The 55950-nt window shown below is 63.9% G+C and carries 53 protein-coding genes (1 of these 53 only partly in view); 31 read left to right on the top strand and 22 right to left on the bottom strand.

Features of this window, described 5'->3' with window-relative positions; genetic code table 11:
* The 3 genes from metZ to GBJ34_RS15535 all read left to right on the top strand — a co-directional run.
* Positions 1–811: the 3' portion of an O-succinylhomoserine sulfhydrylase gene (metZ, locus tag GBJ34_RS15545; protein WP_151720117.1), read on the top strand. The gene continues 374 nt to the left of window position 1, outside the view; only the last 811 of its 1185 coding nucleotides appear in the window; its start codon lies beyond the left edge, outside the window; the stop codon is at positions 809–811.
* A 261-nt stretch (positions 812–1072) separates the two neighbouring features.
* Entirely contained in the window at positions 1073–2134 is a 1062-nt protein-coding gene (folE2, locus tag GBJ34_RS15540; RefSeq protein ID WP_151720116.1) for a GTP cyclohydrolase FolE2, read from the top strand.
* 11 nt (positions 2135–2145) lie between these two features.
* Positions 2146–2811: a DUF1287 domain-containing protein gene (locus tag GBJ34_RS15535; protein ID WP_151720115.1), complete on the top strand. Its 666-nt coding sequence runs from the start codon at positions 2146–2148 to the stop codon at positions 2809–2811.
* 11 nt (positions 2812–2822) lie between these two features.
* Here GBJ34_RS15535 and GBJ34_RS15530 read toward each other — a convergent pair whose 3' ends face one another.
* Positions 2823–4397 carry a DUF4034 domain-containing protein gene (locus tag GBJ34_RS15530; protein ID WP_192931245.1) on the bottom strand — a complete coding sequence of 525 codons (1575 nt, stop codon included), beginning with the start codon at positions 4395–4397 and terminating at the stop codon, positions 2823–2825.
* 277 nt (positions 4398–4674) lie between these two features.
* Here GBJ34_RS15530 and GBJ34_RS15525 point away from each other — a divergent pair, with 277 nt between their 5' ends.
* Positions 4675–6147 (top strand): TrkH family potassium uptake protein, encoded by a 1473-nt coding sequence (locus GBJ34_RS15525; RefSeq protein ID WP_151720113.1) that lies wholly within the window; start codon positions 4675–4677, stop codon positions 6145–6147.
* A 389-nt stretch (positions 6148–6536) separates the two neighbouring features.
* Here GBJ34_RS15525 and GBJ34_RS15520 read toward each other — a convergent pair whose 3' ends face one another.
* Positions 6537–8411 (bottom strand): trypsin-like peptidase domain-containing protein, encoded by a 1875-nt coding sequence (locus tag GBJ34_RS15520; protein WP_151720112.1) that lies wholly within the window; start codon positions 8409–8411, stop codon positions 6537–6539.
* A 193-nt stretch (positions 8412–8604) separates the two neighbouring features.
* Here GBJ34_RS15520 and GBJ34_RS15515 point away from each other — a divergent pair, with 193 nt between their 5' ends.
* The 9 genes from GBJ34_RS15515 (at position 8605) to GBJ34_RS15475 (ending at position 20347) form a co-directional block, all read left to right on the top strand.
* Entirely contained in the window at positions 8605–9549 is a 945-nt protein-coding gene (locus GBJ34_RS15515; RefSeq protein ID WP_151720111.1) for a glycine--tRNA ligase subunit alpha, read from the top strand.
* Positions 9546–10043, top strand: coding sequence for a DUF6446 family protein (locus GBJ34_RS15510; protein WP_151720110.1), 498 nt, complete (start codon positions 9546–9548; stop codon positions 10041–10043). Before GBJ34_RS15515 ends, GBJ34_RS15510 begins: the two co-directional genes overlap by 4 nt.
* Positions 10024–12117, top strand: a complete 2094-nt coding sequence (gene glyS / locus GBJ34_RS15505) for a glycine--tRNA ligase subunit beta (RefSeq protein WP_151720109.1) — start codon at positions 10024–10026, stop codon at positions 12115–12117. Before GBJ34_RS15510 ends, glyS begins: the two co-directional genes overlap by 20 nt.
* A gap of 335 nt (positions 12118–12452) precedes the next feature.
* Positions 12453–14993, top strand: coding sequence for a putative PEP-binding protein (locus GBJ34_RS15500; RefSeq protein WP_151720134.1), 2541 nt, complete (start codon positions 12453–12455; stop codon positions 14991–14993).
* Positions 14994–15224: 231 nt separating this feature from the next.
* Positions 15225–15977, top strand: a complete 753-nt coding sequence (locus tag GBJ34_RS15495; protein ID WP_151720108.1) for a cell wall hydrolase — start codon at positions 15225–15227, stop codon at positions 15975–15977.
* A gap of 123 nt (positions 15978–16100) precedes the next feature.
* Positions 16101–17009 carry a dihydroneopterin aldolase gene (locus GBJ34_RS15490; RefSeq protein WP_151720107.1) on the top strand — a complete coding sequence of 303 codons (909 nt, stop codon included), beginning with the start codon at positions 16101–16103 and terminating at the stop codon, positions 17007–17009.
* Between the two features lie 43 nt (positions 17010–17052).
* Positions 17053–18066, top strand: a complete 1014-nt coding sequence (gene folP, locus GBJ34_RS15485) for a dihydropteroate synthase (protein WP_151720106.1) — start codon at positions 17053–17055, stop codon at positions 18064–18066.
* Positions 18063–19406: a phosphoglucosamine mutase gene (gene glmM, locus GBJ34_RS15480; RefSeq protein ID WP_151720105.1), complete on the top strand. Its 1344-nt coding sequence runs from the start codon at positions 18063–18065 to the stop codon at positions 19404–19406. Before folP ends, glmM begins: the two co-directional genes overlap by 4 nt.
* Entirely contained in the window at positions 19406–20347 is a 942-nt protein-coding gene (locus tag GBJ34_RS15475) for a glycosyltransferase family 8 protein (RefSeq protein WP_151720104.1), read from the top strand. Before glmM ends, GBJ34_RS15475 begins: the two co-directional genes overlap by 1 nt.
* A gap of 127 nt (positions 20348–20474) precedes the next feature.
* On the opposite strand, the gene ilvC is transcribed toward GBJ34_RS15475, so the two are convergent.
* Positions 20475–21497, bottom strand: coding sequence for a ketol-acid reductoisomerase (gene ilvC / locus GBJ34_RS15470; RefSeq protein WP_151720103.1), 1023 nt, complete (start codon positions 21495–21497; stop codon positions 20475–20477).
* 126 nt (positions 21498–21623) lie between these two features.
* Positions 21624–22721 (bottom strand): Hint domain-containing protein, encoded by a 1098-nt coding sequence (locus GBJ34_RS15465; RefSeq protein ID WP_151720102.1) that lies wholly within the window; start codon positions 22719–22721, stop codon positions 21624–21626.
* Positions 22722–22901: 180 nt separating this feature from the next.
* Between GBJ34_RS15465 and GBJ34_RS15460 the strand changes: the two genes are divergently transcribed.
* Both GBJ34_RS15460 and GBJ34_RS15455 read left to right on the top strand, forming a co-directional pair.
* Complete coding sequence (locus tag GBJ34_RS15460) at positions 22902–23357, top strand: Lrp/AsnC family transcriptional regulator (protein WP_151720101.1); 456 nt, start codon at positions 22902–22904, stop codon at positions 23355–23357.
* The gene (locus GBJ34_RS15455) at positions 23354–23812 is read left to right on the top strand and encodes an Lrp/AsnC family transcriptional regulator (protein WP_151720100.1); all 459 of its coding nucleotides are present in this window, start codon (positions 23354–23356) and stop codon (positions 23810–23812) included. The genes GBJ34_RS15460 and GBJ34_RS15455 overlap by 4 nt, the downstream gene beginning before the upstream one ends.
* Before the next feature lie 199 nt (positions 23813–24011).
* Here the strand turns inward: GBJ34_RS15455 and GBJ34_RS15450 are convergent, their stop codons facing one another.
* Positions 24012–25202, bottom strand: a complete 1191-nt coding sequence (locus tag GBJ34_RS15450) for a UbiH/UbiF family hydroxylase (RefSeq protein ID WP_151720099.1) — start codon at positions 25200–25202, stop codon at positions 24012–24014.
* 199 nt (positions 25203–25401) lie between these two features.
* Positions 25402–26049 carry a pyrimidine 5'-nucleotidase gene (locus tag GBJ34_RS15445; protein ID WP_151720098.1) on the bottom strand — a complete coding sequence of 216 codons (648 nt, stop codon included), beginning with the start codon at positions 26047–26049 and terminating at the stop codon, positions 25402–25404.
* A gap of 159 nt (positions 26050–26208) precedes the next feature.
* Between GBJ34_RS15445 and GBJ34_RS15440 the strand changes: the two genes are divergently transcribed.
* From GBJ34_RS15440 to GBJ34_RS15430, 3 genes are all read left to right on the top strand, one after another.
* Positions 26209–26844 carry a GntR family transcriptional regulator gene (locus GBJ34_RS15440; RefSeq protein ID WP_151720097.1) on the top strand — a complete coding sequence of 212 codons (636 nt, stop codon included), beginning with the start codon at positions 26209–26211 and terminating at the stop codon, positions 26842–26844.
* Between the two features lie 131 nt (positions 26845–26975).
* Positions 26976–27629, top strand: coding sequence for a rhodanese-like domain-containing protein (locus GBJ34_RS15435; protein ID WP_192931244.1), 654 nt, complete (start codon positions 26976–26978; stop codon positions 27627–27629).
* A complete protein-coding gene (locus GBJ34_RS15430) occupies positions 27626–28453 on the top strand; it encodes a LysM peptidoglycan-binding domain-containing protein (protein WP_151720095.1) in 828 nt (275 codons plus the stop codon). The genes GBJ34_RS15435 and GBJ34_RS15430 overlap by 4 nt, the downstream gene beginning before the upstream one ends.
* A gap of 114 nt (positions 28454–28567) precedes the next feature.
* On the opposite strand, the gene moaA is transcribed toward GBJ34_RS15430, so the two are convergent.
* Positions 28568–29581 (bottom strand): GTP 3',8-cyclase MoaA, encoded by a 1014-nt coding sequence (gene moaA, locus GBJ34_RS15425; RefSeq protein ID WP_151720094.1) that lies wholly within the window; start codon positions 29579–29581, stop codon positions 28568–28570.
* Between the two features lie 107 nt (positions 29582–29688).
* On the opposite strand from moaA, the gene GBJ34_RS15420 reads away from it, so the two are divergent.
* Positions 29689–30174: a D-galactarate dehydratase gene (locus tag GBJ34_RS15420; protein WP_226341220.1), complete on the top strand. Its 486-nt coding sequence runs from the start codon at positions 29689–29691 to the stop codon at positions 30172–30174.
* A gap of 9 nt (positions 30175–30183) precedes the next feature.
* On the opposite strand, the gene GBJ34_RS15415 is transcribed toward GBJ34_RS15420, so the two are convergent.
* Complete coding sequence (locus GBJ34_RS15415; RefSeq protein WP_151720093.1) at positions 30184–30870, bottom strand: DNA alkylation repair protein; 687 nt, start codon at positions 30868–30870, stop codon at positions 30184–30186.
* A 130-nt stretch (positions 30871–31000) separates the two neighbouring features.
* Between GBJ34_RS15415 and GBJ34_RS15410 the strand changes: the two genes are divergently transcribed.
* A complete protein-coding gene (locus tag GBJ34_RS15410) occupies positions 31001–31480 on the top strand; it encodes a hypothetical protein (RefSeq protein ID WP_151720092.1) in 480 nt (159 codons plus the stop codon).
* Positions 31481–31554: 74 nt separating this feature from the next.
* On the opposite strand, the gene glmS is transcribed toward GBJ34_RS15410, so the two are convergent.
* Positions 31555–33369 (bottom strand): glutamine--fructose-6-phosphate transaminase (isomerizing), encoded by a 1815-nt coding sequence (gene glmS / locus GBJ34_RS15405; RefSeq protein WP_151720091.1) that lies wholly within the window; start codon positions 33367–33369, stop codon positions 31555–31557.
* Between the two features lie 2 nt (positions 33370–33371).
* On the bottom strand, positions 33372–34724 hold the full coding sequence (glmU, locus tag GBJ34_RS15400) for a bifunctional UDP-N-acetylglucosamine diphosphorylase/glucosamine-1-phosphate N-acetyltransferase GlmU (RefSeq protein WP_151720090.1): 1353 nt from the start codon (positions 34722–34724) through the stop codon (positions 33372–33374).
* Between the two features lie 94 nt (positions 34725–34818).
* Between glmU and GBJ34_RS15395 the strand changes: the two genes are divergently transcribed.
* From GBJ34_RS15395 to GBJ34_RS15375, 5 genes are all read left to right on the top strand, one after another.
* Positions 34819–35499 (top strand): HAD-IA family hydrolase, encoded by a 681-nt coding sequence (locus GBJ34_RS15395; RefSeq protein ID WP_151720089.1) that lies wholly within the window; start codon positions 34819–34821, stop codon positions 35497–35499.
* Positions 35500–35503: 4 nt separating this feature from the next.
* Positions 35504–36727, top strand: a complete 1224-nt coding sequence (locus tag GBJ34_RS15390; RefSeq protein WP_151720088.1) for a DegT/DnrJ/EryC1/StrS family aminotransferase — start codon at positions 35504–35506, stop codon at positions 36725–36727.
* Between the two features lie 62 nt (positions 36728–36789).
* Entirely contained in the window at positions 36790–38118 is a 1329-nt protein-coding gene (locus tag GBJ34_RS15385; RefSeq protein WP_318843231.1) for a DUF6538 domain-containing protein, read from the top strand.
* The gene (locus tag GBJ34_RS15380; RefSeq protein ID WP_151720086.1) at positions 38079–38894 is read left to right on the top strand and encodes a site-specific integrase; all 816 of its coding nucleotides are present in this window, start codon (positions 38079–38081) and stop codon (positions 38892–38894) included. Before GBJ34_RS15385 ends, GBJ34_RS15380 begins: the two co-directional genes overlap by 40 nt.
* Positions 38895–39050: 156 nt before the next feature.
* Positions 39051–40370: a class I SAM-dependent methyltransferase gene (locus GBJ34_RS15375; RefSeq protein WP_192931243.1), complete on the top strand. Its 1320-nt coding sequence runs from the start codon at positions 39051–39053 to the stop codon at positions 40368–40370.
* Between the two features lie 352 nt (positions 40371–40722).
* On the opposite strand, the gene GBJ34_RS15370 is transcribed toward GBJ34_RS15375, so the two are convergent.
* The 4 genes from GBJ34_RS15370 to GBJ34_RS15355 all read right to left on the bottom strand — a co-directional run bounded on the left by GBJ34_RS15370 (position 40723) and on the right by GBJ34_RS15355 (position 42778).
* Positions 40723–41232 carry a hypothetical protein gene (locus tag GBJ34_RS15370; RefSeq protein ID WP_151720084.1) on the bottom strand — a complete coding sequence of 170 codons (510 nt, stop codon included), beginning with the start codon at positions 41230–41232 and terminating at the stop codon, positions 40723–40725.
* Positions 41229–41705 carry a hypothetical protein gene (locus GBJ34_RS15365; protein WP_151720083.1) on the bottom strand — a complete coding sequence of 159 codons (477 nt, stop codon included), beginning with the start codon at positions 41703–41705 and terminating at the stop codon, positions 41229–41231. Before GBJ34_RS15365 ends, GBJ34_RS15370 begins: the two co-directional genes overlap by 4 nt.
* A 264-nt stretch (positions 41706–41969) precedes the next feature.
* Positions 41970–42185 (bottom strand): hypothetical protein, encoded by a 216-nt coding sequence (locus GBJ34_RS15360; RefSeq protein WP_151720082.1) that lies wholly within the window; start codon positions 42183–42185, stop codon positions 41970–41972.
* Positions 42186–42427: 242 nt separating this feature from the next.
* Entirely contained in the window at positions 42428–42778 is a 351-nt protein-coding gene (locus tag GBJ34_RS15355) for a winged helix-turn-helix transcriptional regulator (RefSeq protein ID WP_151720081.1), read from the bottom strand.
* A gap of 138 nt (positions 42779–42916) precedes the next feature.
* Between GBJ34_RS15355 and GBJ34_RS15350 the strand changes: the two genes are divergently transcribed.
* Positions 42917–43924: a zinc-dependent alcohol dehydrogenase family protein gene (locus tag GBJ34_RS15350; protein WP_151720080.1), complete on the top strand. Its 1008-nt coding sequence runs from the start codon at positions 42917–42919 to the stop codon at positions 43922–43924.
* 13 nt (positions 43925–43937) lie between these two features.
* Here GBJ34_RS15350 and GBJ34_RS15345 read toward each other — a convergent pair whose 3' ends face one another.
* Both GBJ34_RS15345 and GBJ34_RS15340 read right to left on the bottom strand, forming a co-directional pair.
* Positions 43938–44804 (bottom strand): sigma-70 family RNA polymerase sigma factor, encoded by an 867-nt coding sequence (locus GBJ34_RS15345; protein ID WP_151720079.1) that lies wholly within the window; start codon positions 44802–44804, stop codon positions 43938–43940.
* Entirely contained in the window at positions 44794–45255 is a 462-nt protein-coding gene (locus GBJ34_RS15340) for a carboxymuconolactone decarboxylase family protein (RefSeq protein ID WP_151720078.1), read from the bottom strand. The genes GBJ34_RS15345 and GBJ34_RS15340 overlap by 11 nt, the downstream gene beginning before the upstream one ends.
* Positions 45256–45460: 205 nt before the next feature.
* Here GBJ34_RS15340 and GBJ34_RS15335 point away from each other — a divergent pair, with 205 nt between their 5' ends.
* Positions 45461–46702: an MFS transporter gene (locus tag GBJ34_RS15335; RefSeq protein ID WP_151720077.1), complete on the top strand. Its 1242-nt coding sequence runs from the start codon at positions 45461–45463 to the stop codon at positions 46700–46702.
* 3 nt (positions 46703–46705) lie between these two features.
* Here the strand turns inward: GBJ34_RS15335 and GBJ34_RS15330 are convergent, their stop codons facing one another.
* Both GBJ34_RS15330 and GBJ34_RS15325 read right to left on the bottom strand, forming a co-directional pair.
* Positions 46706–47362 carry a glutathione S-transferase family protein gene (locus tag GBJ34_RS15330; protein WP_151720076.1) on the bottom strand — a complete coding sequence of 219 codons (657 nt, stop codon included), beginning with the start codon at positions 47360–47362 and terminating at the stop codon, positions 46706–46708.
* Between the two features lie 158 nt (positions 47363–47520).
* Positions 47521–48477, bottom strand: coding sequence for a GlxA family transcriptional regulator (locus tag GBJ34_RS15325; protein WP_151720075.1), 957 nt, complete (start codon positions 48475–48477; stop codon positions 47521–47523).
* Positions 48478–48594: 117 nt separating this feature from the next.
* Between GBJ34_RS15325 and GBJ34_RS15320 the strand changes: the two genes are divergently transcribed.
* Positions 48595–49392 (top strand): alpha/beta hydrolase, encoded by a 798-nt coding sequence (locus tag GBJ34_RS15320; protein ID WP_151720074.1) that lies wholly within the window; start codon positions 48595–48597, stop codon positions 49390–49392.
* Between the two features lie 580 nt (positions 49393–49972).
* Here GBJ34_RS15320 and GBJ34_RS15315 read toward each other — a convergent pair.
* From GBJ34_RS15315 to GBJ34_RS15305, 3 genes are all read right to left on the bottom strand, one after another.
* Entirely contained in the window at positions 49973–50506 is a 534-nt protein-coding gene (locus GBJ34_RS15315; protein WP_151720073.1) for a hypothetical protein, read from the bottom strand.
* Between the two features lie 442 nt (positions 50507–50948).
* The gene (locus tag GBJ34_RS15310) at positions 50949–51848 is read right to left on the bottom strand and encodes a DMT family transporter (protein ID WP_151720072.1); all 900 of its coding nucleotides are present in this window, start codon (positions 51846–51848) and stop codon (positions 50949–50951) included.
* A gap of 79 nt (positions 51849–51927) precedes the next feature.
* Positions 51928–52764, bottom strand: a complete 837-nt coding sequence (locus tag GBJ34_RS15305; RefSeq protein WP_226341219.1) for an AraC family transcriptional regulator — start codon at positions 52762–52764, stop codon at positions 51928–51930.
* Between the two features lie 427 nt (positions 52765–53191).
* Here GBJ34_RS15305 and GBJ34_RS15300 point away from each other — a divergent pair, with 427 nt between their 5' ends.
* The 3 genes from GBJ34_RS15300 to GBJ34_RS15290 are packed head-to-tail and all read left to right on the top strand — an operon-like array spanning position 53192 to position 54909.
* Positions 53192–53563: a COG4315 family predicted lipoprotein gene (locus tag GBJ34_RS15300; RefSeq protein ID WP_151720071.1), complete on the top strand. Its 372-nt coding sequence runs from the start codon at positions 53192–53194 to the stop codon at positions 53561–53563.
* A gap of 39 nt (positions 53564–53602) precedes the next feature.
* Positions 53603–54124 carry a sigma-70 family RNA polymerase sigma factor gene (locus tag GBJ34_RS15295; RefSeq protein ID WP_151720070.1) on the top strand — a complete coding sequence of 174 codons (522 nt, stop codon included), beginning with the start codon at positions 53603–53605 and terminating at the stop codon, positions 54122–54124.
* Positions 54121–54909, top strand: coding sequence for an anti-sigma factor family protein (locus GBJ34_RS15290; protein WP_151720069.1), 789 nt, complete (start codon positions 54121–54123; stop codon positions 54907–54909). Before GBJ34_RS15295 ends, GBJ34_RS15290 begins: the two co-directional genes overlap by 4 nt.
* A 595-nt stretch (positions 54910–55504) precedes the next feature.
* Here the strand turns inward: GBJ34_RS15290 and GBJ34_RS20845 are convergent.
* Positions 55505–55950: hypothetical protein (locus GBJ34_RS20845; protein ID WP_226341218.1), on the bottom strand; the 446-nt coding region annotated here is incomplete at its 5' end.

Here is a 55950-nt window from a genome sequence, read left to right as displayed (position 1 = left end):
TGGTGTCGAGGTAACCTTTGTCGATGGTGCCGATCTGGATGCCTGGCGCGCCGCGATGCGCCCGGGCGTCACCAAGGCCGTGTTCTTTGAAAGCATGTCGAACCCGACGCTGGAACTGGTCGATATCGCTGCCGTGTCGGCCATCGCCCATGAGGCGGGTGCGCTGGTCATCGTGGACAATGTGTTCTCGACGCCGATCTTCAGCCGCGCCGTCGATCTGGGGGCCGATGTCGTGGTCTATTCCACGACCAAGCATATCGACGGGCAGGGCCGCGCGCTTGGTGGCGTGGTCTGCGGCAGCCGTGAGTTCATCCGCAAGACGCTTGAACCCTATATGAAGCATACCGGCGGCTCCATGAGCCCCTTCACGGCCTGGATCATGCTGAACGGCATGGTGACGCTGGACCTGCGCTGCCGCGCCATGGCCGACAGCGCCTTGAAGGTGGCGCAGGCGCTGGAAGGCGATGCGCGGCTGGCCCGGGTGATCTATCCGGGGCTGGAAAGCCATGCCCAGCATGGGCTGGCAATGGCACAGATGGCATCGGGCGGGACGATGATCGCCTTCGAGGTGAAGGGCGGCAAGGACGCGGCCTTCAAGGTCATCAACGCGCTGGAGGTCATCAAGATCTCCAACAACCTTGGCGATGCGAAGACCATCGCAACCCATCCGGCGACCACAACCCATCAGCGCCTGCCCGATGACCAGAAGGCGCAGCTTGGCATCACGCCGGGCCTGATCCGGCTGTCGGTCGGGCTGGAAGACGCGGGTGACCTGATCGCCGATCTGAAACGCGGTCTGGATCTGATCTGACGACGCGCACCGATCGACACCGCCCGCGCGCCATCTGGTCGCGCGGGCGCGCCCGATGGATGGCCATCGTCGATGGATGACCCGGCTGCTGCGCAAAGCCCCGCCGGGTCACGCCCTTGACGACTTGGCCTTGCCTGCCCACATGTTGGATGGGTCGCATTTGCGCCGAAATCCGGTGACAGAGGTGATCCAAGACGCAGAGGATTGCGTAACCTGTTGACATTGAAGGTGCCGACGGCGCCGGAACCGGAGGGAATGCCCATGAATGTTCATCTGACCGATCCCGGGGGCCAACCCTCGGCAGATGAGGCTGCCGAGGCACTGGCCTTGCTGCGGAAATGGGCGGCGGGCGCATCTGCGGCCGAACAGGCAGGCCTTGGTCTTTACCCTGACCTGTCGCGGCAGTATCCGGCGGATTTCAAGGTCGATGCCGCCTATAAGGCCACGCTGCCCGATCTGCAGAACGGGCCGGAAAGCCTGATCAAAGGCGACAAGCGCCAGATCCAGCATGTCGGCATTTCCAATTTCCGCCTGCCGATCCGCTATCGCAGCCGCGCGGGCGGCGAGCTGATGCTGGAAACCAGCGTGACTGGCACGGTCAGCCTTGAGGCCGACAAGAAGGGCATCAACATGAGCCGCATCATGCGGACCTTCTATGCCCATGCCGAGACCGAATTCAGCTTTGAGGTGATCGAGCGCACGCTTGCCGATTACAAGCGCGACCTCGACAGTTTCGATGCCCGCCTCCAGATGCGGTTCAGCTTTCCGATGCGGGTGGACTCGTTACGCTCCGGCCTTTCGGGCTGGCAATATTACGATATCGCGCTGGAGGTGGTGGATCAGGGCGGGCAACGCCTGCGCATCCTGCATCTGGATTACGTCTATTCCAGCACCTGCCCTTGCTCGCTGGAACTGAGCGAACATGCACGCCAGACGCGCGGCCAATTGGCCACACCGCATTCGCAGCGTTCCGTCGCGCGGCTGTCACTGGTGGTGGAAAAGGGATCGCCCCTCTGGTTCGAGGATGTGATTGATCTGTGCCGCAGCGCCATCCCGACCGAGACGCAGGTCATGGTGAAGCGCGAGGATGAACAGGCCTTTGCCGAGCTGAACGCGGCCAATCCGATCTTTGTCGAGGATGCGGCGCGGCTGTTTTGTCAGGCCTTGCGGCGCGATCCGCGCATCGGCGATTTCCGCGTGCTGGCCAGCCATCAGGAAAGCCTGCACAGCCATGATGCGGTCAGCCTGCTGACCGAGGGCGAGACCTTCGCGCAATCCAGCATTGATCCGCGGCTGTTCCAGACGCTGTTCCATATCGGCTGATGCGGCACCTGATGTTTCGCAGGGCTTTTCTGGGCGGGATGGCCTTGTCGGGCGCGGGGCTGGTCGCCGCGCGCCTGATGGCTGAGGCCCCCAAGCCATGGGGCGCGCCGGGGCCAGAGATCGCGGCGCTGGTCCGGGCGGCCGAGGCGCAGGTCGGCGTGACGCGGATCTACGACCCGGCCTATGTGACGTTGGACTATCCCGGGGGCGATGTGCCGCGTGATCGCGGCGTGTGCACCGATGTGGTGATCCGCGCCCTGCGCGACGGGCTTGGCATCGATCTGCAACAGGCGGTGCATGAGGATATGCGGGCAGCCTTTGCGCAATACCCGCGCCGCTGGGGGCTGAAACGCCCGGATCGCAATATCGACCATCGCCGGGTGCCTAATCTGGAAACCTATCTGACCCGCAAGGGCGCGGATTTGCCGATCAGCGCACAGGCGGCGGACTATCAGCCGGGCGATATCGTCAGTTCGCTGTTTCCCGATGGCCAGACCCATATCGTGATCGTGACCAACCGGCGCAGTCCTGACGAACAGCGCCCGCTGATCGTGCATAATGTGGGCTGGGGCGCGCGGATCGAGGACCGGCTGTTCGAATGGCAGATCACCGGCCATTTCCGCCTGACGCCTGCGCTGATTGCCGGGATGGGCGGCGCAGTCAGGGATCAGGCCTGACCGCACACACCTTACTGGCTGGCGCTGACAAACTCCGACGCTGGCAGCGGGGCTTCCAGAAGGGCATCGACGGGGGCGAACCGCTCCCACGGGCAAAGCGGGCCATTTGCCAGAAATTCTGCCTCGCGCGCGTTGTCGGCGCTGATGACACGGCTGCATTCATCTTTGCCCCATTGCTGGTCGCAAGCCACATCATAAAGCCGTTTTGCGCGCCAGATCCTGCAGGCCAGCAGGGCTTGGGTCACGCCATCGCGCGCCAGAAGTTTGGCTTCGGCGCTGGACGGGTCAAGACGCGCGCCTTCCACCCGCAGAAAGTTCAGATGGCTGCGATATTCGTGCAGAACACGCATATTATTGGCTGAGTAGGCGATTTCGTTGCGATAGTAACGCTCCATCGCCGGATAATCCCACCAGCCCTTGGCTCCGTCGACCATCCGGTTGCGCGCGATCTGCCGCCCGGCTTTCCAGGTCGCCGGCAGGGTCTCACCAAGTTTCAGACTTTCCTGCCATGCGGCCTCAGCCATGGCGCGCGCTTGTGACAGTTCCGGCTCTGGCACCTCTGCACCATAGGCAAAGCCTATGATGGAGGCGAGCAGGTTTGGATCCTGCGGACTGTCCTTCAGGCAGTCCTTGGTCACGCGGAAATATTGCCGGGTGATATCGCTCGCGATCGCAGCGCCATCTGCATAATTCGACCAGATGGCGAAGATTTCGTTCTGGAATCTGTAGAAATCTGTCTCGCAATCTAGCGATGCAGTCATCAGGCGTTTCAGCTCGTCCAGTGCCTCGGGGCGGTTCTGCCACGCCCATTCGGTCGTATAGGCAAACCGCAGCGTCGGGTCGATTGCCCGCGGGCGCCGCGTGGCGGTGATGGTGTCGAGACTTTCCATCAGGGCAGGCACATCGCTGACCCAGAACAGAACCTCATGTTGGCAGAGTTCGCGGTCATAGTCCGGGATCGCATCTGCATATTTGTCGCACAGCGACATCATCTGCTCGACCGATCCGCCCCAATTGGGTTCGTGCGCAAGCAGCCCGAGATAAAGGCTGCGGTAATCGGGGCCCAGCTTTTGCGACTGTGCCAGAAGGGCATAGGCAGGCAGCGGGCCGTGGCCTGCGCGATCCAGCAGCAGTGAAAGATCCAGAACCGGACGATAATCAAGACCTGCGGTCAGCGCGATCTGCGCCAGATGTTCAGCCTCGTCCATTGCAAGCCGATAGGCGATCATCGACTGGGGTGCCACGTCCTGCGGGAAATTCGTGCCGCGTTGCGCAAAGCCGCGCCGGTATTGGGTCCAGGCTAGGGCGGTGGCGGCGTAGGGGGAGGCGGGATAGGCCGCCTGCCAGTTGCGCAACTGGCCAAGCCTTGCATCATTGACCGTAAAGAAGAGCGTGCCATTGATCTGCCGGAGCAGGGATGAATCGCCGCTGTCGCGGGCCTTGACATGGGCCGCGGCAAAGTCTTGTTCCAATGCGGCAAAATCATGTGTGACAAGCTGGTTGCGCACGGAATCGAGGCCGAGTTCGGCATGGGCGGGTGTCAAATTGGCCCAAAGGGCCAGAGCGGCAAGCAAAACGGCACGCATGGCAATCTCCATATAATGTTCGCAGATCTGACAAAGGAATGCGGCAGGATGTGGGCTGTTTCGGGATGCGGGGGCAATCTGCGGATGTGGCCTGCAGATATGTTCTGACACCCCGGTGCGGTTGCGTTGGCAGCCTGTGCCAGATCGGATGCCGGATCGCGGATGCATTTGGGGCCTGCGTCAGACGATATGTTAGGCGCTTTGGCGACCCAGGTCAGACCAGATGTCTCCTGCGGGTGCGTTGACAGCCCGCGCCAGATCGGATGAAGGTCGCGCCATGATCGATCTGCGTCCTGTGGGCTTTGTGCTGGGTATGCTCTGCGTCGCCTTGGCGGCGTTCATGCTGTTGCCTTTGGCGCTGGACTGGCAGGCGGGCCACGACAACTGGCGCGGGTTTCTGAGTGCGGCGGCGATCACCGGCCTGTCGGGCGGTGTGCTGGCGCTGTCTTGCGCCAATGGCACGGGGCAGGGCCTGAGTGTGCGGCAGGCCTTTCTGCTGACTGTCGCGGTCTGGATGGGTCTGCCGAGCTTTGGCGCGCTGCCCCTGATGTTCGGCGCACCGGGCCTTTCCTTCACCGACGCGCTGTTCGAGGCGGTCTCGGGCATGACCACCACCGGCACCACCGTCATCGGCCCGGATCTTGAGACCGGCGCACCCGGCCTCGACAATCTGCCGATGGGCACAAATCTGTGGCGCGCCATGCTGAACTGGCTGGGCGGTCTGGGGATCGTGATCGTCGCGATGATCTTCCTGCCGGTGCTGCGCGTGGGGGGGATGCAGTTCTTCCGATCCGAGAGTTTTGACACAGGCGGCAAGATCATGCCGCGCGCCTTTGACATTTCCGTCGGGCTGATCGAGGTCTATGTCGGGCTGACGGTGGCCTGCGCGCTGGCCTTTCACGCCGCAGGGATGACCGGCTTTGACGCGGTGATCCATGCGCTGACCTGCGTCTCGACCGGGGGGTTCTCCAATTACGATGCAAGCTTCGCTGCCTATCTCGGCCTGCCGCAGCTGGTTGCGATCCTGTTCATGATCCTCTCGGCCTTGCCCTTCATTCGCTATGTGCAATTGATGGGGGGCGATCTGGGCGCGGTCTGGCGTGATGTGCAGGTGCGCGCCTTTCTGCGATGGGCCGGCTGCGCGGTGATCGGCGTGGCGCTTGCGGGGGTATTCGTCGGCGGAGAGGCACCGCTGTTCATGCTGCGCGAGGCCACGTTCAATGTGGTCACCGTGATGACGGGCACCGGATATTTCTCGGTCAATGTGCTGCCTTGGGGGGGATTTGCCTTCGTGCTTTTGATCAGCGTCGGGCTGATCGGCGGCTGCACGGCCTCAACGGCCTGTTCGGTCAAGGTCTTCCGCTATCAGATCCTGATCGAAGCGGTGCGCCAGCGGCTGCGCCAGATGGGCCAGCCCCACGCCGTGCACAATCTGCGCTATGACGGGCAGCCGGTCAGCGATGACGTGCTGGATTCGGTGATCGTGTTTTTCACGGCCTTTGTGCTCAGCTTTGGCCTGCTGGCCGTCGGGCTTTCCCTGACAGGGCTGCAGATGGGGACGGCACTGACTGCGGCCTGGACCGCCATCGCCAATGTCGGGCCGGTCTGGGGCGAGGAGGTACGGGAAAGTGGTGCGATCACCGATTTTCCGCTGGCGGCGAAATGGATGATGATCGGCGGCATGATCCTGGGACGGCTGGAACTGATGTCGGTCTATGTGCTGTTCTTCGCGCGGTTCTGGCGCGACTGATCGGGCAATGGTGCGGGCTTGGGTGGGGCTGGATTAGCCAGATGCGGGCGATACACCTTTGCTGTCTGGCACACTGGCCGCGTGACACATTGGCCGAGCCATGCAGTGCGCGCCAGACGTTTGCCCTTGTCAGACATTGCCGCCAACCTGCCCTTGGCAGGCGCTGACCGATCTGGATGTCGGGCCGGCCAGAGACTGGGGCGCCAGAGACTGGGCGCGCGCGATGCTGGCCACGCCAGATGTGGGTCACGTCAGATGTGGGTCACGTCAAACGCGGGGCGGAACGGATCGGGGGCGCAAGGCAGGGCGCATCGGATGCCGATGACTGGATCCAGCCATGACAAAGGCCGCACCCTTGGATGCGGCCTTTCGGGGTCTATCGGTTGGGCTTACCAGCAGGAGACCAGAACCGTCATCCCGTCAGACAGGCGGTTCAGATCCTCGGGGGCCAAGGCACCGCTGCGGGCCGAGGGGCGGGGCGTCACGCCGGCCTCGGTCAGACGCGCAGCCAGCGGGGCGGCTTGCAGCGCATAGGCGACGCTTGCGGGCAGCTTGCGCGCGCCTTCGGTGGATCGCGGCAGCAACATGCCGATCACCGCGCCGGTTGCATCCAGCACCGGCCCGCCCGCGTCACCTGCCAATGCATCCAGCGTCAGGCGGGCAATGCCGGTTTCGCCATCCAGTCCCTTGCCTTCTTCCAGCGTGCCGAAGGTCATGGCGGGGGCAGGCAGGCGATCTTCATAGCTGTAGCCCGAAACCGCGATCTCCTGGCCCTCGCGGGCGCTGCCGGGCAACAGTTCGGCCACGGCCGGGGGCGACAGCGGCTTGGCGGGTTTCAGCAGCGCAAGGCCGGTCACCGCATCCGCGGCGATCACGCTGGCCTCGGTTTTCAGATCGAGGGTGATGCGGTTGCAGCCCTCCACTGCCTCGGCCACGGTGGCGACGGTGCCATTGCCATCGACATAGAAGCCGCTGCGCGACAAGGCCGGGCGGCGCACCTCAAGCCCCGACAAAAGCCCGCTGCGACTGTCATCCGACAGCGGCACCAGACCCGGATCCAGCGCCTTGTCGCCGATCGAACGGAAGCTGGACTGCATCGCCGTCAACACGCGCGCCATCTTGTCATCGTCAGACGGGTTCCAGGCCACGATATAGCCCTTTATCAGACCTTTCGACAGTTCCGCATAGGCGTGGCTGGCCACATTTGCAGAGCGCCCGTCGATGGTGAAACTGCGCTCGGATCGCGCGCGTTCGCCGGTGACCGGCACCACTTCCAGCGTCTGCAAGACGTCGTAAAGACCGTAAAGCGTGGCCTGATCGCCGGGTTGCGAAATCAGGATGACCTGCACACCGGAATTGTTCTTGGCGCGGTAATGCACGAAGGGCGGCTCGTAATGGTCAAATTCGACCATGGCGGTCGGAAGAGTGATCTCGATCCCGGCCTCGGCCTCGGTGATGGTCGAAAGGCCAAAGGCTGCCTGTTCGTGCTGATAGGCCTCGATCAGCGTTTCGCGCTGCATGGTGGTCAGGATGCCGGTGGGTTCCAGCCCGTTGGCGGTCTGCCATGCGGTCATGCTGGCGCGGGTGCCGGGACCTATGGCACCGTCGATGCGGGCATTGTAATGGCCAAACCATTGCAGCGCGGTCTGGATCATCTCGCGCGCGGGCTGGTCAAGGCGCGCTTCGGCGGCGCGGGCCTCGGCCGGGGTTTCCTCGATGAAGGCGGGTTGTGCAGCTTCCGGGGCTGCGGCCAGCGGGGCCTCAGGTGCCGGATCGGCGGCTGGATCCATGGCACCGTCGGGCGCCGGGATCGGTGCCTGCGCAATGGGGCTGTCGATGATCGGCGTCTCGCCCGGCTCGGTCGCGCCAAGGGGGGGGCCGTCCAGCGGCGCAAAGCTCGTCTGTCCTTCGGGCCAGAAGGCCGCGCGGTAATCGCGGCCAAAGGCGATGAAGCTGTCGGCGGGCACCAAGGCCTCATCCTTCAACTGGCGCAACCGCGCCTCTGCCGCGCCGCGATCCGTATAGGGGCCAAGCGCGATGGCATACCACCCGCCGGTCGCAAAACCCGACACATCCGGGAACACGGCCGCATAGGCACTGGCGCGTTCGCGCGCGATATCCATCGACGGCTGCGCCTCGATCTGCAGCCAGATCATCTCCTGTGCCACGCCGCCGCCCGCCGTCTGTGACCACGCAGCCGGAGCAAAGGCCGGGGTCAGGGCGGTGCTGCCAAGCAAGGCCAGCAGACAAATCACTTGCTTCATCGGATCACGGTTCCATCACAAAATCCCGCGCAGACCGTTACACGCTGAACCGAACCCATGCAAATACGGAAAGCCTGCGCCATTCTGACAGTTGCGCGAGCGGGCTTGCATTGACGCCCCGCTGCCCGTCTCCTATGGAATGCCGCAAGCCTCCGCGCCCCGCTTGATCGGGGCCTTTCGTGATGAGGGACCGATGAGCGCCGTAACCACGCCCCGCAGCTTTCAGGAAATCATCCTGCGCCTGATGACCTATTGGTCGGGCCATGGCTGCGCCGTGCTGCAACCCTATGACATGGAAGTGGGCGCGGGCACCTTCCATCCGGCCACCACGCTGCGCAGCCTGGGCAACAAGCCTTGGGCCGCCGCCTATGTGCAGCCCTCGCGCCGCCCCACCGATGGCCGCTATGGCGAGAACCCGAACCGCCTGCAGCACTATTACCAATATCAGGTGCTGATCAAACCCAGCCCGCCGAACCTGCAGGACCTGTATCTGGGCAGCCTGAATGCCATCGGCATCGATACCAGCCTGCACGATATCCGCTTTGTCGAGGATGACTGGGAAAGCCCGACGCTGGGTGCCTGGGGCCTTGGCTGGGAGGTCTGGTGTGACGGGATGGAAGTCAGCCAGTTCACCTATTTCCAGCAGGTCGGCGGCCATGACTGCAAGCCGGTCTCGGGCGAGCTGACCTACGGGCTGGAACGTCTGGCGATGTATGTTCTGGGCATCGACCATGTGATGGACATGCCCTTCAACGATCCTGCAAGCCCGATCCCGCTGAAATATGGCGATATCTTCCGCCAGACCGAGGAAGAATATTCGCGCCACAACTTTGACGGTGCCACGACCGAAATGCTGCTGCGCCATTTCGAGGATGCCGAGGCCGAATGCGAGCGCCTGCTGGCCTTCCCGGCCGAAGATCCGAAAACGGGAAAGCGCATCATCATGGCGCATCCCGCCTATGACCAGACCATCAAGGCCAGCCATCTGTTCAACCTGCTGGATGCGCGCGGCGTGATCTCGGTCACCGAACGTCAGGCCTATATCGGCCGGGTGCGGGCGCTGGCCAAGAAATGCGCCGATGCCTTCGTGCAGACCGAGGCGGGGGCATCGTTGGGTGAGCCGGAGACGGTGGCGTGAATGGCAAGTTCATCGGGGGCGGCATCGTGATTGCGGCACTGCTGGCAGGGGCGGGCATCTGGTATACCCAGCTTTACGCCTATTACGAACCCGTCGCCTTCACCCCGGGCGCCGAAATTGCGCTGACCCCGATCATCGGCACCGCGCCGGAGGTCATTCTGGCAGATAATGTGACCGGGATCGACGCTGACAGCTCGCCCCTGCGGTTCCGCGCCTGTTTCCACACGCCGCTGAGCCAGGGCATGTTGACCGAAACCTACCGTGTCTATGACAAGGCCGAGCCGCTGATCGCGCCGCCCTGGTTCGACTGTTTCGATGCGGGCAAGATCGACACGGCCTTGCAAACCGGCGAGGCCATTGCCTTTCTGTCGGTCGCCGACATTCATCCCGGTATCGACCGTGTGATTGCCGTTTTCCCTGATGGTCAGGCCTATGCCTGGCACCAGCTCAACGAAAAGCTGAAAGAAGATCCCAATGCCCGACTTGCTGATTGAGCTTTTCTCCGAGGAAATCCCGGCCCGGATGCAGGCCAGCGCGCGGGAGAATCTGAAGAAACTGGTGACGGATGGTCTGGTCGAGGCCGGGCTGACCTATGAGGGGGCGGGTGCCTTCTCGACGCCGCGCCGTCTGGTGCTGACGCTGACCGGGCTGACCGGGCAAAGCCGCCCCGTGCGCGAGGAACGCAAAGGCCCGCGCACCGATGCGCCAGCCGCGGCGCTGGAGGGCTTTTTGCGCTCTACCGGCCTGACGCTGGAACAACTGGAAAAGCGCGCAGATAAGAAGGCCGAGGTCTATTTCGCCGTGATCGAAAAGCCCGGCCGTCAGGCGGCCGAGATCGTGGCCGAGGTGCTGGAACGCACGATCCGCAACTTCCCCTGGCCGAAATCCATGCGTTGGGGGGCGGGCAATCTGAAATGGGTGCGCCCGTTGCATTCGATCATCTGCCTGCTGGGCGATGAGGGCGGCGCGCATGTCGTGCCGATGACTATCGACGGGATCGAGGCTGGCAATACCACCGGCGGGCACCGTTTCATGGCACCTGCGCGCTTCCCGGTGTCGTCATTCGACGATTACGCCGCCAAGCTGCGCCGCGCCTATGTCATGCTCGATAGCGCCGAGCGTGAGGCGCATATCTGGAATGATGCGCAAAATCAGGCCTTTGCGCGCGGATGGGAGCTGGTGCCGGATGCGGGGCTGCTGACCGAGGTGGCGGGTCTGGTCGAATGGCCGGTGGTGCTGATGGGGGCTATCGGGGCGGAGTTCCTGCATCTGCCGCCCGAGGTGCTGCAAACCTCGATGCGCGAGCATCAGAAGTTCTTCTCGGTCAAGAACCCGAAAACCGGGCGGATCGAGGGCTTTGTGACGGTCGCCAACCGCGAAACCGCGGATGGTGGCGCGACGATCCTGAAGGGCAATCTCAAGGTGCTGTCGGCGCGGCTGTCGGATGCGCGGTTCTTCTGGGAAAACGACCTGCGGGTCGCCAAGGCGGGCATGGGCGAGTGGGAAGAGGGGCTGCAAGCCGTCACCTTCCACAATAAACTCGGCAGCCAGTCCGACCGTATCGCGCGGATGGACGCGTTGGTGAACGATGTCGCCCCATTTATGCCTGGTCTAAATATTGATGCCGCGAAAGTGGCTGCCAAACTCGCTAAACTGGATTTGCGCAGCGCAATGGTCGGCGAATTCCCTGAATTGCAGGGTTTGATGGGCATGTATTATGCGCTCGAAGCCGGTGAACCTGAAAGCGTTGCGGCTGCCGCACGCGAACATTATCAACCGCTTGGCCCCACTGACGTCACGCCAAAAGCTCTTGTTTCAGTCGCTGTTGCGCTGGCTGACAAATTGGACCTTTTGTCCGGATTCTGGGTCATCGGAGAGAAGCCGACCGGCAGTAAGGATCCCTTTGCGCTGCGCCGTGCAGCTTTGGGCGTTTCGCGACTTCTTATCGAAAACGGTTTGCGCGCTCCGTTGCTCCGGCTCTTTTCTGCTGCTGCACAGCTACATGTCAATCACGGGTCGGCAGCGAGCTGGGAAGGTGTGCCTGCCGATCTTCTCGCCTTCTTCCACGACCGCCTCAAAGTCTTCCTCCGCGATCAGGGTATCCGTCATGACGTGATCGACGCCTGCCTTGCCATGCCGGGCAATGACGATCTGACGCTGCTGGTGAAACGGGCCGAGGCGCTTCAGGCCTTCCTTGGCACCGAGGATGGCACCAACCTGCTGCAAGGCTTCAAGCGCGCGAACAACATCCTGTCCCAAGCCGAGGCCAAGGATGGCGTCGAATATGCCTTCGGGGCCGAGGTGAAGTTCGCCGAAACCGATGAGGAGCGCGCACTGTTCGCGGCCCTCGATGCGGGGGCTGCGGCAATCAAGCCCGCCATGGCGGCCGAGGATTTCGCGGGCGCGATGGCCGCGATGGCCAAGCTGCGCGCGCCGATCGATGCCTTCTTCACGGCGGTGCAGATCAATACCGACAATCAGATCGTGCGCCGCAATCGGCTGAACCTGTTGCACAGCATCCGCGCGCTGGTGGGGCAGGTCGCCGATCTGACCAAGGTCGAGGGCTGATCTCGGCCAAGGATCGGGTCCGGCATGTGGCGAAAGCCACCGCGAGCCGGGCCGGATACGTCAGGGCAGCAGGGGCCAGCCCCCGCGCAAAGCCCAGGACAGCGGGGGCCAGCCCCCGCGCCTCCGGGATATTTGGGAACAGATGAGAACAGGGCGTTTTCGCTTTCCACTTCGTTTTCCTGATCTCCTCTGCGTGCCCCTTTGTTGAAGGGGGCCGCTGGCCCCAGAGGGGGGCGGGAATGCCCCCTTTCTCTTTGCATGACAGCGCGATGACGCATGGCGCTTGCGCGGCGAAGCGATCCGTCTATCTTGCGTGCAACGCAAAAGGTGCCGCAGTGCAGAAAACCGAATTCCTTACCGATTTCACCGTCATCACGCCTTCGGCGCAGATCACCACGCCGCGGCATGGCTGGCGCGCGAAATGCCTGCAGCGCCTGACCCGGCTGGAGCTTCCGGTGCCGGAAACCGTCTCGTTGCCCGCGACCACTGTGCGGGCCATCGCCTCGGGGCAGATGGTCGATTGCGCCGGCATTCTGGCGCAATTCGGGCCTGCGCCGCTGATCTCGGTGCGACCCTCGCCGGAGAACCCGGATTGGGGCGGGCCTGCCACGATTCTGAATATCGGGCTGAACGGTGCGCTGCACGCGAAACTGGCCGAAACCCATGGGCAGGCGGCGGCGGATGCGCTCTATCTGCGTTTCGTGCAGGGCTATGCGGTGCATGTCGCGCGCCTTGACCCCGATATGTTCGAGGGGCAGGCGGTGTCGGCCGAAGGCTTGCGCGATGCGCTGCGTTCTTACCAGAGCGAGATGGACGAGCCCTTCCCCGAAGATCCGGCCCGGCAATTGGCGGATGTGCTGCGTTCCATGGCGCGGGCTTGGGAAGGCACGACCGCGCGGCTGCTGCGGCAAGCCAAGGGGGCACCGGCCGAGGCAGCACTGGGTCTTGTGGTGCAGAAAATGGCGCAGGGCATCGGGCAGGGGATTTCGGGGTCGGGGGTGATCCAGTTTGTCGACCCCGCAACCGGCGAACCCTTGGTGAAGGGGCGCTATCTTGGCCAAAGTCAGGGGCGCGATGCGCTGACCAAGGGCGAGGCGCTGTTTCTGACCCGCGACAAGCGCGGCCCCTCGCTGGAGGAGCTGGCACCCGAAATCTTTGCCGAACTGGTGCGCCATGGTGCCGCCTGTCGCGCAAGGCTGCGCGAGGAGATGCAGATCGAGTTCACCATCGAGGATGGCAAGCTGGCGGTGCTGGATGCGGTGAAGGTGCAGCGATCCTCGCGCGCAGGGCTTCGCATCGCGGTGGCATTGGCGCGGGATGGCGTGATCAGCCCGTCCGAGGCGGTGTTGCGGGTCGAGCCGCGCGCGCTGTCGGAACTTTTGCACCCGCAGGTCGATCCGCGCGGGCCGCGCGATGTCATCACGCGCGGCATTGCCGCAAGCCCCGGCGCGGCGGTCGGGCGGGTGGTCTTCACCTCGCAGGCGGCGCAGGCCTCTGCCTCACGCGGGGAGCCCTGCATTCTGGTGCGGCGCGAGACCGCGCCCGAGGATATTCGCGGGATGCATTCGGCGGTTGGCGTGCTGACCGAACGCGGCGGCATGACCAGCCATGCCGCGGTGATCGGGCGCGGCCTGGGCCTGCCCTGCATCGTGGGGGCATCCGATATCCGACTGGATTTGAAGGATAAAAAATTCCAGGGGCGGGACGGTCGCATCTTCCGAGAAGGCGATGTGATCACGATTGATGGCACCACTGGCGAGGCGCTGGTGGGGGCGGCCGAGATGCTGCCGCCCGCGCAGGACGAGGCGTTTCGTCAGCTTCTGCAATGGGCGGATGAGTTGCGCGATATCGGCATTCGGGCCAATGCCGACACGCCCTCGGATGCGCAGACCGCGCGCGACTTCCGTGCCGAGGGCATCGGGCTGTGCCGCACCGAACACATGTTCTTTGACGAGGATCGTCTGATCGTCATGCGCGAGATGATCTTTGCCGATACATCGCAGGACCGGGCGGCGGCGCTGGCGCGTCTGCTGCCGATCCAGCGGGCCGATTTCATCCAGCTGTTCGAGATCATGCAGGGCCTGCCGGTCTGCATCCGGCTGTTTGATCCGCCCTTGCACGAATTCCTGCCGCATTCCCGCGAGGGTCTGCGCGAACTGGCCGAGGCGCTGGATCGTCCACTGTCAGAGGTGACGCGCCGGGCCGAGGCCCTGGCGGAATTCAACCCGATGCTGGGAATGCGCGGCGTGCGTTTGGGCGTCGTGCTGCCCGAGATCTATGACATGCAGGCCCGCGCGATCTTCGAGGCCACGGTGGAGGCCGCGCGCGCCGGTGCCCCGGCGGTGCCCGAGATCATGATCCCGCTGGTCTCCGCCCGCCGCGAGGTGGAGCTGGTGAAGACCCGCGTCGATCAGGTGGCGGCTGCCGTGCGCACCAAGACCGGGGTGGATTTCGACTATCGGCTGGGTGTCATGGTAGAGACACCGCGCGCGGCTTTGCGCGCGGGCGAGATCGCGCAACACGCGGCTTTCCTGTCTTTCGGCACCAATGACCTGACGCAGATGACCTATGGCCTGTCGCGTGACGATGCCGGGCGGTTCATGAATACCTATGTGCAGGAAGGTGTCTTCCCCGAAGACCCGTTCCATATCCTGGATGTCGACGGTGTGGGGGAGCTGCTGCATATCGGCGCGGATCGCGGTCGGGCCACCCGTCCGGACCTGACATTGTCGATCTGCGGCGAGCATGGCGGCAATCCCGAATCAATCGCGTTTTGCCGCAAGGCGGGCTTCACTTATGTCAGCTGCTCGCCTTACCGCGTGCCGCAGGCGCGGCTTGCGGCGGCACATTTGGCGCTGATTGATCCCAAATTGTAATCATGTCAAAAATGTAACGCGATTCCCTGTATTTGCAGGCGAAATCGCTTGCATTTTTCTGTCATGAGATTGGCATGGTTCGGCCAGAATGCGCCGATTTGAAGTGACATTTTTGCCACTAGGGTGGACTCTGGCCCCCGTTCCGGGCTAAGCGCCGCGACTGTTGCCGTGAGAAAGGTCGGTTTTTACCCCTTTGAGCGGCGGCGCGGAACAGGACCGGGAACAGAGTTAATGTGCTTAGCCCAAGGCTGGACGACGGCGGTTTTCGCCACGCTCGTCCTCAGTGGAGCGGCCTTCGCCGATGTTACGGTGAGCCAGTCGAACGACCCGCAGGCGGGTCTGGATGGCCGCATGACCTCGTTGCTGGGGGTCGAGAAGGCGGCGCTGGACAAGGTGGCACCAGCGCGTCTGGCAGCGATTGCCGGCGGGGTCGGCCAACCGAAGCCTGCGGCGAATGGGGCCGCCAAAGCCGCAGCCAAACCGGTAGCGGCATCCGTGATGAAGGTCTCGGCCAGGGCCGATGCCGAAATGCCGAAAGCCAGCCTGCCGGGCGTGGTGCGCTATGATGCGGGATTTGTGGACACCCTGCCGGTCGCGTCAGGCAATGAGCAATGGCAATGCCTTGCGACCGCCCTTTACCATGAGGCACGCGGCGAGACGATCCGTGGTCAGTTCGCGGTGGCCGAAGTGATCCTGAACCGGGTCGACAGCCCGGCCTATCCTCGCTCGATCTGCGGCGTTGTGCAGCAGGGCGGCAAGGGCGGCTGCCAGTTTTCTTTCACCTGCGATGGCAAATCCGACCGCGTGAGCGAACGCGGGGCCTGGATCCGGGCAGGCAAGATCGCGCGTATCATGATGGATGGCGCGCCGCGCGCACTGACATCGGGGGCGACCCATTTTCATACGGTTGGCGTGCGCCCGGATTGGTCGCGACGCTTTGATCGCACGGCCTCTATCGGGGCACATCTGTTCTACAGGCAATGAACGGGTTGCAGGCGATCTGACGAGATGTCGTTCGGGATCGCTTGCCTGCCGCGCAGGGGCAGGGCATGACGTGCTGGCGCGGCTAGGTTCGCGCCAGATCCAATGGCCCGGAGGCCAGCCAGAATGACCAGCGATATCCGCCTTGCCTTTGCCCATCCCGAAGAGCGCAGTCTGGCCTCGGCCTCGGCCGATCCGCGCGACCGGATTTCGCTGCGCGACCATGTGGTCGATGCCGATATCGGGGCGTTTCAGCAGGAACGCGGTCGCCCCCAACGCCTGCGCTTCAATGTCGTGGTCGAGGTGCGCCCTCAGCCCGAACCGCTGGAGGATGATGTCGACCGCATCCTCAGCTATGATCGCATCACCGAGGCCATTGCGGCAGAATTGTCGGATGAGAGGTTGAACCTTTTGGAGACGCTGGCCGCGCGGGTGGCCGAGCGCATTCTGGCAGAGCCGCAGGCGATGCGTGCTTTCGTGCGGGTGGAAAAGCTGGATCGCGGCCCGGGTGCGCTTGGGGTGGAGATCGCGCGCTCGCGGGCAGAGGCGCCGTTGCGCGCAGTGGACAGCGAGGGGATGATGCAGGCTCTGCATCCGCTGGTCGTCTATCTGGACAATGCCGCGATTGCTGCGCCGGATCTCTCGGTCCGGCTGGATGGCTGGCAGGCGCGCGGCCTGCCGGTGATCCTGACCGTGGGCCTGCCCGATACGGAGGTGCCGCAGACCGGGCACAAGCCGACGCAGCGCCGGGTTGACCTGCTGGCGATCGAGCAAAACGCCTGGCGGCTGGCGGCGCGCGATCCGCGTTGCGTGGTTGTGGCGACGCGGACGGAAATCGACTGGGCGATGAAACATGGCCAGATGATCGTCTGGGCACCGTCAAAGCTGGTGCTGGATGTGGTGGACGGCCCCCATTCGCGCGAGCCGGTGGCGCTTTCGCTGTGGCTGGCAGAACTGACCGCGGCCGAGGCCTTGATCGTTCACGGCGATGTAACAGTTCCGGCGGGAAGTCGCGTGGGGATTGAGCGCGCCTGAACCCGGCCTTGCCTGTAACCGGGCTTGGGCCTAATTCGGGGCGATGAAATATTATCGTCCCATTCCGATGTCGGATCCGGCCCGCCCGAAGGGCGCGCTCTCCTTGGCGGGCGGCTGGCTCTGGTTCGACCGGGTCGAGGTGCTGGCCCGCGATGCCGCGCCGGACCTGATTGCCGTCAGCGATCTGCCCGAAGCCATTCGTGAGCGGCTGAGCGCACCGCGCGCCGATTTTGCCGGGCTGACGATGGATCGCCCGCGCCTCATGGGCATCCTGAACGTGACGCCGGACAGCTTCAGCGACGGGGGCCGTTTCATGGCACCCGAGGCCGCCTTGCGTCAGGGCCGCGAGATGGCCGGGGCAGGGGCCGAGATTCTGGATATTGGCGGCGAAAGCACCCGCCCGGGTGCCGCCGAAGTGCCGGTGGGTGAAGAGATCAGCCGCACCGCGCCGGTGATCGCGGCCTTGCGCGCAGGCGGGATCGAGACCGTGATTTCCATCGACACCCGCAAATCTGCCGTGGCCGAGGCCGCCTTGGCCGCAGGTGCCAGCATCGTCAACGATGTGGCGGCGTTCGGCTTTGACCCGCGTCTGAAGGATGTCACCGCGCAAAGCGGTGTCCCGGTCTGCCTGATGCACGCGCAAGGCGCACCGCAGACCATGCAGGACGATCCTCAATATGAGGATGTGTTGCTGGATGTGTATGACTTCCTTGCCGCTCGCGTGGCCGAGGCCGAGGCGGCGGGCATTCCGCGCGACCGGATCATGGTCGATCCCGGCATCGGGTTCGGCAAGACGCTGACGCATAATCTGACGCTGATCCGCGGTCTTAGCCTGTTTCACGGCCTTGGCTGCCCGATCCTGCTGGGCGTCAGCCGCAAGAAGTTCATCGGCACGCTTGGGGCCGAAAGCGATGCCACCCGTCGCACGCCCGGCTCGGTTGCCGTGGCATTGGCGGGGGTGGCGCAGGGCGCGCAGGTTCTGCGCGTGCATGATGTGTGGGAGACCCGGCAGGCCCTTGCCCTGTGGCGCTCCGTAACTGTGGGAGACCGGACATGAGCCGCAAACTCTTTGGCACCGACGGGGTTCGGGGTCGGGCCAATACCTATCCGATGACCGCCGAGATGGCATTGCGCCTTGGCGCGGCCGCCGGGCGTTATTTCCGCCGGGATGGCAGCGCGGCGCATCGCGTGGTGATCGGCAAGGATACGCGCCTTTCCGGCTATATGCTGGAAAATGCGCTGACGGCGGGGCTGACCTCGACCGGCATGAATGTGCTGCTGCTGGGCCCGGTGCCGACGCCTGCGGTCGGGTTTCTGACCCGGTCGATGCGTGCGGATGTGGGCGTGATGATTTCGGCCAGTCACAACCCGCATCAGGATAACGGGATCAAGTTCTTCGGCCCCGACGGGTTCAAGCTGTCAGATGAGGCCGAGGCCGAGATCGAGGCGATTGTGGCAGGCGAGATCCAGCCGGCACAGCCGCAGAACATCGGCCGAGCGAAGCGCATCGATGACGGACGCGGGCGCTATCAGGAATTCGTCAAGACCACCTTCCCTGCGGGGCTGAGGCTGGACGGTTTGAAAGTGGTGGTGGATTGCGCCAATGGCGCAGCCTACCGCGCCGCCCCCGATGTGCTGTGGGAACTGGGCGCCGAGGTGATCCCGATCGGGGTCAATCCGAACGGCACCAATATCAATGAGCGTTGCGGCTCCACCCATACCCAGACCGCCGCCGAGGCAGTGGTGGCGCATGGTGCCCATGTCGGCATCAGTCTTGATGGCGATGCCGACCGGGTGATGATCCTGGACCAGAATGGCCGCGTGGCCGATGGCGACCAGATCATGGCGCTTTTGGCGGCACGTTGGGCCGAAGACGGGCGGCTACGCGGCGACACGCTGGTCGCGACGGTGATGTCGAACCTCGGGCTTGAACGGTTCCTTGAGGGGCGCGGGCTGCGGCTGGAACGCACGGCGGTCGGTGACCGCTATGTGGTTGAGGCGATGCGGCGCGGCGGCTTCAACCTTGGTGGCGAGCAATCGGGCCATATCGTGATGACCGATTACGCCACCACCGGCGATGGTCTGGTGGCGGGGCTGCAATTCCTGGCCGAGATGGCGCGCACCGGAAAGCCGGCATCGGACCTGACCACCAGCTTCCAGACCGTGCCACAGCTTCTGAAGAACGTTCGCTATGGCGCGGATAAACAACCACTTTCCGTCGAAAGCGTGCAGGCCCGCATTGCCCAGGCCGAGGCGCGGCTGACCGGCAAGGGCCGCGTCCTGATCCGCAAATCCGGCACCGAGCCCCTGATCCGCGTTATGGCGGAATGCGAGGATGAGGCGCTGCTTCATGCGGAGGTCAACGGTATCGTCGCGGCGGTCGAGGCGGCGGTGTGATGCAGCCTGCCCCGATCGGTCCGGGCCCGGATGCAGCAAGCGGGATTGCACCGGATGTCACATGGATCTTCGATGGTGGCTTTCTGCGCGCCTCGATCCTGTCGGCATGGTCGCTGTTGGAGCATCGCCCGCGCAATGTGACGCTGCGCCTGCTGGTGACGGAACCCGTGCCCGGGTTGCAGCCTTTGGTCGATCAATTGTCCGCGCATTTCCCCGGCGCGACCTTTGATGCGCGTCAGATCGACGTGCCGAAGCTGGAGGTGGGCGGCCATGTCTCGCCCGCCACGTTGGCGCGGCTGTCATTGCCGAAACTGCTTGAGGCACCGACGCTTTATGTCGATGGCGACACCATGTTCCGCCGCGATATCGGCCCCGCTTTCCAGACCGATCTGGGCGGGTGCCCGATTGCGGCCTGTCTGGACAGCGGCATCGCCAAGGCGGTCTGGTATCGCAAGACCGGCACCCTGCCGCGTTCGCGCAAATCGATGCGCCATCTGGCCGATCTCGACAAGATCGCGCATCTGGTCGATGCTGAACGTTATATCAACGCGGGCGTCATCCTGTTTGATCTGCCGCGCATCCGCGCGCTTGGCCTTGATGTGCCGATGGGCGATGCGGCAGGGGCGGTGGCGCTGCGCAAGCAATATGGGCTGCGCTTCAACGACCAGAACTGGGTGAATGCGGTGTTCAAGGGGCAGATCGCGCCGCTGGACCCGATCTGGAACGCGCTTTGGGGCAACCGGGCGACCGGCTCCGCCCCGTTTCCGGCGTCGGAACAGGCGCGCTTTGCCGAAAGTCGCATCAATCCGGGCCTTGTGCATTTTACCGGGCGTCTGCGCCCATGGGAGATCCGCTGGCCGATCTTTTACCCCAAGCGGCGGCCTTGGCTTGGCGAATACAAGGCCATGCAGGCCCGGGCAGAGGCCGTGCTGCGCTTCTAAGGTAGGGTTGCAGGGGAACGCAAAGCGCCCGATGCGCAAATGCCGAAACGAAAGCCCCTGAAAGTAAACAGGAAAACGCAAAAGGCCGGGGCAATCCCCGGCCTTTTGTCTTGGCTGTGGCCGCAGGTCAGTTGCGGGCGCGGTCAACCATCTTGCCCTTGGAGATCCAGGGCATCATTTCGCGCAGTTTCGCACCGACTTTTTCGATCTGATGCTCGTCATTGGCGCGGCGCGAGGCTTTCAGCGTCGGCTGGCCCACGGCATTCTCCAGCATGAAGTCACGCACGAATTTGCCCTGCTGGATGTCGGTCAGGACCTCTTTCATGCGGGCCTTGGTTTCCTCGTATTTCAGGATACGCGGGCCAGTGACGTATTGACCGTATTCGGCGGTGTTGGAGATCGAGTAATCCATGTTGGCGATGCCGCCTTCATAGATCAGGTCGACGATCAGCTTCACTTCGTGCAGGCATTCGAAATAGGCCATTTCCGGCGCGTAGCCCGCTTCGACCAGGGTTTCAAAGCCGCAACGGATCAGCTCGACCAGACCGCCGCAAAGCACGGCCTGTTCGCCGAACAGGTCGGTTTCGCATTCTTCACGGAAGTTGGTCTCGATGACGCCCGAACGGCCGCCGCCGATGGCGGAGCAATAGGACAGGCCGATTTCCAGCGCCTTGCCGGTCGCGTCCTGATGCACTGCCACAAGGCAGGGCACGCCGCCGCCCTTGGTGTATTCGCCGCGCACGGTGTGGCCCGGGCCTTTCGGTGCCATCATGATCACGTCCACGCCGGGCTTGGGCTGGATCAGGCCGAAATGCACGTTCAGGCCGTGAGCAAAGGCGATCGCAGAGCCTTCGCGCAGGTTGTCATGGACGTATTTCTTGTAGGTTTCGGCCTGCAGCTCGTCGGGCATGGTGAACATGATGACATCGCACCATGCGGCCGCCTCTGCGATGCCCATCACCTTCAGGCCTTCGCCTTCGGCTTTCTTGGCCGAGGGCGAGCCTTCGCGCAGCGCAACGACGAGGTTCTTCGCACCCGAATCCCGCAGGTTCAGCGCATGGGCATGGCCTTGGCTGCCGTAGCCAAGGATGGCCACTTTCTTGTCTTTGATCAGGTTGATGTCGCAGTCGCGATCATAATACACGCGCATCGGCGTATCCTTTCGGTTTGAACTGAAGGCAGAATACGGATCGCGCGCCGTCTGTTGCTGCAAATTTTGCCAATATTCCGGTTTATGTGGGTAAATCATGCTTCATGAAGGAAATATGCGGATACTTCATTCCCTTGCGCCCATGCGCAGAAGCGCAGCTTCGCCCCGGGTCAGACTGGCGCGGGCCGAATGCGCGGCCTCTGTCGGGTCGGGGAAGATCGCCTGCAACTCGGCCCGTGCCGCGAAATCCAGCGATTGCAGCGCCATTGGCCCGGTCATCAGGCTTTCCGACCAGATCCCCGCGCTGCTGACCAATTCGTGCCGGTCGAACATCAGATGCAGATAATCGGCCTGCAGGCATGGCACTTGCCGGACCGCCTTGCCATCGATCAGGAACCTTGCCGCGACCAGTACCTCGGGCTGCCCGAACAGCAGTTCGGCCCGGGCCGAGGTCAGCAGGATCCGGTGATTGGGCGAGACGAGCAGCGCCCGGTCATTGCCAAGTGCCCCGGGGGCTATATGGACGGGTGCAAGCGGCCCAAGCCCGCAGACCCGGCTGCGCCCGATCCAGCGGATCACTTGCGCCCCATGGTCCAGTGTCAGAACCCGGTCGCCGGCTTGCAGCTCTTCGATCAGCCGCGGGCCGGAGGGGGTGGCGATCAGGCTGCCTGCGTGGAAGCAGGGCACGGTGTTGACCGGGATCGGCACCTTTTGCCCGGTGCCGAAATATTGCGACTGACCTTGGCGGTAATATAGCGTGCTGCCATCGGGTGGCGGCGGGCCGTCAAAGAAGATGCCGACCACCTGGGTGCTATAGCCGGTGGTGATTGATACGCCGACCATATGGAACATATTGCCTGCCGCGTCGAACAGGGTGACGGAGAATTCGTTTTCCACATAGACAGGCGGCGGCGATTGCCAGCGCAGCTCGGTCTCGTTCGGGACATAGGTCTGCCCGTCAATGGTCACCGGCTGGGTCAATCGCTGGTCAAGGACAGACGCGCCGTTCACCGGATCATCGCTCAGCCAGCCATCGGCATCGTCGAAGTGCAGGGTGCTGGCGCTGGATCCGAAGGTCAGCGCCAGATCATGCGGCACCTCCCAGGAGAAGGCATTGCCATTCAACGCATTGGACAGGATATCGGATTGCCCGGTAGCGCTGCCATCCGCACGGGTTATGGTCACGCCGCTGCGGGGCAGGATCGTCAGGCTGGTCTCGGGCATAGGATCACTCGTATCGGCTTCAGGCACGGCAGATTGCCGACCCTTCTGCACGGTAAACGGCGCGTTAACCTTTTTGCATCCGCAGCATCGCGCAAGCGTGAGCAGATACTGACCCGGGTTTGCCTTCTGGCCCCTGATATGAGAAAATCATGCGTCAAAGGCGCAGATGATGAGGCCTCCATGCTTGATGATACCGATCGGCGCATTCTGCGCCAGCTTTTGGCTGATCCGGCATTGGCGACATCGGATCTGGCGGAGCGTGCAGGGGTGACGCAGGCGACCTGCTGGCGCAGGCTGGAGCGGCTGGCGGAAAGCGGGGTCATCCAGGCGCGGCAGGCGGTGGTTGACTGGCGCGCGCTTGGCTACGGGGTTGAGGTGTCGCTGCGCTTCACCCTCGACAAGACCAATCCCCGCGCCTTTGACGAATTTCTGTCCGCCGCGCGGGACGTCCCGGAAGTTGTGGGGATCGAAACCTTCCTGGGCCGCGTCGATGTCCGCCTCACCATCATCGCCCGCGACATGCAGCATTATCAGGGCATCTACCGTGAAAGCATCCTGACCTTGCCGCATATTTCCGACATCGAGGCGCTGATGCTGATCGCCACCATCAAGGACAGCGCAGGGCTGCCGCTATGATCGATCTCGACGATCTCGACCGCGCCTTCCTGCGTGATCTGTCGCGCGATGGCACCTTGTCTGCGGGCGAGTTGGGACGCCGCCATGGTCTGAGCCAGCCCGCCGCCTGGCGACGGGTGAAACGGATGGAGGATGCGGGCATCCTGAACGGCCAGCGCGTGCTTGTCGATCGCGCGGCGCTTGGCTTTGGCGTTACGGTTTTCCTCGGCATCAAGCTGGCGACCAAGGGCCGGGTGAGCCTGGAGGATTTTGAGCGCGCGGTGACCGCGATCCCCGAGGTGCAGGTGGTGCAGCATGTCTTGGGGTTGTTCGATTACCGCCTGCGGGTGGTGGCGCGCGATATCGCGGATTTCGAACGCGTGCTGCGCCGCCGGATCATGACCCTGCCGGGTGTGGGGCAGGTTGAGGCCAATGTGCTTTTGACCGAAGAGGCGCGCCCAGGGCCACTGGGATAGTCCGGGGCCATTGGGGCACCTCTGACCACGGGGGGGCTGGGGCCGCTCGGGTAAGGATGAGTATTTGGACAAGCAGCAATGCAGGACACCGCGATGAGAGGGGCCAAACGGCGCGCCGTTTTCCGCGCTCATATCGGTTGATGCTTTGCTGCTTGTCCAAATACTCTAAAAAGCACCGCGCCTTTCAGCACTGGGTCCTTCAGCGGACGCCGATGCCCGCCCGCATCAGTCCGCGCCGCAGCGGCGCGATGGAATAGAGCGCGTCAAGGGTTGCCGCGCGCAGATCGCGCAGCGGCTGTGCCCCGATCTGCGAGGCGCGGTTCAGCAGGTCGATGCCATGGACGCGGGTCTGCACATCCAGATGGCGGACCTTGTGATAGGCCGCAAGCATCTCGCGATTGCCGAGGGTTTCAGGCGTTGCCAGATCCAGCAGCGCGGTCAGATCGGCGAGGCTCATGTTCAATCCCTGCGCGCCGATGGGCGGCATGACATGCGCGGCCTCGGCCATCAGGGCGGTGCGCTCGCCTGACATGCGGGCAGCGATCTGGGCGATGATCGGCCAGGCGGTCAGGCGGCTGATCTGGGTCAGCGGCCCCAAAAGGTTGCAGGACCGTTCCTGCATTTCCGCCGCGAAGACCTCAGGCGACAGGGTCAGCCGGCGTTCGATCTCGCTTGCGTGATCCATCCAGACCACAGCAGAGCAGGGCGTGTCTTCGCGGTCGGGCAGCGGCACGAAGGTGAAGGGCCCGCCGGAGCGGTGGATTTCGGTCGAGATATTCTCATGCGGAACGGGATGGCTGACCGCGAAGGCCAGTGCCTTCTGGCCATAGCGCAGGGTTTTCACCGGGATGCCAAGTGCCTCGCGCACCAGACTGCCGCGCCCATCGGCACCGATCAGCAGCCGCGCCTCGAAGCGGCTGCCATCCGAGAGGGTGACGAGGGCCGCGTTTTCGCGGGTCAGGACAGCGGTGGTGGCGCGACCGGGCAGGAAGGTGACATTGGGCAGCTCATTCATCCGTGCCAGCATCTCGCGCCGGAGCAGCCAGTTCGGCAGGTTCCAGCCAAAGGGCTGGTCTGACAGGTCGGCCGCGTCAAAACTTTTGATGACGCGGGGTTCCGGCGCGACCCCGCCCGCATCGACAATGCGCATGATCTGCAACGCGGCGGCATGGGGTTCCAGCCGCGCCCAGAGGCCCGCCGCCCGCAGGACAGGGATCGAGGGGTGCAGGAAGGCGGTGCTGCGCAGGTCGGAGCCGGCACTGGCCTCGGCGGTGACCGGCGGCTGCGGTTCGACGCAGATCACCTGATAGCCCGCGCTGCCGAAGGCGCAGGCCGCGGCAAGCCCTGCCACCCCGCCGCCGGAGATCAGGATATCGGTGGTCTGGCGCATCGCTTCGGCTCCGCTGGATCTGGCCTTTCGGGCCGTGCCCCCTAGATAGGTGAAAGCCGCGCCTGCGTCCACGCGACCCGATGTCATAGGCCCTTCTGTCTCTCGCACCTGTGAAACGGGGCCTGTCTCTGTCTCTGTCCCAGGCCGGGGGCAGGGATGGCGTGGTGGGCGACGGCTGATCCTTGTGGCGAAGGGGGCGTCAGCCCTGCAGCCGGGTCAGGAAGCCCGCCAGGTCATCCGTGTGATAATGGATATGCGGGGCCACCAGCGCCTGTGGTGCCACATGCACCGTGCGCATCCCCATATCATGCGGGGCGGCAAGGTTGCGCGGATCATCTTCGAACATCACGCCTGTCGTGGGGTCCAGCCCGTCCAGCGCGAAGATCGTCTCGAAGGCGGCGCGTTCGGGCTTTGGGCGGTAGCCCGCATGTTCGACGCCATAGATCGCGGCAAACAATCCGTCCAGGCCCCGTGCCGCAAGCACCTTTTCGGCATAGGGTCTGGAGGCATTGGTATAGATGATGCGCCGCCCCGGCAGGGCCGCAATCGCTGTGGCCAGGTCTGGGTCCGGCACAAGGATCGAAAAGTCGATATCATGCACCTCGTGCAGATAGCCCTCTGGCTCGATCCCGTGTTCGGCGATCAGCCCGGCCATGGTGGTGCCATACCGATCCCAATAGCTTTGCCGCAACCGATTGGCCTCGGGCTGGGCAAGGCCCAGTTCGCGCATGACGAAATCGGTCATCTTCACCTCGATCTGGTCGAAGAGCCGCATCGCGGGGGGGTAAAGCGTGTTGTCGAGGTCGAAGACCCAATTGCGGATATGGGAGAAATCTTGCGCGTGCATGGGTCTTGGCTAGCGCAAAGCGGGTGCCGCGACAAGGCACTGGCCTTCGGGGGCGCCTGCGCGGACCGAGCCGCAAAGGCGGGCGCTCTGCCTGCGGGCGCTTGCCATGCGCCGAGGGCGCGCATAGGGTCTGCGCCCAGGGAAGGAAGGGAGCCATTCGTGCAGAAAGACGCCTATACGCTTATCCTTGAGGCCATCGAGGCCGGCGTCTACAAGCCCGGCGACCGTCTGGTGGAATCGGAACTGGCCGAACGGCTTGGCGTGTCGCGCACACCGGTGCGCGAGGCGCTGCAGCGGTTGGAGACGCAATCCATGCTGTCGCGCGATGGGCGCAGCCTGATTGTAGCGTCATTGGACCACAATCAACTGGCCGAGCTTTACGCCGTGCGCACCGAACTGGAAGGGCTGGCCGCAAGGCTGGCCGCGCGCCACGCCACCGAAGAGGAAATCCGCGTGCTGCGCGCGATGGCGCAGGAAGATCTGCAATTGCAGGGGGGCGATCCGCGCGCGCTCAGCCGGGCCAACAAGCGCTTTCACAAGCAGATTCATCTGGCCAGCCATAACCGCTTTCTGGTCCAGCAACTGGATCTTGTGCATCGCTCCATGGCGCTGATGGCCAATACCTCCTTCGCGGCGGAAGGGCGCGACGAGGTGGCGCTGGCCGAGCACAGCGCCATCGTTGATGCCATCGCCAATCGTGACGGAGAGGCGGCCTATATCGCCTTGAAGGCGCATATCTCCAAAGCGTTCGAGACGCGGCTGCGCATCGAGGCGGGCGAGCTTCGTCTGCGCTAGGTGGTTGCTTCGGCCCGAAAAACTTGCCACAATCGCGCCACATTTTATCGTAATTGCGCCCATTGAAGGCGTTGTGCGTGCGTAGTGTTTGTTCGGGGGTCTTAATGTCGGTCGGGGCAGGGGCGAGAGCGATGGTTGGCATCGTGGTGCTGACGCTGGTGCCGATCTCTGTTCTGGCAGAGGGCAATCGTCTGACCGAACTGCTTGGCGATCTGCAATTCACCCTGAACGGGCAGGCCTTCACCATCGCGCGCAGCCCGGACCCCGAGGCCCGGCTAAGCGATGACTTCGCAAAGACCTCGCGCATCTGTCCGCCCTTTTGCTTGCAACCGATGCAGGCCCTGCCGGGCGTGACCACGCTGGGCGAGATGGAGGTGATCGATTTCATCCGGGGGCCGCTGTCCGAGGGACGTGGTGCGCTGATCGATGCACGGCTGCCGGAATGGTTCGAAAAGGGATCCATCCCGTCAGCGGTGAATGTGCCCTTCACCACGCTCGCGCCGGAAAACCCGTTTCGCAACGATATACTGGTGGCGCTTGGGGCACGACCCCTGGGCGGTGGAGCATTTGATTTTTCGAATGCGCTGGATCTGGTGATCTTCTGCAACGGGGCCTGGAGCGATCAGTCCGTGCGGGCGCTGCGCGCCTTGCAGGCGGCAGGCTATCCGCTGGATCGGCTGCATTACTACCGGGGTGGGATGCAGGACTGGTTGATGCTGGGTTTGACCAGCAGTCGCCCTGCCAGCAGTCGCCCAGCAGCCGCCACGCAGGGGAGCGATGGATGATCCGTCTGGCGCTGCTATATCTGGTTGTCGTCGTGGGGATCGCGGCGGTCATCACGGGTGTGCCATGGGTGTTTCGCGGCCCCGAGGGCGAGCCCGTCCAACTGTCCGATGCCGCCGATCCGATGGCGCGTCTGCGCGCAGCCTCTGACGGGGCGGCGGCGCGGGGCGGCACGGCCAATGCGCTTGGCATGGTGGCCAATGCGGGCGAAAGCAAGCCCGTCGGCGTGGGCGCGATCCCGCTTTTGCGCCCCGATGCGACAGGGGTGGAGCAGACAACTGCCGCCATCCTGCAGGATCTGGCATTGCTGCGCGATGGCGATCCCGAACAGGTGGCGCTGCAACGCATGTCGAGCGGCGCGATTGCGGCGCTGAACGGGTTGCGCGGGCAGACGGCGCGCCCCGTCACGCTGGAAGGTCTGGTGGCACAGGCGCTGCGTGAGGGGCAGACTGATGCCTATATCGATGCGCTGGTGAATGAGGCGGCGGGACGGGGCGAGGTCTCGGTGCCCGCAGGCCTGGTCACCGCCTCGGGCAAGGTCGATACCGCCGTCTTGCTGGCCGGGCTGGTCAGTGCCGCGCAGGCGGCAGCGCGGGCCGATCTGCAACCGGCCCGCCATCCCGCCCTCACGGCGCCGGTGGCCGGCACGGAAAGCCGTATCCATCTGGTGCAAGAGGGCGATAGCCTTGGGGCCATTGCCTTGAAATTCTATGGCAATATGGCGCTTTACCCGATCATTCTGGAGGCCAATCGCGCCACGCTGTCCGGCCCTGACCGGCTGCGTCGGGGGCAAGAGCTGCGCATTCCGGTCCTGAAACAGCCCTAATGCTCGTCAGAAACGGCCCTGCGTTCGATTTCAGGCAAACCCCGAATTTCAGCAAAACCCAGAATTTCAGGCAAACCCGGAACGGACTGTCGGAAACAGCCCGGAACAGCGCGATCAGCCGCCGGTATGGCTCATGTAGCGGCGCATTTGCCCGCCGATCTTCTGCCCGTCCTCTTGCTGGCGGCCATAATCGAAATCATGGCCCTTGGGTTTGCGAGCAATGGCGTCACGGATTGCCTGTTGCAGCACCGCGTCATCGGGGCTGGCGCGCAGCACGCCGCGCAGGTCGCTGGCCTCTTCCTGTCCGAGACAGGGAAACAGCTCGCCCGTGCAGGTCAGCCGGACACGGTTGCAGCTTTCGCAGAAATTATGGCTGAGTGGCGTGATCAGGCCGATCTTCTGCCCGGTCTCGCTGATCCGCAGATAGCGCGCAGGGCCGCCGCTGCGTTCCAGCAGGTCGGTCAGGTGATAGCGCGTGGCCAGCCGCGCCCGCAGATCGGCCAGCGACCAGAACTGGCCCAGCCGGTCGGCCAGATCGCCCATCGGCATGACCTCGATAAAGGTCAGGTCATGGTCTTCCTCGGCGCACCATTCGACTAGGCGGAACAGCTCATCCTCGTTGACGTCTTTCAGGGCAACGGTGTTGATCTTGACCCGCAGGCCCGCGGCCTTCGCCGCGCGGATACCGTCCAGCACCTGCGGCAATCGCCCCCATCGGGTGATCTGTGCGAATTTTTCCGCATCCAGTGTGTCGAGCGAGACATTGACCCGGCGCACTCCGGCCGCCGCCAGATCATCGGCAAAGCGCGCCAGCTGGCTGCCATTGGTGGTCAACGTCAGCTCTTCCAGCGCGCCACTGTCCAGATGCCGCGACATGGCCTGAAAGAAGCCGATGATGCCACGCCGCACCAGCGGCTCGCCGCCGGTGATGCGCAGCTTGCGCAGGCCCATGCCGATGAAGGCAGAGCAAAGCCGGTCGAGTTCTTCCAGCGTCAGCAGGTCGGCCTTGGGCAGAAAGGTCATGTGTTCCGCCATGCAATAGGTGCAGCGGAAGTCGCAGCGATCCGTCACCGAAACCCGCAGGTATCGGATGGCGCGGGCAAAGGGATCGATCAGCGGCGCGGTCATGCCGCAAACCTAGGCTTTCGGCGGGTTTGCGGCAAGGCCTGCCTGCGACGGTTGATCCGCCGAAAACGGAAAGGTAGGTTTGGTGACAAGCTATGAGGAGGCGTCAGATGCGCGGAACCGGAATCGCCCTGATTGTGACGGGGCTGCTGCTTGCGGGCTGTGGCGGCTATTTCCCGATCGGCAATAACCGCGTGCCCGATAGCGGTGCCCCGGCACCCGCCGCACCTTCTGCCCCGGTGGCCACGCCCGAACTGTCTGCACCCGCGCCCAAGGCTGGTGCCCGCACGGCGGATGCGCTGGATACCACAACGCCCGAACAGCGCGCGGCGGCGACCGCCAGCCCGGCCCCTGCGGCGCAGGCGGCCCTTGGTAAAGTGACGGTCGGGCTTGGCGATCCGACGGCATCGGGGTTCTGGCTGAAGACCGGGCTGGTCAAGACGGTGACGCCGGGCTTGATCAAGACCGCAGGCGGCCAGACCGTGCAGGTGGAGTTGCAACCGGGCGAGGGTGCCGCGCAGCTGTCGCTTGCGGCCTTTCGCGCGCTTGGCCTCTCGTTGACCGATCTGCCCGAGGTCGAGGTGTTCGCGCGCTGAGACGCGCCCCTAACCTGCCAGATAAAGGGCTGCTTCCTTGCGGGAAAAGGCTTTCATATGGGGCCCATGCTCGGCCAGGAAAGTGCGGACGCGCGGCGCGTCATGTTTCGACAGATCGCGCAGCCACCAGCCAATGGCCTTCTGGATGAACCATTCCCGGTCTTCGACGTAAGACGCGGCCCAACCCAGAACGCGTTCACGCGCGGCCAGTTCATCGGGTTTGGGGAAATTCAGCTTGGCCAGCGGCAGGGTGATGACCAGCGCCGCCCGCCGCATCCAGAAGCTGTCCCCCGTGGTCCAGCCTTCCACCGCATCCAGCCGCGAAAGGTCGGCCATCACGCGCTTTTCGCCCGCCTTGCAGGCATGGTCGGCAATGGCCCAGGCGTCAAAGTCCGGCACCCAGCCTGCAATCAGATCCCAGACTGCCGCATCGGGGCGGATGCGCGCCTGTGTCAGCAGCTTGGCCGCCGCCACCCGCGCTTCGTGGACATCGCTGTCCCAGAGGTCAGAGGCCAGGGCGACCCGCGCCGCGATATCGGTATCCTCTTCGCGCCAGCCCTTGGCCAGCGCATCGATCTGCGGCACCGTCACCCCCAGATAGCGGCGCGCTGCCTTGTGATAGGCCGCCATCTCGGCGATCTTGGACGGGTCGGAAGCGGCTTCCAGCTGGGCGAGGGCGTCGGGGGCAGAGATCATGCGGCAGGGCCTTGCGCTTGAAACGGGGACTGGGAACGAGGGCTGGGGGCGGAGGACTGGGATATGCGACGGGTCACGGAAATGGCTTGACCCCTAACCCAGACGGCGCGCCAATGGAAGCAGAGCCAGAATGAAAGCGGTCCAGAATGAAAGTGGGCGGCGCGGGGACAACGGAATGCGGATCGGGCTGGGGCAGATCGGGGTTTCGACCCTTGTTGCAATGGGGCTGGGGGCCTGTGTGGCGCAGGTCACCCCGCAAGACACCAGCTCCGAGATCAGCCTGTTGCGGGGCGGCAGTTTCGCGGGCGGCAGCGAGATGCGGATCTATCCCGATGGCGTGGTTCAGACCGAGATGTGGCAGCCCGGCGGGCGCGACCGGAAGCTGGAGTCCAAACAGCTATCGCCAGAGGTATTTGCCCGCGCAAGGCAGTCGATCCTGGATCATCCGATCCCGGCGCGGAAGCTGAACGACAGTCAGGAATGTCTGGATTACGGCATCGACCGCGTGCAGCTGAAAGAGCCGGGGCGCGAGGTAAGTTACCGCTCCTATTGCCCCAATCCGGCAATCGATGCGCTGGACGGAATGGTGCGTGCCGCAATCACGCCATGAGGCGCGGCCCCGAAACGTGCCCAAGCGTTGCGGCCCGGTTCACCGGGCCGCAATCCATTCTCATGACAGCCCCTTCACTCCACCGTGACGGATTTTGCCAGATTGCGGGGCTGGTCCACATCGGTGCCCTTGGCTATGGCGGTGTGATAGGCCAGCAATTGCGCCGGAACCGCATAGAGGATCGGGGCAAACAGATCGGGCACCTGCGGCAAGGTCAGGGTCTTCCAGCAGCCCGCGCCCGCCTCCTGGATGCCCGCCGCATCCGATAGCAGCAAAACCTTGCCATGGCGGGCCATCACCTCTTGCATGTTCGACACGGTCTTTTCGAAAAGGTGATCGCGCGGGGCCAGCACGATCACCGGAACGCGGTTGTCGATCAGCGCGATGGGGCCGTGTTTCAACTCGCCGCTGGCATAGCCCTCGGCATGGATATAGCTGATTTCCTTCAGCTTCAGCGCACCTTCCAGCGCCAGCGGATACATCGGGCCGCGCCCCAGGAACAGAATATCCTGCGCCTCGGCCAGTTGCTCTGACAGCGCGGCGATGTCATCGGCAAGCGATAGGGCATGGTTCATCAGACCCGGCAGGCAGCGGAAATTCTCAAGATGCGCCGCCACCTGTTCGCGCGAGAGGCACCCGCGATCCTGCCCCGCCTTCAGCGCCAGCAGGGTCAGCACTGCCAACTGGCAGGTGAACGCCTTGGTCGAGGCCACGCCCACCTCGATCCCGGCCATGATCGGCAGCGCCACGTCGCTTTCGCGCGCGATGGAGGATGTCGGCACATTGACCACCGAGACCACCTTGGCCACCTTGTCGCGGCTGTAGCGCAGGGCTGCCAGCGTATCGGCGGTTTCGCCCGACTGGCTGATGAACAGCGCCCAGGACCGATCCGACAGCGGCGGTTCGCGATAGCGAAACTCCGAGGCGACATCGATGTCGCAGGGCAGGCCGGCCAGGCTTTCAAACAGGTATTTCGCCACATGGCAGGCGTAATGCGCGGTGCCGCAGGCCACAAGCGTGACACGATCCACGGCGGAGAAGTCGATGTCTTCGGGCAGGTTCAGCCCGCCCTCGCGGGTGTAATGGCGCAGCGCATCGGCCAGAACCACCGGCTGTTCGGCGATTTCCTTGGCCATGAAGTGCTTGTAGCCGGCCTTTTCAATCCGGGTCGCATCGACCTGAATCCGGCTGATCGCGCGATTGGCGCGGCGGTTCTGCGCATCAAAGATCTGGGCCCCGGCGCGGGTGATGACGGCCCAATCGCCTTCTTCCAGATAGGTGATCCGGTCCGTCATCGGGGCGAGGGCGATTGCATCCGAGCCCACGAACATCTCGCCATCGCCATGGCCGATGGCCAGCGGGCTGCCCTTGCGGGCGCAGATCAGCAGATCCTCTTCGCCTTCGAACAGAAAGCACAGGGCGAAAGCACCATGCAGGCGGCCCAGCACCTCGGCGGTGGCCTCTTGCGGGGCTTTGCCGGATGCCAGTGCGCGGCGCATCAGCAGGGCGACGGTTTCGGTATCGGTCTCGGATTCGAAGCTGTAGCCGTCTTTCGACAATTCCTCACGCAGTTCGCGGAAGTTCTCGATGATGCCGTTATGCACCACGGCGACCGTGCCCGCGCGATGGGGATGGGCATTGGCGACGGTTGCGGCACCATGCGTCGCCCAGCGGGTATGGCCGATGCCCGCGCGCCCCGCCAGCGGCTCATGCACCAGAAGATCCGACAGATTCACCAGCTTCCCGACCGCGCGGCGGCGGTCCAGCCGGCCATCGCTGATCGTGGCAATACCCGCGCTGTCATAGCCGCGATATTCCAGCCGCTTCAACGATTCCACCAGCAAGGGCGCAACCTGATGGGTTCCCAGAACCCCTACAATACCACACATATTCAGGCACCTTTCTGACGTTTTGCTTTAATAGATTTATACAAATCGAACAATTTTGGCGCGAGGCCCGGCTTCACGACCTGCCGCGCACGGCCAAGCGCCACCGCCTCGTCCGGCACGTCCTCGGTGATGACGGAACCCGATCCGGTCATCGCGTCATCGCCCACCTTCACCGGTGCCACCAGCATCGTATCCGATCCGATGAATACCCGCTTGCCGATGGTGGTGCGGTGCTTGTTCACGCCGTCATAATTGCAGGTGATGGTGCCCGCGCCGATATTGGTGCCTTCGCCAATATCGGCATCACCCAGATAGGTCAGATGGCCGACCTTTACGCCCTCATCCAGAATGGCGTTCTTGATCTCGACGAAGTTGCCGACATGGACATGCTCGGCCAGTTCCGCGCCGGGACGCAGCCGGGCAAAGGGGCCGACATCGGCCCCGCGCGAGACGTGACAGCCTTCCAGATGGCAGAAGGCCTTGATCTCGGCGCCGCTTTCGATGGTGACACCGGGGCCGAAATAGACATTCGGACCAATGATCGCATCGCGCCCGATATGGGTATCAAGGGCGAAGAACACCGTCTCGGGCGCGGTCAGGGTCACGCCGTTTTCCAGCGCCTCGGCGCGGGCGCGGGCCTGGAAAGCCGCCTCGGCCTCGGCCAGTTGCGCCCGGGTATTGACGCCCATGGTCTCGGATTCCGGGCAGGTGACAACACCCGCCGACAGCCCGCGCTTGCGGGCCAGTTCAACGATATCGGTCAGGTAATACTCGCCCGAGGCATTGTCATTGCCAACCTCGGCGACAAGGCTGAAAAGGGTCTGTGTATCGGCGCAGATCACGCCAGAATTACAAAGGGTTATCTCGCGTTCTTCATGGGTTGCATCCTTGAATTCAACGATACGCTCCAGCGCCTCGCCCTGCGTCACAAGCCGCCCGTAGCGGCCGGGGTCGCGGGCCTCGAATCCCAGCACGACAACCGCGTGACGGGCGCGCGCATCCAGCATCGCCTCCAGCGTTTCGGGGCGGATGAAAGGGGTGTCACCGTAAAGCACGACGCAATCGCCACGGGCATCCGACAGCACCGGCGCCGCCTGCGCGACGGCATGGGCGGTGCCAAGCTGGGCTTCCTGCACGACCACGGTGCAATCTTCGTCATAGGCCATTGCGGCCTTGCTGACGGCCTCGGCCCCATGGCCTGCGACGACCACGACCTGGCCCGGCGACAGCGAGGCTCCGGCCTGCATGGCGTGATGCAGCATCGGTGCGCCCGCGACCTTGTGCAGCACTTTGGGCAGGTCGGAATTCATCCGCGTGCCTTGCCCGGCCGCGAGAATGACGAGAGAAACCGGCATGAGACCTCTTTACCTTGGTGTTGCGCCCGTTTTAACCCGGATGTCGGGGGGCGCAAGCTGGCCCCTTTCACAGAACCTTTCGGCAGGTTTCAAGATGCAGACTTCCCTACGGCCCATCGTGGTCTTCGATCTGGACGGAACGCTGGCCGATACCTCGGCCGATCTGATCGCTGCGGCCAATGCCTGTTTCCGCGGCATGGGCCATGGTGACCTGTTGTCGCCCGACTCTGACGCACTGACCGCCTTTCAGGGCGGACGCGCCATGTTGCGCCTGGGGCTGGAGCGGCTGGGGATACCGGATGCGGGCCTGGTCGATGCGCAATATCCGGTGCTGCTTGCGGCCTATGCCGAGGCGATCGACACCCATACGCGGCTTTACCCCGGTGTTGTGGCGGCGATAGAGGCTTTGCGTGCTGCGGGCTTTGCGACTTCGATCTGCACCAACAAACCTGGAGGTCTGGCCGAGGCACTGGTGATGCGACTGGGCATCCGGCACCTGTTTGATGCGCTTGTCGGCGCCGATACGCTGCCCACCCGCAAGCCCGATCCCGCGCCCTATCTTGCCGCGGTCAATTGGGCGGGCGGCGATCCCGCGCGGTCGCTGCTGGTGGGGGACACGGTGACGGATCGTGACACCGCCCGCGCGGCGGGGGTGCCCTGCATCCTCGTCTCCTTCGGGCCCGAGGGGCAGGGTGTGAAGCGGCTCGCGCCCGAGGCATTGCTGGATCACTATGACGCCTTGCCCGATCTGGTGCGCCAGCTGCTGGGGGATTGACCGGATGGAGGTCTTCAAGGGCAGTTTCACCCAGCAGGAGCCGATCCCGGAGGCCGCGATTGCCGCAGCCCTGCGGGTGATGCAATCGGGGCGACTGCACCGCTACAACACCGTGCCGGGCGAGGTGGCCGAAGCCGCGTTGCTGGAAGAGGAATTCGCAGCCGCGACCGGCGCGCGCTATTGCCTGGCCGTGGCCTCGGGTGGCTATGCGCTGGCCTGTGCCCTGCGCGCCGTGGGCGTGCAGCCCGGTGACCGCGTGCTGACCAATGCCTTCACGCTGGCCCCGGTGCCCGGCGCGATTGCAAGCCTTGGGGCCGTGCCGGTTTTCGTTGGCGTGACCGAGGGGCTGGTGATCGATCTCGATGATCTGGCCGCCAAGGCGGATCAGGCGCGGGTCCTGATGCTGAGCCATATGCGCGGCCATATCTGCGACATGGCGGCACTGATGCGCCTGTGTGACGCGCGGGGCGTCACGGTGATCGAGGATTGCGCCCATACGATGGGGGCATCCTGGGCCGGGCGGCAAAGCGGGCGTTGGGGGGCGATGGGATGCTATTCAACCCAGACCTACAAGCATATGAATTCGGGCGAGGGTGGTCTGCTGATCTCGGATGATCCGGGTCTGATGGCGCGGGCGGTCCTGCTCTCGGGCAGCTATATGCTTTATGACCGCCACCGCGCCGCGCCGCCGCCCGAGGCATTTGCGGCGCTACGGCTGGTCACGCCCAATGTCTCGGGCCGGATGGACAATCTGCGCGCCGCCATCCTGCGCCCGCAATTGCAGGATCTGGCCCGGCAATGCGCGCGCTGGAATGAACGATATCATGTCGTGGAGGCAGGGCTGGACCAGACCCCGGGCCTGACCCTGATCGCCCGGCCGGAGGCCGAGGGGTTCGTGGCTTCTTCCTTCCAGTTCCTGTTGCTGGATTGGCAGCCTGCGGCGATCCGCGCCGTCCTGTCCCGCTGCGCGGCCCGCGGAGTGGAGCTGAAATGGTTCGGTGCCCCGGATCCCGTGGGCTTCACCAGCCGCTATGACAGCTGGACCTATGCGCCAAGCGCGCCGATGCCGGCAAGCGACCGGGTGTTGAACGGCATTCTCGACATGCGCTTGCCGCTGACCTTCAGCCTTGAGGATTGCGCCCAGATCGCCCGCATCATCCGGGCCGAGGTTTCGGCGGTCTATCAGGGCGATCTGTCGGCGCCCGAGGGCGGTGCGCGCGGCGACTGAGGTTAAAGGGGGCTCCCACCCCGTCTCCTGCGGAGACTCCCCCGGGGGGATAGTTGAAGGCAGTGGCGGCTGTTTGTGCTTTGAAGTCAATGGGGTGGGTCGAGGACTTACCCCATGGTGTCACACAAGTGTGTCACACATTCCCGGTCCGTGGTTGCAAGGCCCGCCTCTTTTTGGGGGCCGTCATGGGCAAACACCTTCATCTTTTTCAGCGCGGGAGCGTGTTCTACTGGCGCCGGCGGGTGCCGGGGTTATCCACGTCTATCGACATGCTGCAGCTGTCTTTGCGGACCGGAGTGCGGGCGGAAGCCTGTATGATCGCCCGGAAGCTGACCGTTGAGAGTGATCGCATGTTCGATGATCTGACCCGTAATCTGATCTCTGTAGAAGATGCCCGGACCTGGCTGTCCCACGTCATCACAGAGGAACTGGCCCGGATCCGCCGGGTGGATCTGGTGTCCCGGATGGATCCGGTGGGCCTGGCCGAGACCGATATCCGGGCCGATTGGGCGACCACCACCGCCTGGCGTCTGATGGCCGAGCACGGTCCCCGGGCCGATCTTGATCCGCCTGTCGTTGACCGGCTGATCGGGAATGGCGCCACCCCTGCCGATCTGTCGATGCTGGAAACCACGCTGGCGATGCTGGCGGCTGACATGCGGTCCGAGGCGAGGATGCGCCGGACCGCGTCCGAATTCAGAACGGCAACCGGATCGGCACAACCTCTTGACAGCGCATCGCTGCTGCAGCTGCGTCGCCTGCTGATCGGTGGGCGCGCAGCGGCCTATGCGCAGCCCGAGGCCGTGCTGGGGGCAGAGAGCCAGATCATGGCAGATATGGCAGAGCAGATCGCTACCGGGATCATAGCGCGCGATCGTCTGGATTGGTTTGGGCAGGACGCCCCGCCCGATGCCAACCCGGCGCCGATCCAGCCGCAGCCGGTGCTGGTAGCTTTGCCCCAGCCCGCAATGCCGATAGCGGCACCGCGGCCGCAGGCTACGCCAGCAGAGATCTGCGATCCCACGGTCCTTGCCACGACGGAACGGCTGAATGCCGAGCGGCTGGAAATCCGCAAGCAGGAACGCAAGCATCTGGTTCTGGAGGATGGCACCCCAGAACGGACGCCCGAGACCATGGAGCGGTCGCGGCTGGTAACGGCCCGCCTGTTCACGCAGGCGACCGGCGTCAGCGACATCCGCGAGATCCGTCCATCACATCTTTCGGTCTTTCGCGACACATTGCACCGGCTGCCCTCCAGTTGGGGCAAGAGCAAAAAGGATATCGCCAGGCCTATCGAAAAGAGGCCTTCACGCAGGCGGCCAAGCTGCCGCCCGAGAAGGTTGGTTTTGCCGTGGCCACGATCAACCGGCATCTGGATGTCCTGGCGCTGATCCTCGCCCGGGCCGAAGAGGATGGCATCGCGATTGATCCAAAACTGCAGCCGAAAAAGCTGCGGCTGCGCGAGCGCAAACGCGCCCGCGACAAGCGGGCGGGTTTCAAGGAGGCAGATCTCAACCTGCTGTTCCGGCACACAATCTGGACCGGATGCGAAAGCCAGCGTCATCGCAATGCCCCTGGAAAGCGGGTGATCAAGGATGGACTCTACTGGGCGCCGCTGATCGCGGCCTATACCGGGGCGCGCCGCGAAGAGATCGCCGGGATGATGTGCGCCGATATTCGCGAGGAGGATAGCATTGTCTACTTTGACATCCGTGACAATGCGAACCGCGGGGTAAAGACCCTAGCCGGGGAGCGGCGGATCCCTATCCACGACAGACTGATCCAGCTCGGATTTCTGACCTATCTCGCGAAACTGCGCAGCCGGAAGGAACGCGATCTCTTCCCGGATTTCCGGCCGGAGAACCATGTGAAGAACTCAGGCACGAAGTTCGGCGCCGCGCTTTATCATCGGTTCTCGACCGAGTTGGATGTGGTGTTTGAGGGGAACCCGAAGGGCTTCGTCAACCATTCGTTCCGACACTTCGTCAATGACAGGCTGTCGCGGGTCACGACGATCCCGAAGCTGGTGCGCATCGAGCTGGTCGGGCATGAGGGCGACGACACCAACGAGAGAGTCTATGCCGAGCCCTCCCCGCTGCGGGATCTGCAGGTGGCCATCAACGCGCTTCCGGTCGTTGATGACCTGCCGGTGATCTCAGTGCGGTGAAGGTCACCTCTTACGTGTCATGCAAGAGGGTGACTGGACAAATTCGCCCCGCTTGCAATGGTGGCGGGGCGGCTCGCGCTTCGCAGAAGGTGTCGCCCTGTGTTCGGCGGGTCACCGCACCCGTGTCTCAAGTTAATTGTTTCGGATACTGTTCCCTTGCCCCCAAATCCCAATCCAGACGACATTCACCAACGCCTCTGGACCTCGGCCTGCATGATCGCCGCAGAGCTGGAAGAGCGCGTTGAAACCACCGTTCAGCCCACGGTCGCGCAGGAAACCCGGTTCAATGGCGGCGTCGCGCCGCAGGTTGCCAATCATTATGCCAGGATCCTGACAGCAGGCGGGCTACCGGCGAAGGCCAGGATCCTGGATCTGGGCTGCGGTTTCGGGCGGATCGCCATGGCGCTGGCGCGAAGGCTGGGGCCGGATGTCGATTACACCGGCCTTGACCCAAATGCCGATGGCATCGCCTGGGCGCAGCAGAACATCACGCCGCGCCATCCGAATTTCCGCTTCCGGCGGATTGACGTCAAAAGCAAGCCCTACAATCCCGATGGCACCCAAGACGGGGCCAGCTTCCGCTTTCCCTTTGACGATGCGAGCCTCGACCTGGTCTTCATGATCTCGGTCCTGACCCATGTCGATCTGCCCACGGTCGAAACATATGCGCGCGAAGCGGCGCGGGTGCTGAAGCCATCGGGCCGTTTGGTGACGACGATCTTCCTGCTGGATCCCGAGGTTGATCGCCTGCTGGCCGCCGGCAAGGGGCATTTCGCGCTGAAATATCAGGATGGTGAATGCCGGGTCGAAAACCCGGCCAATCCCGAACTGGTCATCGCCCATCCGCGCGCGCGGGTGCTGGAGATCATGGATCAGGCCGGATTTGCGAAAACGCTCGTGGTGAACGGCCATTGGAGCGGCCGTCCCTCGGCGCTGCCGATGGAGTTTCAGGATCTGCTGATTGCGGGTCATGATCCGCAGGGCATAACCGCGCCACAGGATCGCTCTGCGCTGCCAGCCGAGGCGATGACACCCGCGCAGGCGGTCCTCTATGCGCGGGTCATCGCCCTGACAGGGGCCGATACGGTGCGGTTTTCGCAGTTCATCACCTGGTCCAATGCTTTGGCCCTGAATGCCCTATGGTGGCACTGCGACGGGTTTAAGCTGTGCCTGAACGACGGTGGTTCCGCCCATACCGGCCTGCATTTTGATGCGCTGCAGAAGCTGGGACTGGCGCAGGTTCGCCCTAACGGGGGCACCGTCCCCACAACCTTCCACGACCTTGATGATGCCGCCATGATCGCCCTGCTGATCCGCGCGGGGCGTGTCACAGGCCAGAGCACCCTGTTCGATGCGCTTGTCGAAGCCAGCGCAAATGGGCTGCGCGTGCTGGAGATGATCAACGCCGGGGTGAGGCCCGCGCTGCGCAGCGCTGACGGGCATGAGATAGCCGTCGGCATACCCGCCTGGGCGTGAGCGGGCGCTCTGGTATGCGGGTGGCTGTGGCCGCACAGAGCGCAATGCCGCCTCAAAAACTGAAATAATCCTTTAAAAATCATGCCGTTGAAAAGAAGTAGACAACAAGAAACCCGACCTCTTCACGAGAAGAAAAAGAAAAGTAAAAGTCCACGTCCGGGCCTCAGAAAGAAAAACGAAAAAGTATGACCCAGAACGACCTGAAGCCTAAATCCGAACACCCGAAACCTGATCTGAATGCCGAAATAGGCTCAGGAAATACATTTTCACACGCTCAGATGATCGAATTATTTGGGCATATTGTCTCTGGCGAGCGATGCCGCCAGAGACGTGTTTCCAGACGATTGGCCGCTCAGGTCAGCGCCACCATATCGGCATCATCGCCAGGTCCGGCGTCGAAAAGCGGAAGTGCGGCGAACTGAGCCAAAATCGGGCGACAAAACGCCAGCAGCATCTGACGGTGCTTTGCGGTTGGGCTGCTCCCCGAAACCTGAAAGCGCGCTTCGAATTTTGCATCCATCGTCTCATGCAACACACGAGCCTTCTCCGGATCGCAGCGCATCTTGTGGATCACCAGTGCAACGCGACGCAAGGGTGCATCCAAAGGCGAAGATGCGGGCGCGCTGCGCAGGGCACGCACCAAATCGCTCAAACGATCCTGCGCAGCATCGGAGTCGTGATGCCATGCGGAGTAAGCCGGATCGAGGCTGAAGCCTACGTCCTCAAGCTCACGCTCTGCGCGGATGTAGGCCGTAAGAACCGGCAGAAGCATGGTGAAGGCCCGCGAGATCTCCGTCTCGCGAGGCCCGACCAGCATAGCAGGGAGGTGGGCCACAGAAGTCGAATGGAGCGGCTTGTTCATGCGAAATCTCCCGGGGCAGCGACAGAGCTGGAGGTGTATGCGGCCAGGGCAAGACCTGCGAAATGCGAGAGGTATGCGATCTCGATGCCGCTATGGCGATGGCCTTGCCGGATCATGTCAAAGATCGACCACTGCAGGATGTTGGGCGAACCGTGGCGCGACATATATGCGAGCGCCAGGCGGGCGTAGCGGCTGCCGGTGTCGCAATCCTGCGAGAACGTCCAAGACGGGCTGACCGACCAGAAGTTGCGCGGAGGCGCGCCAGCAGCCCGTTCGGCCTCGGTCGACTGACGCACAAAAGGCAGCGCCAGCACCGGGTGGGGCACGATATCTTCATCGACCGGAGGGGGCTCGGTGCCGAACATATCGGGCAGAAGCAGTGCCGCGCTGGCGGCGGGCAAGCCGCCCAGGATGGCGCGCCGGCTCGGCCCTTTCAGGGCCTTGGGCATGGTGATAGGATTGGCCACAGCCATGATGCGATCTCCTCATAGATCGAGTCTCGGTTAGGGCTGGGAGGAAGGTGAGATTTCCGCCCAGTCCGCTTGCAGTAACGTCAATGTAGTTATATGTATTTCAGATCGAAGCCTCGGTCAATCAAAATTAACTACGGACAACTACAAATGAGTCAAAAAGGGCTTCCTATATCATTTCGACTTACACCTGAGAAAAAGACGGCGCTCGAAGCTGCCGCAGAAGCTGACTCCCGGTCGGTCTCATCGCTCTTGGACAAAATTGTCTCAGATTGGCTCCGAGATGGCGGGTTTCTTCCACGATGACAAAATCTTAAACCGTGGTCGGCGGGTGGTCATGGCGTCGAGCCTAGCCCTCAGCTCTGGATTGCGGTCATCGCGCAGCCCTATAACGAAATTGGAATCCTTGGCGAGCGTCTTGCGCTGAGTCGCAAGCGAGACATGAACTACATCTTCTACCGGTTGAGCAAGCTGGACGATCATTTTCCGGCTGGTCTCACCCTGTCGAGTATCGTCTCCCGCTCACCAATCTCCGACGGCGCCCTGTCACTCCAATGAAATTCCTGAGCCCCCCGGCGCGCGGGTCAGAAGCCTGAGTTACCACGGCCAAGAGCTCCGTGCCTGCCACGGCGCCAGGTGAAGGCCTCGGTGACGACACTGACTGTTCGATGATCACAGCCTGGATCCGTCATTCGGGAAAACAGTGCCCGGATTGCACAGCAGCCTCAGGCTAAGGGGCAGGGTTCCGCCACCGGCGCCGCACCGGTGTAGTTCAGCCCCCAGTCCCGCATCGAGACAAGGATCGGCTCCAGCGAGTGGCCGAGCGGCGTGAGCTCGTATTCCACCCGCGGCGGCACCTCGGGATAGACGGTGCGGGTGATGATCGCGGCTTCTTCCAGCTCGCGCAGCTGCAGGGTCAGCATCCTTTGGGTGACCGAAGGGATCGCCCGTCCCAGATCGCTGAAACGCATCCGGCCGCGCAAAAGGTGGAACAGGATGATCGGCTTCCACGTGCCGCCCATGACCGAAAGCGTCACCTCCACCGCACATCCGCTTTTGCCGTTCAGCTTGTGCATCGCTTCCTCCGGCCCATGACTTACATTTTTGTAAGTATATGCGAAATTTGTGCGTTCTTGCGCAGAATGACTACAGCGCTTTAGTGAGCCGGGCAATGGCAGGGTTTCACAGCCTGCCCCAAAACCGGAGTGCGTTTTATGAAAGCGATCCAGCTTGCCCTGCCGGGCGGGTTTGAAAATCTGCGGCTGGTTGACCTGCCTGAACCTGCCGCCCCCGCTGCGGCCGAGATCACCGTGCGCCTGCATGCGAGCTCGCTCAACTACCATGATCTGCTGGTAGTGTCCCAGCCGCGCACGGCAGGCGGCCCCCTGATTCCGATGGCGGATGGCGCGGGTGTCGTGACGGCCATCGGTGCGGGTGTCACCGAATTCGCGGTCGGCGATGCGGTGGTGTCGTGCTTCTTTCCAGAGTGGCAGTCGGGGCGTGACATGCCCAATACCTTCGCCACGGTCCCCGGTGACGGCATTGATGGCTTTGCCCGCGAAAGCGTGACCCTGCCGGCCAGTGCCTTCACCCATTCGCCCAAAGGCTACAGCCATGCCGAGGCGGCAACGCTGACCACGGCGGGCCTGACCGCCTGGCGGGCACTGGTGGTCGATGGTCAGATCAAGGCGGGCGATACCGTGCTGGTGCTGGGCAGCGGCGGCGTTTCGATCCTGGCACTGCAAATGGCCAAATCGATGGGCGCGCGGGTGATCGCCACCACCTCAAGCGCGGCGAAGGCGGAACGTCTGCGCGCGCTCGGGGCGGATGCGGTCATCGACTATGTCGTGAACCCGGACTGGAGCGTGGCAGTTCTGGACGCCACCGGGGGGCGCGGCGCGGATATCGTGATCGAAGTCGGCGGCCCGGAGACCCTGACCCAGTCGATCCGCGCTTGCCGGGTCGGCGGCCATATCGCCCTGATCGGCGTGCTGACCGGGTTTGGCGGCGCGGTGCCGACGGTCGAGCTGATGACGCGGCAGCAAAAGCTGCAGGGCCTGATTGTCGGCAGCCGCGAGCAACAGCGCGACATGGTCCGCGCGCTGGAAGGGTTCGACTGGCGGCCGGTCATCGACCGCAGCATGCCGCTGGAAGACATAGCCGAGGCCTTTGCCTGGCAGCAGGCAGGGCGGCATTTCGGCAAGATCTGTCTGACCTGGTGATCAGGTCCGCCCGTCAATGCACCGCAACCCCGTTCAGCTTGTCGGGGTTGCGGGTGATGTAGATATTGGCGATGCGCTCGCCCTCGAATTCCAGCGCGGTGATCTGCAACATGCCGCTCTGGCGGGTCAGATAGCCGGGCAAGCCGTCAATGGTGACCAGCCGCACCATCTCGACCGGGGCAAATTTGCGGGCGATGCCGATATACATGCGCCGGATCGCATCACTGCCGCGAATGATGTCATAGGATCGCACCTTGCCACCGCCATCGGAATGCAGGCTGACATCGCTTGCCAGCATGGCGCCAAGGGTTGCGGCATCGCCCGAGATACAGGCTTCAAAGAAGGCGCGGGTCAGGCTGTCGCGCTGTTCGCGGGGGATCTCTTGCCGGGGTCGGTCTACCTTCACATGCGCCCGCGCACGGGAGGCCAGCTGGCGGGTGGCGGCGGGGCTGCGCTCGATGGTAGCGGCGACCTCGTCGAGGGGTTGGCCAAAGACGTCATGCAGCAGAAAGGCCGCGCGCTCCAGCGGCGACAGCCGTTCCAGCGCCATCATCAGGGTCAGCGTCAGATTGTCGGGGCGCATCGTGTCATCCTCGGGCTCAATCAGTGGCTCGGGCAGCCAGGTGCCGGGATAGGCCTCGCGCCGCGCCCGGGCGGATTTCATCTGGTCCAGACAAAGCCGCGATACCACGCGGGTAAGCCAGGCGGCAGGTTCAAGCACCGCCGCCTGATCGCTGTGGTGCCAGCGCAGATATGCCTCTTGCACCACATCCTCGGCCTCATGGCGCGAGCCGAGCATGCGGTAGCCAAGACGCAGCAGCCGGGGCCGCTGCGCCTCGAACATCGCCGCGAAGGTTTTTGGGCTGCGGTCAGGCGGCATGGGGCAATTCGGTCGGATGGGCCGCGCGGAAGCCGACCTGAATGCGGTTCCACATGTTGATTGCGGCCACGGCCATGGACAGCCACGCCCGCTCATCATCATTGAACGCGGCCTTCACCGCCTCCCAATCCGCATCCGGCGCGCCGGTTTCAGCCACCAGTGTCAGCGCCTCGGTCCAGGCCAAAGCCGCCCGTTCGCGGGGCGAATAGAACGAGCTTTCGCGCCAAGCGACCAGCATATGCAGGCGCAGCGACGTCTCACCGTCCTTCAGCGCCTCGGAGGCGTGCAGATGGATGCAATAGGCGCAGCCATTGATCTGGCTGGCGCGCAACTTGATCAGATGCAAGAGCGGCGCCTCAATCGGCCCGGCGCGCAAGGCGGCTTCCAGCGCGAACAGCGGCTTGAACCCGGCCTCGGCGCGTTTGAAGTAATCGGTCATGCGGGGTGTCATCATTCTCTCCATTTTCGATCAGACACCAGCATGACGAAGCAGGATAGCGGGATGTGACATGGGGGCTGGATTTTTTCGATGGGATCAGGTTTCCGCCGAGTGAGAGGCATGCGGGATACCATTGGGCTGGTTCTGCGTTAGAGACCTGTGCAGGCGTGATGCAGTGAGGGGGCAAGCGGATGTTCAGGCCAATCTGGGTGCAGCCATGACGGATACCGCCCCCGATCCGGGCCCCGGCTGGGAATGGCGGTTCTGGGCGATCTTTGGCGGTCAGGCGGCCTCGCTGATCGGGTCGGCCATGACGCAATTCGTGCTGATCTGGTGGATCACCGACACCACCGGCTCTGTCTCGGCCCTGGCCCTGGCCGGGCTGGTTGCGCTGGCACCGCAGGCGCTGCTGGGGCCCTTGGGCGGCACGCTGGCGGATCGCTACAGCCGCCGCCTGATCATGATCCTGGCCGATCTAATCAGCGCCCTGTGCATGCTGGTGCTGATCGCGCTGTTCCTGAGCGCGCGGATCGAGCTTTGGCATATCTACACGATGATGTTCCTCCGCAGCGCGATGCAGGCGTTTCAGCAGCCGGCGGCGGCGGCCAGCACGGCGATGCTGGTGCCAGCCAGCTTTCTGCCGCGCGCGGCGGGGCTGAACCAGACGCTGATGGGGATCATCACCATCGCCGCCGCGCCTTTGGGGGCGCTGGCGATCAGCGTGATGCCCATCGGCTACGCGCTGTCTATCGACGTCGGCACCGCCGTTCTCGGCATCGTGCCGCTGCTGATCTACGCCATTCCGCAGCATCGTGTGCCGATGGATCAGCGCAGCAGCCTCTGGGCCGAGTTCCGCGAGGGCGTGGCGCTTGTGCGGGGCGATCCCGTGTTGTGGCGGGTGTATCTTCTGCTGACGGCGGTGGTTCTGGTGTTGATGCCGTCCTTCACGCTGGTGCCCTTGCTGGTCAAAGAGCATTTCGGCGGCGGCCCGACCGAGGTGGCCGTGATAGAGGGGCTGGGCGGCGCGGGCATGATCCTTGGCGGGGTGATCGTCACTGCGCTGGCGCCAAAGCGGTTGGTCCTCTGGATCCTCTGGGGCTTTGCGCTGTCTTGCTTTGCCTTCGCGCTGGCGGCTTTGGTGCCGGGCGGGATGTTCTGGCTGGCGGTGGTATTCTGGGTCATCAGCAGCCTGGCCTTCATCCTTGGCAATGCGCCGCTGACCGTGCTGATCCAGACCCGGGTGCCAAACCACCTGCAAGGCCGCGCCCTGTCGCTGATGGCGACGATGATGGGCCTTGCCGCCCCCGTGGGTCTGGCCATCGCAACGCCGGTCGGAGAGCTGATCGGCATCCGCTGGCTGTTCGTAGCCATGGGCGTGGTCAGCGGTCTGGTCGCAATGACGGGCTTTCTGTCGCCGGTGCTGCTGGCGAAAGCTGCGCCGGACCGGGCAGTGCGATAGCCCTTAGCCTTCTTCCCTTTGTGCGTCGCGGAATACGGCCAATTGATCGTCAAACGCGCGCTGATACGCGGGCCGCGCCTCGCCCCGCGCCACATAGGCGGCAAGGGCTGGGTATTCCTCCAGCAGGCCGGACCCGTGCAACCTCCGCTGCACGGTCACCATCAGCAGGTCCCCCGCGCTGAAGGCACCGTCGAGCCATGGGGCATCGCCCAGATGCCCGGCCAGACTGGTCAGCCGTTTGCGGATGCTGTCGTTCAGCCCCTGCAGCCGCTGCTGATACCAGGGCGCGTCATGCTCCAGAATGGTGGCAAGGCTGCGCTCGAAGATCGGCGGCTCAACGGTGTTGAGCGCTGCGAACATCCACGAGATCGCACGGGCGCGGGCGTTCGGATCATCGGGCAACAGGCCCGGATGGGTTTCGGCGATATGCAGGGTGATGGCGCCGGATTCGAAGAGGGTCAGGTCATCCTCTTCATAAGTCGGGATCTGGCCGAACGGGTTCCGCGCAAGATGCGCGGGCTCTTTCATGTCTGCGAAGGACACCAGACGCACATCATAGGGCTGGCCCACCTCCTCCAGCGCCCACCGCACCCGCATATCCCGCGCAAGGCCCCTGCCACGGTCCGGCGATCGTTCAAACGCGGTAATGATCGGTGCCATGAGGGGTTCTCCGTTGTGCTTGAGGAGCCGTCAGATGAAAGAGAACGGGGGTAGAATTGGCCCGTGTCTGGGCGCGTCTGGGGGGGACTTGGGTTCGGAGGGCAGGCAAGGCTTTCGGTTAAATCGCGAAGACAGGAAAGCGGTTCCCATCGCTGCGGTCACCCCTTGGTGGCGAATTTCTCGCGGTAGGCCCCGGCTGTCAGGCCGGTGATGCGCTGAAAGATGCGGCGGAAGGCGGCGGGATCGTCATAGCCCGCCTCCCATGCGATGCGGTCCACCGGGTCGCGGGTGAATTCCAGCCGCTCGCGCGCCAATCCAACCCGCAGATGCTGCACATATTCCGTCGGCCGCAGCCCGGTCGCGCGCTGGAACCGGCGCAGGAAGGTGCGCGGCTCCATCTGGGCCTTGGCAGCCATGGCTGGGATCGAGACCTCACGCCCGCCGCGCGCCTGCAACCAGTGCTGCACCCGCAGGATCGCGGGATCGCCATGCGACAGGCGCGGCGCGAAATGGCTGTAATGGCGCTGCTCTCGCCCCGCCGGATCGACCAGCAGGAACCGCGCGGTTTCCGCCATTACCGTGGGGCCAAGAAAGCGGTGGATCAGCCGCAGGCCAAGATCCGTCCAGGCCATCATCCCTGCGGCGGTCAGGATATCGCCATCCTCGACCACAATCGCCTCGGGCGTCAGCCGCACCTTCGGGAAAGCTGCGCGGAAGGCATCGGTATAAAGCCAGTGCGTGGTGGCGCGCCGCCCGGTCAGCAGCCCGGCATGGCCCAGCAGAAACGCCCCCACGCAGATGGAGGCGATGGTGCTGCCCTGCCCATGACGCGCCCGCAGCCAGTCGGCAAAGGGCGCGGCCTCATCGGCCTGCATCGGCGGCGTCAGGCGGCCCGGCACGATGATGACTTCGGGCGGGCGTGTGCCGGATGGGCTGTCCGCGCTACGCGCCCAGCCTGCGGGGCCTTCCTCCCACCGGCTGCAGGCGATCCGCGCCGGGCTGCCGTGTTCCGCCGCATACAGGTTGGCGACGGCAAACATATCCGCCATCCCGTGAACCGAGGCCATCTGGCACCCCGGGTAAAGCATCAGGCCGATCTCAAAGGGTTCGGGCATGGTGTTTGTCACTTATGGCTTGCTGAATGTCATATACGCCAATCCCGTGATCCGCGCAAAAGCTTCATCTTCTTCCCATCAGCGGCGGACATCCTGCCGCAGCTACAGGAGGATACCATGACCAAGACCATCGTTCTGATCCACGGCGCCTGGCTGAACAGCCGGTCCTGGGAAAAGGTGAAAGCCCGCTATGAGGCCCGCGGCTATACCGTGATCGCCCCCGACTGGCCCTTTGACGACCGCGCCCCGCAGGCGCTGCGCGACAGCCCCGATCCGCGCCTTGCCCGGCTGAGCCAGAACAACATCATCGCGCATTATGAGGCGATCATCCGCGCGCTGCCGGACCAGCCGATCCTGATCGGTCATTCGCTCGGCGGGGTCTTTGTCCAGCATCTGCTGGCGAAGGGGCTGGGGGCTGCCGGCGTTGCGTTCAACCCCGCGCCGACGCCCGGCGTGGCGCTTGGCCTCCATGCGATTGTCTCGGCGCTGCCGGTGTTCGGCGACTTTTTCTCCTGGCGGAAGGCCAAGGTGATGAGCCGCAGCTTCTTTGCCCGCCGCTTTGCCCAGACCCTGCCGCAGGATCAGCTGGAGGCCGCCTATGACCGCTACATCGTGCCGACGCCGGGCCGGGTTTACTGGAACGGCGTGGTGAAGCCGCTGAAGATCGACTGGGCCGGCCAGGACCGCGCACCGCTTCTGCTGATCGGCGGCGGCAAGGATCTGATCGCCGATGCGTCGATGACGAAGGCGATCTGGCGCAAGCAATCCCGGGCCAGCAGCCCGACCGACCTGCGGATCTTTGAGGATCGTTCGCATTGGACGCTGATGGACAAAGGCTGGGAGGAGGTGGCCGATGCGGCACTGGATTGGGCCGAGGGGCAGACCGGCAAACTGGCGCAACTGCGTGCGGCCTGAGATCGCGCTGCCCATCAAGCCAATGAAACAGAACCTGCGACCGCCCGCATAGATTCCGATAGTCCGGGCATGTGTCCGCGCTTCCTATGGGCCTTTTGCCGCAGTTTCTGCCATCGGCTTCTTACAGACCTATGCGGCTGGCGTCGCTGCAGTCTCTGTAGGCGACCCGCTCAAGAATACTGCCCACATCAGCGCTACAATCGCAGGACACGGTTTTCACCATAGAGTGGGAGAATAACGTCTCGCGAACCTCTGTCTTGCAGTGGCGTGATCTCCGCATCTCCGAGTCAGATTGCTTGCATCACTGCTATCGTGCCAGCAGCGGTCAAGGGAGCGGCCACAACGCCATTCCTGCAACGCATACGATGATCGCATATCGCTGCAGTCAATGCGCGGGCCTGAAGAGAAACGCCGATATCGGGTTCGGATCCGCTATGGGTCCAAAGTGGTCACCCTGGCGAAGATCTGAGGGCAGACCTTGCGGTTTCAATCTTCAACCTGCTGGCTGCGGAGTGACGCCCATCGCGCGGACCTTCAGCGAAGATCAGCGCGATGGGCAGGGCGGGTATTGCGTCGCGGATCAGTCATCCGTCTCGATGTCATCCGTCATGCTGGCATTCAGCGCCCGCAATTCTTCCTCCATCTGATACGATGAGGGCGAGGATGGGGGCGAGAACCCGGGTGCCGCGGGCGCAGGACGTGTCTTGGTCACCTCTTCCGGATCGTCCGCGATGTCCTCAAAAGCCAGCTTGCTGGCAGGCTCGGATGCGCGCGGCTCATCCTTGACGACGAGCGCATTCGATGCCGGGACTTTGTCAGACGTTTCCTGTGCTTCCTTCCCTGCCGGCACCATTGCATTCGCCTTCATTTCATCGCGGAAATAGCTGTTAAGCGTCGAGCCGGTGATCTTGACCCCGAAGCCCGTGAACGCGGCGGCAATGTCATCAAAGCTGCGGCCAGCGGCACGCGCTTCATGAATCTCGGGCATCGCCTGACGAAGTGCAGCCTTGAGCGAGGTATCCTCGGGCGGCGTCTTCGCCAACGCACGGATCGCCTTTTTGAGATCCGGGATCATGCTGGTCTTGATGCGATTGGTGGTGGTCTTGTGTTCCATGGTCGTTCCTTTCGTTATGGGACGACCTTTCTAATAGTGCCGGAATTTCGTGGCGTGACAGGAAAAATTTGGCCGTCCACAGAAAAGCGACAAATTTGATCCCTTCGGATAAGTTGATGCCTGTCTTGGGTGTCGGACTTGGCCCTTCAGCGGAAGTCGAAGGGAAGTTTGCGCTGGAACAGGGCCAGCGAAACCTATCTGCCATTCATGCGACGATTGTGAGAAACTCATCTCAAACTTGGCCAGGAACTCGGATTTCGGCCCTGGATTTTGTTGAAACCCCATATTGTGGTTGCCTGAAACGGGTGGGTTTCGTTTTACGGACTTTCTGGCTGGCCTGCGGTTTCGCACGAATTCCGCATGATCTTTCGGTAACGCGCGGATTCGGGCCGCACAGATTATGGGGGCGCCATGGGGCATCCAGACGCGCGGCGCGCATGCGTCACCCCCTCCGCTCGAAGATCAGCCCGATGAAGGTTCCCCCGACGATCAGCGCTGCGCCGATCAGCGTGGCACCGGTCGCAGCCTCCGACAGGATCGCCCAGGACAGGGCAAAGCCGAACAGCGGCTCGGTCCCCATCAGGAAGCTGACCCGGGTCGGGCTGCTGCGGCGGACGGCAGCGTTCTGCACATAGAAGGCGCCGATGGTGCAGAAGAGCGACAGGAACGTGACGGCGCCCCAGAAGCCCGGCCCCGCATGGACGATCAGCGCCGATGGCCCCCCTTGGACCGGCAGCAGGGCCAGCACCAGCAGCATCACCGTGCCCGATTGCACGGCGGTCAGCGCGGCCGAGGAAAGCGCGCTGCCCTCCATCAACCGTTTGGTTGAGACGACCATGACGGCGCGCAGCCCGGCAGCGGCCAGCACCAGCAGATCGCCGGTGCCAAGCGCGGTGACGCCGCCCGCAAGGGTGCCGACGCCGAGGATCGCCACAGCCGCGCCAAGGATGACCCCACCGGGCGGCAGACGGCGGCGCAACCCGAAATCGAGAAACGGCGTCAGCACGGTGCAGAGCGAGATGATCAGGGCGGTGTTGGTCGCCGAGGTCAGGGCCACGCCCCAGGTCTCGGCTAGGAAGATCGCGGTCAGGATCGCGCCGAGGATCATCCCCGCCGCCAAATCGCGCCGCGAGGCTGCGGCCAGACCCCGCCCCGCGATGAGACTCATCACGGACGCGGTAATTGCAAAGCGGTAGAAGATAAGGAGGAGCACCGGCGCATGGGTCAGCGCGCCCTTGGCGACCGGATAGCTTGCGCCCCAGACCACGGCGACGCCCAGCACGGCGAGATCGGCCCAGAGTAGTGTTCGGCCGGGTGCGGGATGGGCGGGGGACAGGGACATGGAAAACCTCGGGGCCGATGCACAACATCAGCTGGGTAGGCGATCCGGACCTCTGCGGGATAGAACGAAAGTGCGGCCCTCAGCCCCTCGCATAGGCGGCGGGCGTGGTGCCGGTGATCGCCGCGAAATGGCGCCCCATATGGCTTTGATCGGCAAAGCCGGTCTCGGCCCCGGCCATGGCCGGGGCCATGCCCTGGTCCAGCAGTGCCTTCACCCGGGCAATGCGGCGTTGCAGATGCCAGGCATGGGGTGGCAGCCCCGTCGCGCGGCGGAAGCTGTCGATGGTCTGACGACGGCGCAGGCCGGTGATCTGACACAGATCCTCCAGCGATATATCCTCGGCCAGATGTGCATCGAGAAAACCCATCGCATCGGCGATCCGCCCCTGCACTGAGGGACGGGACGGCACCTCATGCCCGGTCAGCTCGGACAGCAAAAGGCCCAGAAGCGCCTCCAATGCGGTGTCCCGCGCCAAGGTTTGCGGCGCATCGTGCAAGGTGCCGTGAAGATCGACAAAACGGCGGGCCAGATCGGGCCGGGCATGGAAGGCGCTCGCGAAATCCAGCGTGCCGGTGACCGGGCGATCCAGCTGATCTGACAGCAGGGTTCGCATCGCCGCCTCGGGCACATAGATCATCCGCTGCCGCCAACCCTGCGCCCCGCCCGCGCCGCCGTGATGCACATCGCCCGGGCGCATGGTCACCACCGATCCGGCGGGCACAGCATTCTGCTCGCCCCGGCACCAGACAGAATGCACGCCGCCATCGATGACGCCGATCAGATATTCATCATGCGCATGGGGCTTGAAGCTTTGGCGCAGGTAACGGGCCTCCAGCGTTTCGATGGCAAAGAACCCGGGCAGGCGCCGCAGCACGGCCCGGTCGGGCTTTTCCAATGGGGTCGGTGTTTCTGTCAACGAAGGTCGTCTCCTTAGGCCACGGCAGCATAGGGTGGCAGAAGCGGTGGAGCAAAGGGGGGAGATCGACGCCTGCGCCGCCGATATCAGGAAGCGGAAGGTAGTCTTGTCGGTTCAGAGGAAGGGCGTGTCAGGGAGCCTGCTGGTCTTTTCAGTGCTGTGATTGTCTTGCTGACCTTTAACCTTCATGTCCCGAACTCTGATTGTGTCTACGGCGGCGCAAAATTCGTCCGTGGCGGCGGAGCAAAACCAAGCTGGATGGTGAGGATGCGCGCCATGGCGTACTGGCCGGTCAGGGCCACCCGTCGGGCAGAAAGCCTCCCCGTCAGAAAACATCGCCAGCCCCGGGATTATTCTTCGCTTTCCCACGTCATTCACTTCAGGACGCCGCGATCTGTGGTGCGTCCGGTAACCTGGAGTGACCCTTATGAACCGCCTGATGACCACCGTCTGCGCCCTGATCCTTGGCACTGGTGCCGCCATGGCCGACCCCGCCCTGACGGCGGAGCATGCAGGTGGCGCGCTGCTGACCAATGCCGAGGGCATGACGCTTTACACCTTCGACAAAGACACCGACGGCGCCTCGAACTGCGCGGGCGAATGCGCGGCGATCTGGCCGATCCTGGCCGCAACGGCTGAGGACAAGGCGGAGGGCGATTATGCCGTGATCGACCGCGCCGATGGCGCGAAGCAGTGGACCTACAAGGGCAAGCCGCTTTACACCTTTGCCAATGATGCCGCTCCGGGCGATGTGGCCGGTGACGGTGTCAAAGGCGTCTGGCATATCGCCCGGCCCTGAGGTCCTGATGATCCTGCCCCCTGACAGAAAGCCCGAAAGATGAGGGTTCTGGATGAGATCGAATCTGCGATACCGGCGCTGCGGCGCTATGCGCGGGCTTTGATGCGCGACCGGGACCGGGCCGATGATCTGGTGCAGGATTGCCTGGAACGGGCCGTGGCCAACCGCCATCTGTGGCGCGGCGACGGCCCGGTTCAGGCCTGGCTCTTCCGGATCCTGATCAACCGCTACCGCGATCTGCACCGCAGGGATCCGGCACCTGGCCATCTGGTGGCCATCGAGGATCTGGCGGTCGAGCCGGTCCAGTTCGGTGACCCGGAAAGCGGCCTCGCGCTGCGCGAAGTGCGCGATGCCATGGCCCGCCTGCCTGTCGATCAGCGCGAAGCACTGCTGATCGTGGCGCTGGAGGGCAAGACATTGGAGGAGGCCGCAGGGCTTTTAGAGATCCCGAAGGGAACGCTGATGTCGCGGCTGGCCCGCGCGCGTGCCACATTGCGGGTGCTGACCGGACGCGGCCCGGGTGCCGATGTGCTGCCCGGACCGGGACGGGAGAGGAAATGATGACGGAAAAGCCTGCCCTGACTGAGGCCGAACTGCTGACCTATGCCGCAGGGGCGCTGCCGCCGGAGGAAGCCGCCGCAATGAAGGCGCGTCTCGTCGATGATCCTGCCGCAAGTGCCACTCTGGCAGAATGGCAGCTGCAGGATGCCGCCATCCGGGATCTTTACGGGCCCGTTGCAGAGGAACCCGTGCCGGACAGGCTTACCGCGATCATCCGCCGCGCCAAAGCGGGTGATGCCGCAGAGCAGGCAAGGCCCAAACAGGGCCGGTTTGCCCTGATCGCAGCGACCTGCGCAGCGCTGGCGTTTGGGGCCGGGACCGGCTGGTTCGCCCGTGATCTTGCCACACCCTCCGCCGGTGCCCAGACCCTCGCCTCCAATGCCATACGTGCCTATGAGACCTTTGTCGTCGAGGTCGCGCATCCGGTTGAGGTCTCCGCATCAGAGGCCGAGCATCTGAACACCTGGATGTCCAAACGGCTGGGCCATGAGATCCGGCCGCCTGACTTTGCGGCGGCAGGGTTCAGCCTGATGGGGGGGCGGATCGTGCCCTCGGCGGAAGGCGCAGCGGCGCTTTACATGTATGAAGATCCTCAGGGCCAGCGCATCACGCTTTACATCGCGCCTGAGGGTGCCAGCCCGGAAACCGCCTTTCAGTTCGCACAACAGGGCGAGACCCAGAGCTTTTACTGGATGGACCGCGACCTGAGCTATGCCGTCACCGGCACAGTGCCGCGAGAGATGCTGCGCCAGATCGCCCTGGCCGCCTATGACCAGCTGATCTGACAGGCCGGGGCGTGTCAGAGCAGCCCCAGAACCGGTCGTCCGCGGCCTGATCTTCCGAGAAGAGCCATCCGGCACCTCTATCAGCCCGATCCCGATCGCTTTCAACCGGCCAATCTCCTTGCGGATGCTGCCATAGCGGAGCGCCATATGTGCGACCCACTCGCCCGCACCTCGCCTTCCGAGCAACATGCGGCGGCACAACAACCGGCGGGTTGTGCCCTCAGCCGTGCCACTGGCCACGCCACGCCAGGCTAGGCTAGGCCAGCCCTATGCTGACGCTCGAGCCTCCCCGGCTTGACGAGGCCGGCCCTTTGCGGACGGTCGAGCCTCGCCGGTGCTGCGCGGCGGCATACCCCGAACCGGCCATTGGACGCGGGGCGCAGCATTTCGGTAAGTGCTTCCTACGCCCCACGCCATGTCAGCTTGACGGCCGGAAGCTCCAGGGCAGGAGCCTGTCGAGGCAGCTCATTACGCCAGCCTTACGGTCCGAAAGCTGCATAATGCGACAAGCTATCGAGGTCAGAAAACCAAGGAGCTTTCCGAAATCGCGATGGAGTTCAGTGCTGGTCCTATCCATTAAAGAAAAACACCGTTGCTAATCGAAATCAAACAAGATTTTGCGCAGATCGAACACGGCCAGCCCTCCCGTGTCCACAATGCCTGCAGCGTCCAACCACGTCATCTTCGGAACGCCGAGTAACTTGGCATCTGTGCAGATCGGGATGCCCACAACCATCGCAGGCTCCGTCCCCTCCCTTGCACGGTCCTGCAGGCGCCGCAGACTGTCTGTGTTGTCGGCATGAAGCGGTTGAATGCCGAAGCGTGTAATGGCGGCAGATACATATAAACCGAAATGTATCGCCCTCTCTCCACCGTGAGGCACGAGGAGCCGACCATCTGCGTAATTCTCGTGCTCACGAAGCTCTCGCGGACGTCGATCAAATAAACCCACATTTCCCAAGTAAGGCGCTGATTTCGCTGTCCTGACCATTATATTTCCTATATAAAACATGGTGTTGAAGGCTGCGAGGGGCGCGTTTC

The sequence above is a fragment of the Gemmobacter serpentinus genome (assembly GCF_008973825.1).
Taxonomy (GTDB): Bacteria; Pseudomonadota; Alphaproteobacteria; order Rhodobacterales; family Rhodobacteraceae; genus Gemmobacter; species Gemmobacter serpentinus.
This window is presented reverse-complemented; position numbering and strand designations above follow the sequence as displayed.

Bases quoted from the DNA above. Each gene is read 5' to 3' on its own strand.
- folE2 (WP_151720116.1), top strand. From the start codon at position 1,073: ATGAATGTTCATCTGACCGATCCCGGGGGCCAACCCTCGGCAGATGAG.
- GBJ34_RS15535 (WP_151720115.1), top strand. From the start codon at position 2,146: ATGTTTCGCAGGGCTTTTCTGGGCGGGATGGCCTTGTCGGGCGCGGGG.
- GBJ34_RS15530 (WP_192931245.1), bottom strand. From the start codon at position 4,397: ATGCGTGCCGTTTTGCTTGCCGCTCTGGCCCTTTGGGCCAATTTGACA.
- GBJ34_RS15525 (WP_151720113.1), top strand. From the start codon at position 4,675: ATGATCGATCTGCGTCCTGTGGGCTTTGTGCTGGGTATGCTCTGCGTC.
- GBJ34_RS15520 (WP_151720112.1), bottom strand. From the start codon at position 8,411: ATGAAGCAAGTGATTTGTCTGCTGGCCTTGCTTGGCAGCACCGCCCTG.
- GBJ34_RS15515 (WP_151720111.1), top strand. From the start codon at position 8,605: ATGAGCGCCGTAACCACGCCCCGCAGCTTTCAGGAAATCATCCTGCGC.
- glyS (WP_151720109.1), top strand. From the start codon at position 10,024: ATGCCCGACTTGCTGATTGAGCTTTTCTCCGAGGAAATCCCGGCCCGG.
- GBJ34_RS15495 (WP_151720108.1), top strand. From the start codon at position 15,225: ATGTGCTTAGCCCAAGGCTGGACGACGGCGGTTTTCGCCACGCTCGTC.
- GBJ34_RS15490 (WP_151720107.1), top strand. From the start codon at position 16,101: ATGACCAGCGATATCCGCCTTGCCTTTGCCCATCCCGAAGAGCGCAGT.
- folP (WP_151720106.1), top strand. From the start codon at position 17,053: ATGAAATATTATCGTCCCATTCCGATGTCGGATCCGGCCCGCCCGAAG.
- glmM (WP_151720105.1), top strand. From the start codon at position 18,063: ATGAGCCGCAAACTCTTTGGCACCGACGGGGTTCGGGGTCGGGCCAAT.
- GBJ34_RS15475 (WP_151720104.1), top strand. From the start codon at position 19,406: ATGCAGCCTGCCCCGATCGGTCCGGGCCCGGATGCAGCAAGCGGGATT.
- ilvC (WP_151720103.1), bottom strand. From the start codon at position 21,497: ATGCGCGTGTATTATGATCGCGACTGCGACATCAACCTGATCAAAGAC.
- GBJ34_RS15465 (WP_151720102.1), bottom strand. From the start codon at position 22,721: ATGCCCGAGACCAGCCTGACGATCCTGCCCCGCAGCGGCGTGACCATA.
- GBJ34_RS15460 (WP_151720101.1), top strand. From the start codon at position 22,902: ATGCTTGATGATACCGATCGGCGCATTCTGCGCCAGCTTTTGGCTGAT.
- GBJ34_RS15455 (WP_151720100.1), top strand. From the start codon at position 23,354: ATGATCGATCTCGACGATCTCGACCGCGCCTTCCTGCGTGATCTGTCG.
- GBJ34_RS15450 (WP_151720099.1), bottom strand. From the start codon at position 25,202: ATGCGCCAGACCACCGATATCCTGATCTCCGGCGGCGGGGTGGCAGGG.
- GBJ34_RS15445 (WP_151720098.1), bottom strand. From the start codon at position 26,049: ATGCACGCGCAAGATTTCTCCCATATCCGCAATTGGGTCTTCGACCTC.
- GBJ34_RS15435 (WP_192931244.1), top strand. From the start codon at position 26,976: ATGGTTGGCATCGTGGTGCTGACGCTGGTGCCGATCTCTGTTCTGGCA.
- GBJ34_RS15430 (WP_151720095.1), top strand. From the start codon at position 27,626: ATGATCCGTCTGGCGCTGCTATATCTGGTTGTCGTCGTGGGGATCGCG.
- moaA (WP_151720094.1), bottom strand. From the start codon at position 29,581: ATGACCGCGCCGCTGATCGATCCCTTTGCCCGCGCCATCCGATACCTG.
- GBJ34_RS15420 (WP_226341220.1), top strand. From the start codon at position 29,689: ATGCGCGGAACCGGAATCGCCCTGATTGTGACGGGGCTGCTGCTTGCG.
- GBJ34_RS15415 (WP_151720093.1), bottom strand. From the start codon at position 30,870: ATGATCTCTGCCCCCGACGCCCTCGCCCAGCTGGAAGCCGCTTCCGAC.
- GBJ34_RS15410 (WP_151720092.1), top strand. From the start codon at position 31,001: ATGAAAGCGGTCCAGAATGAAAGTGGGCGGCGCGGGGACAACGGAATG.
- glmS (WP_151720091.1), bottom strand. From the start codon at position 33,369: ATGTGTGGTATTGTAGGGGTTCTGGGAACCCATCAGGTTGCGCCCTTG.
- glmU (WP_151720090.1), bottom strand. From the start codon at position 34,724: ATGCCGGTTTCTCTCGTCATTCTCGCGGCCGGGCAAGGCACGCGGATG.
- GBJ34_RS15395 (WP_151720089.1), top strand. From the start codon at position 34,819: ATGCAGACTTCCCTACGGCCCATCGTGGTCTTCGATCTGGACGGAACG.
- GBJ34_RS15390 (WP_151720088.1), top strand. From the start codon at position 35,504: ATGGAGGTCTTCAAGGGCAGTTTCACCCAGCAGGAGCCGATCCCGGAG.
- GBJ34_RS15370 (WP_151720084.1), bottom strand. From the start codon at position 41,232: ATGAACAAGCCGCTCCATTCGACTTCTGTGGCCCACCTCCCTGCTATG.
- GBJ34_RS15365 (WP_151720083.1), bottom strand. From the start codon at position 41,705: ATGGCTGTGGCCAATCCTATCACCATGCCCAAGGCCCTGAAAGGGCCG.
- GBJ34_RS15360 (WP_151720082.1), bottom strand. From the start codon at position 42,185: ATGATCGTCCAGCTTGCTCAACCGGTAGAAGATGTAGTTCATGTCTCG.
- GBJ34_RS15355 (WP_151720081.1), bottom strand. From the start codon at position 42,778: ATGCACAAGCTGAACGGCAAAAGCGGATGTGCGGTGGAGGTGACGCTT.
- GBJ34_RS15350 (WP_151720080.1), top strand. From the start codon at position 42,917: ATGAAAGCGATCCAGCTTGCCCTGCCGGGCGGGTTTGAAAATCTGCGG.
- GBJ34_RS15345 (WP_151720079.1), bottom strand. From the start codon at position 44,804: ATGCCGCCTGACCGCAGCCCAAAAACCTTCGCGGCGATGTTCGAGGCG.
- GBJ34_RS15340 (WP_151720078.1), bottom strand. From the start codon at position 45,255: ATGACACCCCGCATGACCGATTACTTCAAACGCGCCGAGGCCGGGTTC.
- GBJ34_RS15335 (WP_151720077.1), top strand. From the start codon at position 45,461: ATGACGGATACCGCCCCCGATCCGGGCCCCGGCTGGGAATGGCGGTTC.
- GBJ34_RS15330 (WP_151720076.1), bottom strand. From the start codon at position 47,362: ATGGCACCGATCATTACCGCGTTTGAACGATCGCCGGACCGTGGCAGG.
- GBJ34_RS15325 (WP_151720075.1), bottom strand. From the start codon at position 48,477: ATGCCCGAACCCTTTGAGATCGGCCTGATGCTTTACCCGGGGTGCCAG.
- GBJ34_RS15320 (WP_151720074.1), top strand. From the start codon at position 48,595: ATGACCAAGACCATCGTTCTGATCCACGGCGCCTGGCTGAACAGCCGG.
- GBJ34_RS15315 (WP_151720073.1), bottom strand. From the start codon at position 50,506: ATGGAACACAAGACCACCACCAATCGCATCAAGACCAGCATGATCCCG.
- GBJ34_RS15310 (WP_151720072.1), bottom strand. From the start codon at position 51,848: ATGTCCCTGTCCCCCGCCCATCCCGCACCCGGCCGAACACTACTCTGG.
- GBJ34_RS15300 (WP_151720071.1), top strand. From the start codon at position 53,192: ATGAACCGCCTGATGACCACCGTCTGCGCCCTGATCCTTGGCACTGGT.
- GBJ34_RS15295 (WP_151720070.1), top strand. From the start codon at position 53,603: ATGAGGGTTCTGGATGAGATCGAATCTGCGATACCGGCGCTGCGGCGC.
- GBJ34_RS15290 (WP_151720069.1), top strand. From the start codon at position 54,121: ATGATGACGGAAAAGCCTGCCCTGACTGAGGCCGAACTGCTGACCTAT.